Here is a 57,157-nt window from a genome sequence, read left to right as displayed (position 1 = left end):
ACGAGGGAACCGGGTCGGGCCCCGGTGTCGGAGGCGACGCCGCCGCCTACGGAGTTCAGCGGAAGCCAGACCACCCGGTCGGGCATCTCGGTGATCTGGAGCGGGAGTCCGACCACCCCGGCGGGTCCGGTCACGGCGAGGACGTCGCCGTCCTCGACGCCCGCCTCGGCGGCCGTCGCGGGCGACACACGCGCGCGTGCCGCGTGCCGGGTCCCGGCGAGTGCCTCGTCGCCCTCCTGGAGCACACCCTGGTCGAGCAGCAGCCGGTGCCCGGCCAGCACGGCCTCACCGGCGGCCGGACGCGGCAGCACACCCGCGGTCTCCAACGGCTCGGATGCCCGCGGCCCGTCCCAGGAGCCGAGCCGGTCGATCTCGGCGCGCGTGGTGCGCAGATCCGGCAGACCGAGATGTACGTCCATGGCGTCGGCCAGCATCTGCAGCGCCCGCGCGTCGGTCGGCGCCGGGCGGCGGGTCATCTGGTCGGGCTTGAGCGCGGCCTCGAAGAAGCGGACCCGCCCCTCCCAGTTGAGGAAGGTGCCCGGCTTCTCGGCGACCGCGGCGACGGGGAGCACGACGTCGGCGTGCTCGGTGACCTCGCTGGGCCGCAGCTCCAGCGACACCACGAAACCGGCCTCGGACAGCGCCTCACGCGCGCGTGCCGGATCCGGCAGATCGGCGACCTCCACGCCCGCGACCAGCAGGGCCTGGAGTTCACCGCTCGCGGCGGCCTCGATGATCTGGCCGGTGTCGCGGCCGTAGCGGTGCGGGAGTTCGGCCAGACCCCAGACCGCGGCCACCTGCTCACGCGCGCGCGGGTCGGTCGCCGGACGCCCGCCCGGCAGCAGCGACGGCAGCGCGCCCGCCTCGATCGCGCCGCGCTCCCCGGCCCGCCGCGGGATCCACGCCAGCTGGGCGCCGGTCGCGGCGGCGGCCCGTACGGCGGCGGTGAGGCCACCGGCGACCGAGGCCAGCCGCTCGCCGACGACGATCACCGCACCCTCGGCGCGCAGCGCTTCGGCGGCCTGGGCTCCGGCGTCCTCCAGGCCGACACCGCTCGCCAGCGCGTCCAGCCACTCGGTCTCGGTGCCGGGAGCGGCCGGCAGCAGCGTGCCGCCCGCCTTCTCAAGGCCGCGCGTGGCATGCGTGGCCAGCGAGAACACCTTCTGCTTGCGCTTGCGCCAGGCCTTGCGCAGCCGCAGGAAGACGCCGGGGGCCTCTTCCTCCGACTCGAACCCGACCAGCAGGACGGCGGGCGCCTTCTCCAACGCGGTGTACGTGACGCCCGTACCGTCGAGGTCACGGCCGCGGCCGGCCACCCGGGCCGCCAGGAAGTCGGTCTCCTCGCTGCTGTGCACGCGCGCGCGGAAGTCGATGTCGTTCGTGTCGAGGGCCACGCGCGCGAACTTGCTGTAGGCGTAGGCGTCCTCGATGGTCAGCCGGCCGCCGGTCAGGACACCGGTCCTGCCGCGCGACGCCAGGAGACCCTGAGCGGCGATCTGCAACGCGTCCGGCCAGGAGGCCGGTTCGAGCTCGCCCTCGGCGCCTCGTACCAGCGGCGTGTCGAGCCGGTCCTTCTGCTGCGCGTACCGGAACGCGAAGCGGCCCTTGTCGCAGATCCACTCCTCGTTGACCTCGGGGTCGTTGGCGGCGAGCCGCCGCATGACCTTGCCGCGCCGGTGGTCCGTGCGGGTCGCGCAGCCACCGGAGCAGTGCTCGCAGACGGACGGCGAGGAGACCAGGTCGAAGGGGCGGGAGCGGAAACGATAGGCCGCCGAGGTCAGCGCGCCCACCGGGCAGATCTGGATGGTGTTGCCGGAGAAGTACGACTCGAAGGGGTCGCCCTCACCGGTGCCGACCTGCTGGAGCGCGCCCCGTTCCAGCAGCTCGATCATCGGGTCGCCCGCGACCTGGTTGGAGAACCGGGTGCAGCGGGCGCACAGCACGCACCGTTCGCGGTCGAGCAGCACCTGCGTGGAGATCGGGACGGGCTTCTCGAAGGTCCGCTTCCTGCCGCCGAAGCGGGACTCCGCGTTGCCGTGCGACATCGCCTGGTTCTGCAGCGGGCACTCGCCGCCCTTGTCGCAGACGGGGCAGTCCAGCGGGTGGTTGATGAGCAGCAGCTCCATCACGCCGTGCTGGGCCTTCTCGGCGACCGGCGAGGTCAGGTGGGTCTTCACCACCATTCCGTCCGTGCACGTGATAGTGCAGGACGCCATGGGCTTGCGCTGGCCCTCGACCTCGACGATGCACTGGCGGCAGGCGCCGACCGGATCGAGGAGGGGGTGGTCGCAGAAGCGCGGGATCTCGATGCCGAGCTGTTCGGCGGCCCGGATGACCAGGGTGCCCTTGGGCACGCTGATCTCGATGCCGTCGATCGTCAGCGTGACGAGGTCTTCCGGCGGGACCGCCGCCTCTCCCCCTCCCGAGGGGGCGTTGGTGGTCACGGTCATGCGGTCACCTCCGGGCGGTCGGCCCAGGCCGTGGACTTCGCCGGGTCGAAGGGGCAGCCCCGGCCGGTGATGTGCTGCTCGTACTCCTCACGGAAGTACTTGAGCGAGGAGAAGATCGGCGAGGCGGCGCCGTCGCCGAGGGCGCAGAAGGACTTGCCGTTGATGTTGTCGGCGATGTCGTTCAGCTTGTCGAGGTCGGACATGACGCCCTTGCCGGCCTCGATGTCGCGCAGCAACTGCACCAGCCAGTATGTTCCTTCGCGGCAGGGCGTGCACTTGCCGCAGGACTCGTGGGCGTAGAACTCGGTCCAGCGGGTGACGGCGCGCACGACGCAGGTCGTCTCGTCGAAGCACTGCAGTGCTTTCGTGCCCAGCATGGAACCCGCGGCGCCCACTCCTTCGTAGTCAAGAGGGACGTCGAGGTGCTCGTCGGTGAACATCGGCGTCGAGGAGCCGCCCGGCGTCCAGAACTTCAGCCGGTGCCCGGGGCGCATCCCGCCGCTCATGTCGAGGAGCTGGCGGAGCGTGATGCCGAGCGGGGCCTCGTACTGACCGGGGCCGGCGACATGGCCGCTGAGCGAGTAGAGCGTGAAGCCCGGGGACTTCTCGCTGCCCATCGACCTGAACCAGTCCTTGCCGTTTTTCAGAATGGCGGGAACCGACGCGATGGACTCGACGTTGTTCACAACAGTCGGGCACGCATAGAGGCCCTCGACAGCGGGGAAGGGGGGACGCAGCCGCGGTTGACCACGGCGGCCTTCGAGCGAGTCGAGCAGTGCGGTCTCCTCACCGCAGATGTACGCGCCCGCGCCCGCGTGCACGGTGAGTTGGAGGTCGAGTCCGCTGCCCAGGATGTTCTCGCCGAGGTAGCCCGCCGCGTAGGCCTCGCGCACGGCCTCGTGCAGCCGCCGCAGAACGGGGACGACTTCACCACGCAGATAGATGAAGGCATGCGACGACCTGATGGCATAACACGCGATGACGATGCCCTCGATGAGGCTGTGCGGGTTGGCGAAGAGGAGCGGGATGTCCTTGCAGGTTCCGGGCTCCGACTCGTCGGCGTTGACAACCAGATAGTGCGGTTTTCCATCTCCCTGGGGAATGAACTGCCACTTCATTCCCGTCGGGAACCCCGCGCCGCCTCGCCCGCGCAGACCGGACTCCTTGACGTACGCGATCACGTCGTCCGGTGACATGGCGAGCGCCTTGCGGAGCCCCTCGTACCCTTCGTGCCTCTTGTAGACGTCCAGTGTCCAGGACCTGTCCTCGTCCCAGAAGGCCGACAGCACGGGTGCGAGCAGCTTCTCCGGGCTGGTGTCCTTGAGTTCGGCAGCCACGCTCATCACTCACCCTCCTCGGCGGTAGGCCCTGCCGGGTGGGCCGGGTCGGAGGCCGATGTGTCCTGCGGTGCGTCGTGTGAACTGAGGTGTTCGGCCGGCGACGGCTCGTGCACCGTCCGGTCCTGCGGTTCGTCGTGCGGTCCGCCGTCCCGCGGATGCACCACCCGCGCGGGTGCGGTCTCTCCCCTTGCCAGGCGAAGGCCCACCAGCGAAGCGGGTCCCGCGCTGCCGCTTTCCTCGACGGCCCCGGGCCGCTCGTCGGGGAAGCCCGCCAGGATCCGGGCGGTCTCCTTGAAGGTGCACAGACGTGCCCCGCGGGTGGGCTCGACGGGCCGTCCCGCGCGGAGGTCGTCGACCAGGCGCGTGGCGCTCGCCGGGGTCTGGTTGTCGAAGAACTCCCAGTTCACCATCACGACCGGCGCGTAGTCGCAGGCCGCGTTGCACTCGATGTGCTCCAGGGTGACCTTGCCGTCGTCGGTGGTCTCGCCGTTGCCGACGCCCAGGTGCTCCTGCAGCGTCTCGAAGATCGCGTCGCCGCCCATCACCGCGCACAGCGTGTTGGTGCACACCCCGACCTGGTAGTCACCGGACGGCTTGCGCCGGTACATGGTGTAGAAGGTGGCGACCGCGGTGACCTCGGCCGTGGTCAGGTCCAGCATGTCCGCGCAGAACCGCATCCCGGTGCGCGTGACGTGGCCCTCCTCCGACTGCACCAGGTGCAGCAACGGCAGCAGGGCCGAGCGGGAGTCCGGGTAGCGGGCGATGATCTCGCGCGCGTCCGTCTCCAGCCGGGCTCGGACGTCGTCCGGGTAGCCGGGCGCGGGCAGTTCGGGCATGCCCAGGCTGACGCCCCGCTCCGAAGAAGAGGTGGTCACCGGTCGACGCCTCCCATCACGGGGTCGATGGACGCGACGGCGACGATGACGTCGGCGACCTGGCCGCCCTCGCACATCGCCGCCATGGCCTGCAGGTTGGTGAAGGACGGGTCGCGGAAGTGGACCCGGTAGGGGCGGGTGCCGCCGTCGGACACGGCGTGCACCCCGAGCTCGCCCTTGGGCGACTCGACGGCCGCGTACGTCTGTCCCGGCGGGACGCGGAAGCCCTCGGTGACCAGCTTGAAGTGGTGGATCAGGGCCTCCATGGAGGTGCCCATGATCTTCTTGATGTGGTCGAGGGAGTTGCCGAGGCCGTCCGGTCCGAGGGCGAGCTGGGCGGGCCAGGCGATCTTCTTGTCGGCGACCATGACCGGGCCGGGCTGCAGCCGGTCCAGGCACTGCTCGACGATCCTGAGCGACTGGCGCATCTCCTCCAGGCGGATCAGGAAGCGGCCGTAGGCGTCGCAGGAGTCGGCGGTCGGGACGTCGAAGTCGTACGTCTCGTAGTCGCAGTACGGCTGCGTCTTGCGCAGGTCGTGCGGCAGGCCGGTGGCGCGCAGGATCGGTCCGGTGGCGCCGAGGGCCATGCAGCCGGCCAGGTCCAGGTAGCCGATGTCCTGCATACGGGCCTTGAAGATGGGGTTCCCGGTGGCGAGCTTGTCGTACTCCGGGAGGTTCTTCTTCATCTTCTTCACGAACTCGCGGATGTGGTCCACCGCGCCGGGCGGCAGGTCCTGCGCGAGTCCGCCGGGGCGGATGTACGCGTGGTTCATCCGCAGGCCCGTGATGAGCTCGTAGATGTCGAGAATCATTTCACGATCACGGAATCCGTAGATCATGATCGTGGTGGCGCCGAGCTCCATCCCGCCGGTGGCGATGCACACCAGGTGGGAGGACATCCGGTTCAGCTCCATCAGGAGCACCCGGATGATCTTGGCCCGCTCGGTGATCTGGTCCTCGACGCCGAGGAGCTTCTCCACGGCGAGGCAGTAGGCGGTCTCGTTGAAGAAGGACGTCAGGTAGTCCATGCGCGTCACGAACGTGGTGCCCTGCGTCCAGGTCCGGTACTCGAGGTTCTTCTCGATGCCGGTGTGGAGATAGCCGATGCCGCAGCGGGCCTCGGTGACCGTCTCGCCCTCGATCTCCAGGATCAGGCGGAGCACTCCGTGGGTGGAGGGGTGCTGGGGGCCCATGTTGACGACGATGCGCTCGTCGTCGGCGCGGGCCGCGGACTGGACGACCTCGTCCCAGTCGCCACCGGTGACCGTGTAGACGGTGCCCTCGGTGGTCTCGCGTGCCGACGCGGCGGACGCGGCTGCTGACTGCGTGCTCACGAGTACGACCTCCGCTGGTCCGGAGCCGGAATCTGGGCGCCCTTGTACTCGACGGGGATGCCGCCGAGGGGGTAGTCCTTGCGCTGCGGGTGGCCCTGCCAGTCGTCCGGCATCATGATCCGGGTCAGGGCCGGGTGGCCGTCGAAGACGATCCCGAAGAAGTCGTAGGTCTCGCGCTCGTGCCAGTCGTTCGTCGGGTAGACGGAGACCAGCGACGGGATGTGCGGGTCGCTGTCGGGGGCGCTGACCTCCAGGCGGATCAGCCGGTTGTGGGTGATCGAGCGCAGGTGGTAGACGGCGTGCAGCTCGCGGCCCTTGTCGTGCGGGTAGTGGACGCCGCTGACGCCGGTGCACAGCTCGAAGCGCAGGGCCGGGTCGTCGCGCAGGGTCTGGGCGACGCGGAGGAGGTGCTCGCGCTCGACGTGGAAGGTCAGCTCGCCGCGGTCGACGACCGTCTTCTCGATCGCGTTCGCGGGGAGCAGGCCCTGCTCCTCCAGCGCCCCCTCGAGCTCGTCGGCGACCTCGTCGAACCACCCGCCGTAGGGGCGGGTCGCCGGTCCCGGGAGTCGGACCGAGCGGACCAGGCCGCCGTAGCCGGAGGTGTCGCCGCCGTTGCTGGCGCCGAACATGCCGCGCTGGACGCGGATCTCCTCGCCGCCCTGGCCGGGTCGGCCGGGGAGGTTGGAGGCGGCCAGGTCCTTCTCGGGGTTCACCCCGTTCGCGGACCCGTTCGCGCCGTTGGTGCCGTTCGCGTCGCTCACCGCAGCAGCCCCTTCATCTCGATCGTGGGCAGGGCCTTGAGCGCCGCCTCCTCCGCCTCGCGGGCCGCCTCCTCGGCGTTCACGCCGAGCTTGGCGGACTGGATCTTCTGGTGGAGCTTGAGGATCGCGTCCATCAGCATCTCGGGGCGGGGCGGGCAGCCGGGCAGGTAGATGTCGACCGGGACGATGTGGTCGACGCCCTGGACGATCGCGTAGTTGTTGAACATGCCGCCGGAGGAGGCGCAGACGCCCATGGAGATCACCCACTTCGGGTTGGGCATCTGGTCGTAGACCTGCCGGAGCACCGGCGCCATCTTCTGGCTGACCCGGCCCGCGACGATCATCAGGTCCGCCTGCCGCGGCGAGCCGCGGAAGACCTCCATGCCGAAGCGCGCCAGGTCGTAGCGGCCGGCTCCGGTGGTCATCATCTCGATGGCGCAGCAGGCGAGGCCGAACGTGGCGGGGAAGACGGACGCCTTGCGCACCCAGCCCGCGGCCTGCTCGACGGTGGTGAGCAGGAAACCGCTCGGCAGCTTTTCTTCGAGTCCCATGTCCTAAAGGCCCCTCAGTCCCATTCCAGACCGCCGCGCCGCCACACGTACGCGTAGGCGACGAAGACGGTGAGCACGAAGAGCAACATCTCCACGAGCCCGAAAACACCCAGGGCGTCGAAGGTGACGGCCCAGGGATAGAGGAAGACGATCTCGATGTCGAAGACGATGAAGAGCATCGCCGTCAGGTAGTACTTGATGGGGAAGCGCCCGCCGCCGGCCGGCGTGGGGGTCGGCTCGATACCGCACTCGTAGGCCTCGAGCTTGGCGCGGTTGTACCGCTTCGGACCGATCAGCGTGGCCATGACCACGGAGAAGATCGCAAAGCCTGCCCCGAGGGCTCCCAGTACGAGGATGGGCGCATACGCGTTCACCGCTCCTCGCTCCTCTCAGTCGGCACTGACTGCTGGCGGTTGCATCGGACCATCCACCTCACCGGTCCCACGAACCCCGCTCGATCCGGGCGAAGATCGAGAACATGTGAAGCAGGTCACAAGCCCGACTGCCTCGCATCTTATGCCCGCCGCTCTGTGATCTGCGACACGGCGTATTGCACAAGCTTTGTGATCTCCACCACCTGACGAAGGATCATGAAGTCGGACGAGCGGTGATCTTCGCACCGGAAGCGTTCGAGCGATCACCACAGGTGACATTTTCGCTCGTCATCGCAGGCCGGAGGGTGCGTCTCCATATCAAGAGACTTCCTTTGCATGCAAATTCGCCTTGGACGTCACGTCCTGTTAGAGACCCTCGTTCACACATCAGAGGGAGGCGCGGGGCGAGGTGTGGACGCGTGCACGCGTTCACGAGCGAGACGCGGTCCTCGCGGTGACCGTTCCGTGACCTCCGCCACATCCGTGCGAGTCGCCCAAGAGCCGGGCTTGGCCACCGAAGGCAACCGATGGTAAGCGGAGGGCAATTCGGACGTAATCATGAAAACCCATGATCAACGGCTTGATCAGCCGCGTCCGCAATGTCCGTTACGGCGTCAATAAAGAAAGACACGCCCGGCATTCGGGGCCTCGATTGAGCAACTGTGGCGCAGCACACGTTTCTTGAAGATATGAAGGAGCCCCTGGTACCGCTTGTTCCCATGTCCCACACCGCTCACATACGCAGCCACCGGAAGCCCCGCCGCAGCGCGTCGAAAATCGCGATGCGGGCCGGCGTTGCCGGTGGCGTCCTCAGCACCCTGGCAGTGGCCGGGGCGTCCGGCGCGGCGAACGCGGCCGAGCCGGTGACGCAGACCCTTGAACTGCCCACCCTGACGGCCGACGTGGCCGCCCAGGTCGCCCAGTCCGCGGACGCCACACAGCAGGCCGCCGCGAACTACGAGCTGCAGGCCGAGCGTGACGCGGCCGCCGCAAAGGCCGCGAAGCAGGCCAAGGCGGACCTAGCGGAGGCGAAGAAGAAGGCGGAGGCCAAGAAGAAGGCCGCGCAGGAGGCCGCCCGCAAGGAGGCCGCCGCCCGCGCCTCCCGCAACTCCGAGCGGACCACCCTCGCCGCCACGGCGGACACCAGCACCTCCACGAGCACGTCCACGGCCACCGGTTCGGCCGCGGCGGTCGTCTCCTTCGTCAAGGCGCAGGTCGGCAAGGCCTACGTCTCCGGCGCCACCGGCCCGTCCGCCTACGACTGCTCCGGCCTGGTGCAGACCGCCTTCAAGCAGGTGGGCATCAGCCTGCCGCGCGTCTCGCAGGACCAGTCGACCGCCGGCACCCAGGTCTCGCTGAGCAACCTGCAGCCGGGCGACATCCTCTACTGGGGCAGCGCGGGCAGCGCGTACCACGTGGCGGTGTACGTGGGCGACGGCATGTTCGTCGGCGCGCAGAACCCCTCCACCGGCGTCGCCGAGAAGCCGCTGTCGTACGACCCGCCGACCGGTGCCGTGCGGGTGCTCTGACGGCATCCCCACCCCTCGCTTGAAGGGCCGCAGCCGCTCGGGGGCAGCGGCCCTTCAAGGTCTCCTGGGATGCTCGGTTCGGGCCGGACCCTCCGGCCCGTCCACGAGACGATGGAGAACAAGTCATGCCAAGCGTGTTCGTACAGGGGCATCCCGTCCCGTCCTACCCGCCGCTCGCGCCCGAGGCCCGGCGCGGGTCGGTGCGCCGCATCACCGAGACCGGTGAAGAGGTCCTGCACAAGCCCTGCCGGGACGTCACCGAGTTCGGGCCCGACCTCGCCGCGCTCATCGACGACATGTTCCTCACGATGTACGTCGCCGACGGCGCGGGGCTCGCGGCGAACCAAGTAGGGGTCGATCTGCGGCTGTTCGTGTACGACTGCCCCGACGATGAAGGTGTCCGACATGTCGGATACATCGTCAACCCGGTGCTCGAGCCCCTCGACCCGGCCGGCCGGCGGCTGCTCGACGAAAGTGAGGGGTGCCTGTCGGTGCCGGGTGCCGTCATGGACGTACCGCGCCCGGACCGGGCGGTCGTGCGCGGGCAGGACAAGGACGGCAACCCGCTCGTCATCGAGGGCACGGGGTACTTCGCGCGCTGCCTCGCCCACGAGACCGACCACACCAACGGCCATGTGTACCTGGACCGGCTCTCGAAGCGGGAGCGGAAGGAAGCGCTGCGGCAGGTGGCGGACCGGCGGGAGGACGTGTTCGCCCGCCGGTCCGCCAACGCGGAGGCCCTGAGCCGGGCCCTGGACGGGGCCCAGAAGACCCTCACGCCTTCGGCGCCACCTTGCTCAGCCCGTTGATGATCCGGTCCATCGCGTCGCCGCCCGTCGGGTCGGTGAGGTTGGCCAGGAGCTTCAGGGTGAACTTCATCAGGAGCGGGTGGGTCAGGCCGCGCTGGGCGGCGATCTGCATGACCTTCGGGTTGCCGATGAGCTTCACGAAGGCGCGGCCCAGCGTGTAGTAGCCGCCGTAGGTGTCCTTGAGGACGCGCGGGTAGCGCTGCAGGGCCAGTTCGCGCTGGCCGGGCGTGGCCCGCGCGTGGGCCTGGACGATGACGTCGGCGGCGATCTGGCCGGACTCCATGGCGTAGGCGATGCCCTCGCCGTTGAAGGGGTTCACCAGGCCGCCGGCGTCGCCGACGAGCAGCAGGCCCTTGGTGTAGTGCGGCTGGCGGTTGAAGGCCATCGGGAGGGCGGCACCGCGGATCGGGCCGGTCATGTTCTCCGGCGTGTAGCCCCAGTCCTCCGGCATGGAGGCGCACCAGGCCTTCAGGACCTCGCGCCAGTCGAGTTCCTTGAAGGAGTCCGAGGTGTTCAGCACGCCCAGACCCACATTGGACGTCCCGTCGCCCATGCCGAAGATCCAGCCGTAGCCGGGCAGGAGGCGGTCCTGAGCGCCGCGGCGGTCCCAGAGTTCCAGCCAGGACTCCAGGTAGTCGTCGTCGTGGCGCGGGGAGGTGAAGTACGTACGGACCGCGACGCCCATCGGGCGGTCCTCGCGGCGGTGCAGGCCCATCGCGAGGGACAGGCGGGTGGAGTTGCCGTCGGCGGCGACGACGAGCGGCGCGTGGAAGGTGACTTCGCGCTTCTCCTCGCCGAGTTTGGCCGTCACGCCGGTGATGCGGCCGGTGCGGTCGTCGATGACGGGCCCGCTGACATTGCAGCGCTCGTACAGTCGCGCCCCCGCCTTCTGGGCCTGCCGGGCGAGCTGCTCGTCGAAGTCGTCGCGCTTGCGGACCAGGCCGTAGTTCGGGAAGGAGGCGAGATCAGGCCAGTCCAGCTGGAGCCGGGAGCCACCGCCGATGATCCTGAGGCCCTTGTTGCGGAGCCAGCCGGCCTCCTCGGAGATGTCGACGCCCATCGCCACGAGCTGCTTGACGGCGCGCGGGGTGAGTCCGTCGCCGCAGACCTTCTCCCTCGGGAACTCGGTCTTCTCCAGCAGGAGTACGTCGAGTCCGGCCCTGGCGAGGTGGTACGCGGTGGTGGAGCCGGCTGGCCCCGCGCCCACGACGATCACATCGGCTGTGTTTTCGGAGAGGGGCTCGGTCACGACGGGATCTCCCCAGGGTTCGTAATGTGCGTGCCGACCGGCACTGGACACGGGCAGTCTATTCAGCAGAATTGATCACCCGGCTGAAGGGCTGCTTCCGTGAACCGACCTCTCCCCGCGGTACGACTGCGCGTCCCCACCCACGAGGACGCCTTCGCCTGGCACCGGGTCTTCGACGACCCCGGGGTCATGGAGTTCCACGGCGGCAAGTCCGCGGCGCTGTCGGTCTACGAGGAGCTCACCGCCCGCCAGCGCCGGCACGACGCCGAGCGGGGGTTCTGCCTGTGGTCCGTGCTCGACGAGTCCGACGAGGTCATCGGTTTCACGGGCGCCCAGCCATGGCCGCGGGACTGGGGGCCGCAGGGCGAGACAGAGATCGGCTGGCGGCTCGGCCGGGCGCACTGGGGCAAGGGGTACGTGACGGCGGCGGCGCGCGAGACTCTCGACCGGGTGCGCGCGGCCGGCGTGCCGGGCGTGGTGGCCGTGATCCCGCCCGGCAACGAGCGCTCCATCGCGGTGGCGCGGCGCCTCGGCATGGAGCTCGCCGAGACCTACACCCACCCGAGGCTCGGCGAACCAGCGCTCTGCTACCGGCTCAGCCTGCAGGATGGTGACTGAGAGTAGCGGACTGTCACAGAAAGCCACATACCGCTTCCGAGTGCCGCGTGCGGGGAGTTACCCTTCCAGTACCACTGGGGGTGACATCTGTGCGTATAACACCCAAAACACCCGAAGTGCGCGTACCCCGTCTCGTCGGCCTGATGGCCGTGGACGCGCGCGAGACGGCCCGGGCGTGGGGTCTGTTCCTCAACGCGCCGGACCGGCCCGACTTCCCCCACACCGTCGTCGACCACGTCGTACGCCAGTACCCGCAGCCCGGAGCCGAGGTGCCGCGGGAGTCGCTGGTGTACGTGTGGTTCGACTTCGGTGAGGGAGAGGGCGGCGGGGGTGTGCGCGAGCCGCGCATCCCGAGACCGCCCAGGGGCGGGCCGCAACGCGAGCTGGACGAGCCGGGCGATCCCTGCGCCGTCGTCGGGTTCGGCTCTCCCTGAAGCCCGGGCTCAGCTCTCCTTGTAGCCCCGGTGCAGGGCCACCACCCCGCCGGTGAGGTTCCGCCACGCCACCTTCGACCAGCCCGCCTTGCGCAGCCGTTCGGCCAGTGCGGGCTGGTCGGGCCAGGCCCGGATGGACTCGGCGAGGTAGACGTAGGCGTCCGGGTTGGAGGAGACCGCCCGCGCGACCGGCGGCAGGGCGCGCATCAGGTACTCGGTGTAGACGGTCCGGAAGGGCGCCCAGGTCGGGTGTGAGAACTCGCAGATCACCACCCGCCCGCCGGGCCGGGTCACCCGGTACATCTCGCGCAGCGCCGCGTCCGTGTCCTGCACGTTGCGCAGCCCGAAGGAGATGGTGACGGCATCGAAGGTGTCGTCCTTGAAGGGCAGCCTCGTCGCGTCGCCGGCCGTGAACGGCAGCCAGGTGTGCCTGCGCTTCCCGACCTGCAGCATGCCGAGGGAGAAGTCGCAGGGGACGACGTACGCGCCGGTGCGTGCGAAGGGGAGCGACGAGGTGGCCGTACCGGCCGCCAGGTCCAGGACCTTCTGGGCGGGCCGGGCATCGACCGCCTTGGCCACCTCCTTGCGCCACACCCGGTCCTGGCCGAGCGACAGCACGTCGTTCGTCAGGTCGTACCGTTCCGCCACGTCGTCGAACATCGAGGCGACTTCGTGCGGCTGCTTGTTCAGGGAAGCGCGGGTCACGTCGCCATTCTTGCAGCACGCCGTCACGGGAGAGGTCTCGGCTTCTTCTTCGCCGCCACGTCCTCCACCCAGCCGCACGGCAGGCTGAAGGCCGCGATCAGGAGCCGGCCGACGCCGCACATGAACCACTGGCTCTCCAGCGGCAGGTACTTCTCGAAGGCGGGCACGTTCCAGAACCGGTCGATCAGGGGGACGGCCGGGATCAGCGCGATCTCGTGCCAGAGGTGGATCGTCACCGCGCGGTTTGAAGACCGTGACGGTCCGGTCCAGCAGCCGGATGGGGGTGGTCCCCCCGCTCGGGCGAAGCCGCGGCCTTGCCCGCCGCCCGCTGTCCGGGAAGGCGTTCGCGGGCTGAGCGGGCCAGGGCGGCCCCGGGGCGGATCAGCGGCGCCGGAACACGAGCCGCCCGGCCACGACCGTCGCCACACAGGTGCCCGCTCCGCGCTCGGCCAGCTCCGCCTCGTCACGGACGTCGAACACCGCGAAGCGGGCGGCGGAGCCCTGCTGTCGCTCGATCGCCGTCATGGGCGGCCGTGCGGAGCCGAACGGGTCGAGAGAGGGGACGTCGCCGGGGCGGCCCAACCGGCCCGTGGTCCCGATACCGCTGCGCCGTACGGCGTCCTTCACGGCGCGATTGCGGAAGGGTTCACAGGCCACGGTGACCGTGCCCTGCGCCAACATGCGCTGGATCCCGCGCCGTGCGCTGGCGCCCCAGCGGGTGTCGTCGAGGACGAGCATGGTCAGCGCCTCGCCGGTCAGCGGCTCGGTGCCGAGGTCGTCGGCCTCCCGTGGGTCCGGGTGGTACGTCTGCTCCAGCAGCTCGTTGCCGTAGACGTTGACGAACCCGGGGGTGAGGATGCCGGGCCAGGTTCGCACCCGTGCACGTGGGTGCGCGGCGGCCAGTTCCTCCAGGGACCCGACGGCGGCGATCCACTCGCCCTGGACGACGAGGGCACGGCCTCGGGAATCGGCGTGAATCGTCAGCACCACGGTCTCAGTTCGACGCGAGCAGCTTCAGCTCGGGATGCGCCGTCCCGCCCGCGATCGCCGTCGAGGAGATGTGCGACATCACCCGCTCGTCGACGGGGTCGTTCGCCGGGTCGTCGTGGACGACGAGGTGCTCGTACGTCGTCGACCGCTGGGCCGGGACGCGCCCCGCCTTCCTGATCAGGTCGATGATCTCCATACGGTTGGAGCGGTGCTTGGCGCCCGCCGAGGAGACGACGTTCTCCTCCAGCATGATCGATCCGAGGTCGTCGGCGCCGTAGTGCAGCGACAGCTGGCCGACCTCCTTGCCCGTGGTCAGCCAGGAGCCCTGGATGTGGCGGACGTTGTCGAGGAAGAGGCGGGCGATCGCGATCATCCGCAGGTACTCGAAGAGCGTGGCCTGGGTGCGGCCCTTCAGGTGGTTGTTCTCGGGCTGGTAGGTGTACGGGATGAAGGCCCGGAAACCGCCCGTACGGTCCTGTACGTCCCGGATCATCCGCAGGTGCTCGATGCGCTCGGCGTTGGTCTCGCCGGTGCCCATCAGCATGGTCGAGGTGGACTCCACGCCCAGCCGGTGCGCGGTCTCCATGATCTCCAGCCAGCGCTCGCCGCTCTCCTTCAGCGGGGCGATGGCCTTGCGCGGCCGCTCGGGCAGCAACTCGGCGCCGGCACCGGCGAAGGAGTCGAGGCCGGCCTCGTGGATGCGGGTGATGGCCTCCTCCACCGAGACACCGCTGATCCGGGCCATGTGCTCGACCTCGGAGGCGCCCAGCGAGTGGATCACCAGCTGCGGGAAGGCCTCCTTGATGGCCCGGAAGTGCTTCTCGTAGTACTCGACGCCGTAGTCCGGGTGGTGGCCGCCCTGGAACATGATCTGCGTGCCGCCCAGTTCGACGGTCTCCGCGCAGCGGCGCAGGATGTCGTCGAGGTCGCGGGTCCAGCCCTTCTCGGTGTCCTTGGGGGCCGCGTAGAAGGCGCAGAACTTGCACGCCGTGACGCACACGTTCGTGTAGTTGATGTTCCGCTCGATGATGTACGTCGCGATGTGCTCGATACCGGCGTACTTCCGTCGCCGTACCGCGTCGGCGGCGGCGCCCAACGCGTGCAGTGGGGCGTCGCGGTAGAGGTGGAGGGCCTCCTCGGGGGTGATCCGCCCACCGGCGGCGGCACGGTCGAGCACTGACTGGAGGTCGGCCTTCTCGGTCACCGGGGCGTCCCTTTCGTAAGGGTTGTGAGCGGACCGAACCAGCCTACGCCAGCGCCTTCGCCGGGCTCACGTCAGGCCGTGTACGCGCCGATCAGGACCCCAGCGAAGGCCCCCGCGATCAGGAACGGCCCGAATGGGATCATCGTCTTGCGCCCGGCCCGCCGCGCGAGGACGAGTACGCCGCCGTACAGTGCCCCGAACAGGAACCCGGCGAAGGTGCCCAGCATCACCGTCGGCCAGCCGTACCAGCCCAGTACGGTCCCCATCCCGAGCGCCAGCTTCACGTCGCCGAAGCCCATGGCGCCGGGGTTGATCAGCCACAGCACGAAGTAGCCGGCGCCGAGGGCGAGGGCGCCCAGCAGGGCGGTGAGCCAGTCGCCGGCGTGCTCGGGCACCAGGGTGACCAGCGCGAGCAGCCCGAGCGCGGCCCCCGCGAGCGGCAGCGTCACCGCGTCCGGCAGCCGCTGCACGCGCAGGTCCACGACCGCGAGCAGCACCCCGAGGGGCGCGAGCAGCAGCCACACGCCGAGCTCGGGCCGGGTGCCGGTGGCGGCGGCGAGGGCGGCGCAGACGAGGGCGGTGACGGTGGCGAGGAGGGGTGTTCCGGGGCCGTACGACGACTCGGGCCAGACGCATCGCGCGCACCGCGCCCGCCCGATCCACCCCCCGACCGGATGCCCTCCCGGACAGCTCTCCCGCCACTCCTCCTCCGGGGGGACGGAGAAGCGGTAGGCGGCGCGGGGCAGGAGGGTCCCCGCCGCCGCACCCCACAGCGCGGCGACGGCGACGAGCACCAGGTCGATCGTCCGGCCGTCGCTCATCCGGCCGCGGCGACGCCGTCGCGCCACGTCGGGAGCAGTTCGTCGAGGAGCGCCTCGGTACGCGGCGGCAGTCCGCGCGCCCCGCTGCGGCCGAGGAGGTCGGCGGCGAGGGAACGCAGACGGGCCGGGTCGCCGGTGGCGTGGGTGGCGCGCAGCAGCTCGTTCCACAACCGCTCGTCGTCCGGGGCGGTCCTCAGCGCCGCGTTGAGGGCCTCGATGGCCTTCTCCGCACGGTCCTTCTCCAGGTGGAACGCGGACAGCGCGAGCCCGATGTCGGCGACCAGCAGCGGGAGCTGGGCGTCGACGATCTCGTGGGTGAGCCAGCGGTAGCGGCTCTCCGGCCGGTCGGCGAGCAGCGGTCCCCGGACGAGCACCAGCGCGTCGGTGAGCAGCCGCCCGCGTACGGCCCGGCTGTCGACGCCCTTGCCCTGCGTGGCCTCGTAGTAGAGGGAGCGCAGGACGTCGAGGTCGGAGACGACGGACTTGGCGAGCGTGAGCCGTCCCGTCTCGTCGGCGCGGAGCCGGGGGCTGCCGTCCGGATCGGTGCCGAGCCAGGCGCGCAGCCGCTCGACGAGCGCGTCCCGTACGTCGTCCGTGACGCCGCGCGGCCACAGCGCGGAGGCCAGCACACGCGGGTGGACGCCCTCGCGGTGCAGGAGCAGCAGGGCGAGCGCCTCGTGGAGCAGGGCGCTGCGGTCGCCGTCCGGGGTGTCGAGGCCGATGATCTCGTAGGCCCCGACCAGGCGCGCGTACACCGCCGGCCGCCCCTGCTCGCTGATGTCGACGAGGAACGGCGGGGTGTTCGTGGGCCCGTCCGGGTCCCGCTCCGGGTCGGCCTCGACGAACAGCTCCACGACCGCCCGCTGCTGGGCCGCCGGCAGAAGCTGGGCGTCGAGTTCGAGGCCGAGGAGCGGGGCGAGCAGCTTGCCCTTGGCGGTGATCTCCATCTCCCAGGCGGCGCCGGGCAGATCGCCGGTCTCGGTGCCGACCAGGTAGCCGATGCCGAGGCGGCCGGCGTCGGCGGCGAGTTCGGCGAGCTTGACGGCGTCCTCGGCGGAGGGCTGGGCGGCGAGCAGGACGAGGTGCGGGGCCCAACGGGTGTGCCGGGCGGGCCCGGTGCGGCCGGTGAGCACGGAGTCGTGTCCGGCGGCGCCCAGGGCGCCCCGGCGCTGCCGGGTCTCGGCCTCCATCGTCTCGATCAGCGCCTCGATGCCGTCGAGGTGGCGCAGCCGGTTGGGGGCGAGCGCGGTGAGGTCCTCCCCGAAGCCGACGAGGGTGATCGTCATCCGGTCCGACCAGCCGTTGGTGGCGAGTTCGGCCGCGACGGAGGCGAACACGGCGGCCCGGTCGGCCTCGCGCCCGCTCAGGGAGACGATGCCGGGCACGGCCTCCAGGTTGAGCAGCAGCCGCGAGTCGTCCATGGTGCCGAGGCTGACGAGACCGGGGTACGGAGCGGCCGTGTCGACGTCCTCGTACCGTTCGGCGTCGGTCCGGGCCAGCATCCAGAACGTCTGATCCTGCCCGAGCCGCCACGGCGCCGGCGGCTTCCCGGCCGGCTGGGCGAGCTGGAGGTGCAGGTCGCCATGGCTGAACCAGGCGGCGTAGACGACGGGCAGCGCGCGCGACTCGGCGGCGAGAGAGGCGGCGAGCCCACGCAGCGACCGGTCCAGCAGCCGTACGCCGTCGGGGTCGGCGCCGACCAGCAGCGCGTCCTGGACGTCCTGGGCGTCCCCGGTCGGCGTCGGCGGCTCCATACCGCGCCGCCCGCCGACCGCCCCCAGCGCCGACTGCCACAACGCCTGCCGCCGCCGGCGACCGAGGGCGCCGAGCAGACCGGCGGCGAGAAGAGGGGCGCCGACGAGGGCTTCGGGGAGGCCGAAGGAGGTGCCGTGGGAGTCGGTGGCGGGGGTGGCGTGCTCCTGCTGAGGCCGGTCTGCGGTGGCGTCCGGGGCGGGCCGCTGCGCGGGCAGTTGGACGCGGGCCTCCCCGGAGCCGCCGTCCTGCCGCTGCTCCTGGGCGTGGTCCCCGGACGTGTGGTCCCCGGACTTGGAGTAGTCGTGGATTTGCTGCTTCACGTCCGGAGAGACATGTGCGTCGGGCATCTCGACGAGCTCGCCGCCATGCGCGTCGGCCGGCATCTCCATGATCCAGCCCGGCCGGATGAGGCTGGCCTCGGACAGTCGCGAACCGTCGGGCTGGACACGGTCCTTGTTGAGCTCGTAGATCTCCTTGTACCGGCGCCCGTCGCCGAGGTGCCGCTGGGCTATCTCCCAGAGGGAGTCGTGGTGACGCCCCTCGGGCGGCTGGATCCGGTAGTACTTCGTGCCCGCTTCCTTGGCGGTACTGCCCCCGGCGTCTGCCTGGGCGGCGGCGTGGGAGGCCTGCTCGGCGAGGGCCGCGGCGGCGCTCGCGGCCTGCTCCTGCGGCTGCGTGAAAAGGGTGCCCGGCGTCTGCTGGGCCGCGGCGACGGTCCCCTTCTGGTTGCCCTCCAGGTTGTGCCCGAGCTGCGAGAGCCCCGGCGTGAGGCTGGCGGCCGAGGCACCGACGAGCAGCAGCGCGGCGACGAGCTGACGGGCGAGCAGCTGACTGGGCCCGGCACCGGGCACGCGGCCGGGCAGCCCGACGCCGGAGAGCGCGGCCTTGACCTCGACGAGGACGCAAGCGGTGAACTGGGCCCAGGCGAGCCAGACGATCACCGTGAGGACGTGCAGGAACGTCGTGACCGTGATCTCCCGCTGCAGCCAGTCGAGGCTCGGCGCCCCGTGCGGCAACGGCCGGCCCACGGTGACGGCCAGCGCCCCGGGCACGCCGACGACCAGCACGAGCAGGGCGACGAACGCCAGGAACGCCTTGACGAAGTCCCCGAACGTACGCCGCCGCACGCGCACCGGCTGCGGTGTCCGATTCCGCGGACCGGCCGGGCCTCCGCTGGGGCTTCCCGTCGAGCCTGATGTGCTGCGTCGCGCCATGGCGGGTGTCCTGGGTGGTGTGTGGGAGGAGTCGGTCGGGGGGTGGTCGAGCCTACCGAGATCCTATTGAGTCGGACTGACAGCGTCGAAGGGGTGGCACCCCTTCACACTCCCCGCACGGTCCCCCGCGACCACTCAAGTGACCGTCGTACGCCCCTGATAGCTTCATTCCCAGCTGCACATGTGCCGAACTCCGGGGGAGACTCAACCGTGACCCGCCGCACTCTGACCCTGACCACGCTGACGACGACCGCGGCCCTGCTGCTGACCGCCTGCGGTGGAAGCGGTGGCGGCAAGGGAGACGACATCAAGGGCGCGGCCACGGGATCGGGGAGCCCATCGGCCTCCGCCTCGGGGTGGTCGCCGGCACCATCCGACGTCAAACGCCCGGTGATCACGCTGCCGAGCAACTTCCAGCTCACGTTCGAGAACTGGACGAGCAGCGATCCGGTGAAGCGGGCGGTGCTCAACGACGCGAAGGAACAGCTCCGGGCGGGTTACGCGGCCATCACCGCCAACAAGACCAAGAGCGAGGCGCTTTCCTTCTACAACACCGAGTCGGGGCTGCTCCAGGTCCAGCAGTGGATCAGGACCTACACGGAAAAGGACCTCACGGTCATCGGCAAGCTGCCCATCTACGATCCCAAGGTCTCCCTGGCCAAGACCGGGATCGGGGCATATCTGACCTACTGCAGTGACGAGAGCAAGGCGTACTCAAAGGACCGCAAGACAGGTAAGGAAGAGGGGAATCCGGCGGGCACGGATCCCCACGTCTTCTACGCCATCACACTGGGCAAGAACGCAAAGGGTGTGTGGCAGACCAGGTCCGCCCGTTCGGAGCGGGGCGCTTGCTCGTGAGCTCGCAGCACGCGCCCCTGCCCGTGGCGCTCGTATCACTGGGCGTCGTACTCCTGTTGTCCACACCTGCCAACGCCATCGGTGGCGGCGGCACATACGGCAAGGCCAAGGGCACCCAACTGTCCGCCTCCGCCCGCCAGTCCCGTATCAAGGTCACCCGAGTCAGCGGCCCGACCGGCGGCGAGCAGGGCACCGTCTCCTCGACGGACGTGAACTGGAAGCCGCCGCCGTGCTGGTACGAGCCGGTCTTCTCCCCCGCCCAGCTGAAGGACTTCGCGGAGAACAACGGCGACGGCGACGTCGGCCTGCGCGACGGGTGGTACGGGTCGAAGCTCTGGACCGACCACTTCAGGGACGAGAAGGACGCGAGCAGCATCTTCACCACCCCGGCCACCGTGAAGGGATACAAGAACTACAACCTCGGCAAGGACGGCTACTTCTGGCGTGGAGTCGCGCCGGACGCCGGCTCCCTCGACGACACATCACTGTGCAGCCGACTCATGTTCTGGGTCGACGCCGGCAAGATCCCCGACGTGCCGAACGCCCCCACACCGAAGACCCTCGCCGAGTACGCCTACAACAAGATCAAGGTCCCCAGTACCTCGATCGAGGTGAAGCCGACGGCCAAGTCCACCGTCAATCTCCCGTCCTGGGTGTGGCTGGACAAGGGCACCTTCAAGGAGGTCAAGGTCCGCGCGGAACTCCCCGACACGGGCCTGTGGGCGGAGACGACCGCCAAGCCCGTGGCGCTCCACCTCGACCCCGGCACGCCGGACGCCGAGACCTACCCCTCCTCGGGCAACTGCACGATCAACGAGGACGGTTCAATCGGCACCCCGTACGAGAAGGGCGACGGCGACAGGACCCCACCATGCGGCATCACCTACCTGCGCGCCTCCAACGGCACCCCGTATCACCTCAAGGCGAGCATCACCTGGCAGATCACCTGGAAGGGCTCGGACGGCTCGGGCGGCGACCTGCCCGACGGCATCTTCGACACCACCCAGGACATGAACGTCCAGGAGATCCAGTCGGTCAACCGCTGATCTCGTCGTCCCACTCAGCCACCGTCGGGTCAAGTCTGAACCCATGCGGGCCATCGTCTTCCCCGGCCCCGCTCACGGCTCTCCGGCCCGCCGAACTCTGCGAGAAAACGCCGGGCCGCCTCATGGATCTCGAAGCCGCCGCACGGTCTCCTCGCTCATCTTCTCGGGTGCATCGTGCTTGGGGTTGCCCGCCGCTCGGACGTCACGGACGCCGTGACACCACGCCTCGAGTCGGGACCGGAGTCAGGAACTGCGGGAGTCACCTCACCGCTCGCTCGACCGGCCCCTCGCCCCGGTCTCGTGCGGAGCGGGTTCGGTGGCGATGACGTGCTGCACCTGCCAGCGTGCCTCCTCCCAGCGGGCACGGCGCGCGGCTTGCCGCTCATCGGCGCCGTCAGGGGTCCCCTTCGCGTACCAGCGCCCCACCTCCGCTTGGAGCTCGCGGGCGACGTACAGGCAAGGAAGCGGGGTGCCCGGCCCACGCCCTGCCGCCTCGTCCATCAGCCGCTCGGTACCCACCCGTGCAGCCCGCAAGGTCAACTCCGCCCCCCTGGCCAGGACGTATCCGTCGCCCTCCCACCGCGCGGCGGCCTCCCGAAGGCACTCACGTGCCTGAAACAGCCGCGGGTACGCCTCACCGAGATCGATCGACTCATGGGCCGCCGCGATGTACTCCAGGCAGGCGGCCAGGACGGGCTCCGTGATCTCGTCCCGCTCGATGTCGAGCACGTGCTGCGCGAAGTCCAGCGCCAGATGCGCCGCACGCGTCCGGTCGACCTGATCGAGCAGGTCGCTCAGCAGTCTGGGGAAAATGATCACTCTCAGCTCCTGTCCCACTCGCCACGACCGCGACTCAGAATCTCCAGCAGCTTGTCCGTATCACCCGTGGCGATCTTGAACCTGTGCGCCGGGATACGGACGGCCTCCGCAGCACGGGCGGCGTTCGTGAACTGGTTCCCCTTTGTGACCTTCTCGCTGTTCATCTTGTGATCGACGACCCAGCCGACACGGTCCCTCTTGTTCGTCATATCCACAATCACGAAGTCACCCTCTGCCTGCTTGCCATGAGTCCGGTAGACACGCAGGTTCGCGCGCTTCTCCAGCAGTTTGGCCACGAACTCCCGCTCCGGCGGGCTCATCTCGTACGGCGTGCCCTTCTTCACCTGCTGCCCCGCTCTCACACGGATCGGCGGGTACGGCGACAGGCCGTAGGGATCGAGCCAGGTGAGAGGGTTGTGGACGTACGTGTCCGGGTTGGATGCCGCAACCAGCCCCAGGGGGTCCGGGCTGAGGTACCGTCCCGTCTCGGGGTCGTAGTGACGATGCAGGTTGTAGTGGTGCCCCGTCTCCACATCGTGGTACTGGCCCGGGAAGCGCAAGGGCGTGTAGGCCGAGGCGTCGTCATTCCACGTGGTCGCGCCCCACAGGGTGGACGTGCGGCGCCAGAGGACGGTGCCGTGCTCGTCGAGAAGTTCTGTGGGTGATCCGATGGAATCGGTGACGATGGCGTAGAAACGGCTGTCGACTTCCTCCTGCGACATGGCTGCGGCGCTCACATAGCGCTCCGACTGCGCCAGCGGCTCCATCCCGCTCTCGTCGAACTCCCACGTCATGCTCTGCTCCACCGGCCAGTCCGCCAAGGTGGTGGACTGCTCGACCAGGACCCCTTCGTGCCAGGTGAAACGGGTCTCCTCCAGCACCCCGCCGTCGGCGGCCAGGCGCTGCTTGGCGATGCGGCGTCCGAGCGGATCGTAGGTGTAGCACCACACGGTCCCGTCGGGAACGGTTACCTCGGTCAGCCGGTCCTGGGCGTCCCAGGTGTACCGCCACACATCGGGCTTCCGGGAGAGGCGGGGCCGCCGCCGTACGGTGAGGCGCCCGCTCGCGTCGTGTTCGTAGCGCACGTGTCCTGCCGAGACGAGACGTCCGCCGGCGTATTCGCGCGATCCGGTGGCGTCCGAGCCGACGTGTGTCTCGGGCCAGAGTGCCTCGGCCTGGTTGCCAGAGGCGTCGTAGGCGTACGACTCCGTCCATTCGGGTGCCACCACCTGGTCGACCCGGCCGGCGGCGTCGAGTGTGTAGCGTCGATCCCCGGCCGCGAGCAACGCGCCGTCGGACCGCCACGTGAACTCCCGAGGCGGCAGCGCCGCGCCGTTCGGGCCGGTGAGCCGGTGGTTCAGCAGCCGGTCCATGGAGTTCCAGGACAGCGCCAGATGCAGTGTGCCGGCCCAGGACCGGCTCGTCTCCCGGCCCGCCGCGTCGTGTACGGAGACAACGGTTCGCCCGCCCGTGGTCAGCGTGGTCCGGCGGCCCGCCGCGTCGAAGGAGTAGACGGTTTCGGTACCGGAGGGAGTCCGCCGGCCGACCAACTGGCCAGCGGCGTCGTACGTGAGCCGCAGCGTGCGCCCGTTGACCGTCTCCGAGGTCAGCTGGCCGGCAGCGTCGTAGGTACGGGCGAGTTGCCCACCCGGCCATACGGCGCCCACCAGTCGGCCGGCCGGATCGTAGGTGAAGTCTGTGACCTCGCCGTCGGCATCGGTTCGCACCAGCCGCCCCATCACGTCACGCGTGTGCCGGACGACTTGGCCGGTGGGGCTCGTCCGTGCGCTGAGCCGTCCCGCCGGGTCGTACTCGTAGCGGACAAGGCGGTCGTCGAAGTCCGACTCCGCGATCAGACGGCCGGCCGCGTCATACGTGTAGTCCCACGTACGTCCGACGGCATCGATCACCCGGGTCAGCTGGAGCGATGCGTCGTACTCGAAGCGGTGGCGCACCCCTGCCGGATCAGTGCGGGCGCTGAGCAGGTCGAAGTGCGTGTACTCGAAGCGGGTCACGGCTCCCACCGCGTCGGTGTGGCTGAGGCAGTTGCCTTCCGCGTCGTACGTCCAGGACTCGGTGGAACCGTCCGGGTGGGCGACGCTCAGCAGCTCTCCCTCCGTACTCCACCACCATCGGGTGACCTCACCGAGAGCGCCGGTCTCGGAGACCGTCCGGCCGAAGGCATCGCGCTCCAGGGCGATGCGGCCGCCGAGCGGATCGATCACCTCGTTGGCGAGACCAGCGGGGTCACAGACCAGGCGCGTCGTGTGACCGAGGGGATCGACGAACTCGGTCAGGCGCCCTTGCCCGTCGTAGTGGAAGTGGCTCGTCGCCCCCGTGGGATCGGTGAGGGTGAGGCCGTTGCCATGCTCGTCGTATGTCCGGGACCACCTCCCGCCGTTCTGCATCACCATGTCGGTTGGCAGGCCCAGCTCGTTGTACACCACCGAGGATCGGCTACCGTCCGGATATCGAATCTCGAGCGGAAGGCCGAGTTCGTCGTTCACGTATTCGGTGGTGTTGCCGAGTTCGTCGACGTACGACGTGACGTGGTGGTGTTCGTCATACGTGGTGCGGACTGTGCCCCCGAGAGGGTCGATTTCGGCGATGACCTGGCTGTTGTCGTTGACGACGAAACGGCTGACCGCGCCCTCCGCAGTAGTGAGGGTCGTGATGCGGCAGCCGGGCCAGGCTGGGTCGGTGCCGTCGTAGTCGAGCGTGATGGTGATGTGGCCGGCTTCGCCGCCCTCGGCGATGCAGCGGTCGCGGTCATCGTAGGTGTAGGCGTAGCGGCTGTTGTTCGTGTCCATCCAGGACGTGATGCGCAGCCGGTCGTCGTATGTGAAGCGCAGTGGCAGGCCGGAGGAGTTGATCGTCTCAGTGAGGTTGCCATCGGCGTAGCCGTAGCGCTTGATGACGACGTCTGAGCCGTCGTCGGCGGCACCGGCAAGTCGCAGGGCGGTGACGCGTCCTTCGTCGGTCGTGAGCTTGAGGTGGTAGCCGCCGGAGTGGCGTATGGCCAGCGGGGTGCCGTGTTCGTCGTAGTCGAAGGTGATCGTGTGCTGGTTGCGGTCGGTGATGCGGGCCAGCAGCGCGATGCCGTCGACGGGGCGGGTGAAGTGGCGTGTGTGGCCGGTGAGCGGGTCGTCGACGCGGTAGCCGCCGTCGTCCAGGCGGGTCAGGGGCATGCGGGGACCGGAGTGGGGCAGGACGCGGGCTTCCGGCCCGGCCGGGTGGGAGTACGACAGCAGCAGACCGTCCTCGGTGACGAAGACGATGCCGTCCGCGTCGACCTCCAGGCGTTGGTCGACGGTGGAGGCCCAGGTGGGGCCGAACCACCAGCCGCAGCGGTAGTCCGAGGCCACTCGGCGGGTGAAGGCCAGCGGCAGCAGCCCGGGAAGTTCCACGTCCGTCTGCGGCAGATACATCGCGCCGGTGGCCATGTCCACCGGGTCACTGCCCTTGGACCGCACCACGCTCTTGACCCGGTTGTAGGCGCCCTTGGCGCCGTCGGCCAGCATCCCCTTGCCGTTCTTGGCGAGGCCCCGTACTGCGTTGGCCATCCCCTTCAGGCGCATCGCCTTGAGGCCCTTCATGCCCTTGGCGAGCTTGCCGAGGCTGGTGATGCCCTTGCCGCCGGGTATGCAGTCCATGGCAGCGAAGGCCACATCCCATAGGGATGCTTGGCCTTTTCGGTATTTGTTCAGTGTGTCGGCGAGCACGACGAGCGCCGCGATCAGCACGATCGCGCCGAGGATCGGCCCCCCGATGATCATCGCGATGATGCCGACGACGGCGACGACGACCTTGCAGACCGCGACGATGGTGTCCCAGTTGTCCTCGAACCAGTCGCCGATGTCCTCCCACCACGACCGGTTCTGGATCCCCGCGTCCGACGCCTGGTCGATCTTCGTCTTCGCCTCGCGGGCGGCCTCCTCGCGCATCTTGCGCGCGTCCTCGGCCATCTTCTTCGCCGCGTCCAGGGCGCTCTGCGCGGTGGTGACGTCCGACTGGGCCTTGGTGTGAGCGGACTTGGCGTTCTGCGCGTCCCGGGTGGCCGCGCGGACCTTCGCCTCGTCCGGTTTGTCGGCGTCGCTCTTGCTGCCGGTGGGGTCGTCCTTGTACTTGTCGGCTTCCTTGTTGGCCCGCGTCACCCACGAATCGGCCGAGGACAGGCGCGACTTGGCGGAGGTGAGGTCGTCCTGCGCCTCCTTCGCCTTGGCGAGCGCCTTGTCCGCCAGCGTCTGGGCCCGCTCCAGCTTCGGCCAGTAGTCGGCGAGGGCGTCGCCGCACATCTCGTACGACTTCTTCAGCTTCTTCAGGTTCTTCGGGACGTCGGAGAACTGGTCCTTGAAGACCTCCGCCGACTTGCCCGCCCACTCCAGCAGCGTGTCCTCGCCCGCCATGCCCTTCACCAGGCGAAGCGCCTCGGACACATCGTCCGCGAAGTCGTGCAACTGCTTCGCCAGTGAGCGGACCCGGGCCGGATCCCCCGGCGTCGGATCCTTGTCCAGGTCCAGTGGCTGCCAGTCCGCCGGCCGATGCCCCGCCATGTCCTCGCAACCCCCGTCGCATGCGCATCGTCAACAAGCCTGTGCACACGTGAACTTACCGGGAACTCGCGTTCGATGCGAAGGGCAGCGCGGGGCGGGGGCGGGCCGCTGTGCGGCGGTCACTTCGCACCACACGTACTTTCCCGGGTGACTGTTTCTCGACAAGTTCCATCCCCACAGACCGGCGCAGGCCCGGCGATGCCGAGACCCCGACCGTCCTCCGCCTCCGTCAAGTCGGCCAGGTCCATCGGGGGTTCCGGCGGCCGGGGTCCGCGTCCCATGCGCCGACGCGCAGTACGCCGTCCTTCCAGCCCAGCCTGAGCGCGGCCGGTCCTTTCGCGTGCCGTACGGCGTTGGAGACCAGCTCCGTCGCGAGGAGCTCGGCGATGTCCGTCAGGCGGATCAGGCCGTGGATCGTCAGGATGAGGCGAAGGGTGCGGCGCCACACGGTGACGGCTCTGACTCATGGGAGATACGGGGGGTGTATTCCCAGGGCTCGGCTTCGGTTCCGGGCAGGGTGATCTCCACCAGTTGGCATAGGAGCTGTGAGAAGACCATGGTCACCCCCGACAACTGGCAGAAGTCGTCCTACTCCGGCGGAGGCGAGGGCAACGCCTGCCTCGAACTGGCCGCCACGCCCGCCGCCCTCTACCTTCGCGAGAGCGACGAGCCGGCAACCGTGCTGAAGACCTCCGCTCGCCGACAGCCGCCCTGACAGGCCACCTGCGCGACAGGTGACCGGTGACGGTCACACCGCCACCGCTCAGCCGACCTCGTTCTCGGCGGTCGCCCGGCCGTGCACCACGACGTTCCCGCCGTAGAACATGCCGGTGAACACCGGCTCGTAGGTCAGCTGCACCTCGACCTCGACCTGTTGCGCGTCGGCGGCCACGCAGTGCGTCGCGGCGATGTCCGCGCCGGTCATGTCCATCTCGCGGGCGAAGGCCTTCACCCGGGCGTCGCACTCCTCGTACTTGATCGGCGCGGCGCCGCCCTGGTCGTCGTACAGGGCTTCCTTGTCGATGTCCTGGGCGGCGTAACGGGCCGCCTGTTCCGCGATGTCGGCGGCGCGTTCGCGCTTGGAGATGGACAGGCCGCCGTCGATCACGAACGCGGAGAGGGAGAGGAAGACCAGGGCGAAGATGATCACCGCGCCGGCGCCCGAGCCCCGGTCGTCCATCCTCGCGCGACGACTGCGCCACCACGCGCGTACGGCCCCTCTCACGCCGTCCTCCGGAACGGATCCAGCGGGGAGCTGAAGCTCGCCGACAGCCGGGTCGGGACGTCCAGGCCCAGCATCGCCAGGCCGCGCACCTGGCAGCTCACCTCGACCGTGAAGATGGTGTCGGGTTCGAAGCCCTGGCTGGTCTGGACGACGGACACCGGCCCGGAGCAGACGTCCGACAGGTCGGCCTCGGCCGCCTTGCGGGCCTCGGCCATCGCCGTCGCGTGGTCCTTCTGGATGGAGCCCGCGCGGGCCGCGTCGCGTGCGGCGCCGTCGAGCGCGCCCCGGCCGTCGACGAGCTGCCCGAAGGCGACCAGGACCAGGATGAACAGGATCATCACCGGGGCGAGGATCACGACCTCGACCGTCGACAGCCCCCGGTCGTCGGACGCACACGCGACCCGCTCACGCAGTCGGGAGAAGCCCACCTAGTTCTCCCCCTCCTTCACGAACCGCTCCACCGGCCCCGACGACTGCGCGTGCACCGTCAGGTCCAGCCCGGGGAACACCGTCGGCACCCGTGCCGTGATCTCCACGCCGACCGTGTTCTGCTCCGGCTGGAGCATCGTCACGTCCGGGGAGAGCACGAGCTGGGGGCCCAGCTGGCGGATGTAGGAGTCGACCACGTCCCGTGCCTCGCCGCGCCACGCGCCGGGCTGTTCGTCGGCCGTGGCGCGGGCCTTGCGGGCGCCGGCCTGGGCGGCCGCCTGGGCGACGTGGTCGGCGAAGAAGTACAGCGCGAACTGCACGATCGCGAAGATCATGAAGAAGAGGACGGGGGTGAGGAACACGAACTCGATCGCGGTCATGCCCAGGTCGCCGGACCGGCCGCGCGCGGCCTTGGCCCGGCGGCGTGCCCATCCGCGCGCGCGTGCACGCATCCCCGTCGCCGTCCCCGTCGCCATCCCCGTCGCCGTCCCCGTAGTACGTACTTCGGTCAGCAGGTCTTGCTGGCGTCGGCACCCTTGATGCAGTCGCCGACCTTGTTGGCGCCCTCGCTCAGCGCGGAGTTGATGATCGCGGCGACGACGCCGACGATCGCCACGACGACCGCGGAGATGATGACCCACTCCACCGCGGAGGCACCGCGGTCGAGTTCGCCGGAGCGGGCCCGCTGGACGCGGCCCTGGAAGAAAGTGACCAGGAAGTCCACGGCCGGGATCCCGGTGCTGAAGTTCCGTCCGCTCATGATGAGTTGTCCTCTCGAAACAGCAGTTGGCAGAAGTTCTGGAAACGGCTCACACCTGGAACACCCGCATCGCCGCCGGGAAGATCAGGAACACCAGGAACCCGGCGCACAGCAGCAGCTGGGCGACGAGCATCGACTGTGACTTCTCACCCGCGCTGCCCTCGATCTCGGCCAGTTCGCGGTGGCGCATGGTCTCGGCGCGGGAGGCGAGGGACTCGCGTACCTTGGCGCCGTCGTCGGCGACCAAGGCCAGCGACGCCGAGAGGTCCTTCAGCTCCTCCACCCCCAGCTCCTCGCCGAGCGCGCCGAGCGCCTGCCACTGGCTGACGCCGGTGATGCGGGCGTCGGCGAGGGCGTTGCGGATGCGCTGGTTGGCCCACCCGTCGGAGACCTCGGCCGCCGCCATCAGGGCCTCGGGCAGGCCCCGGCCGCCGGCCAGGCTCATCGACACGAGGTCCAGGTAGGCGCCGATGACCCGGCGCAGGTCCCGCCGCTTGTCGGCCGCGTCCCGCCGTACCTCGAGGTCGGGCAGGAAGAAGAAGACGGCCGCGAAGAGCAGGGCCAGCCAGACCGGGATGACCGGGCTGGAGCCGAAGCCGAGCGTCCAGACCACCGCGAACAGGAACGGGCCGAAGAACAGTCCCGCCGTGGCCAGCAGCACCTTGGTCGCCAGGAAGTTCTCCCAGCTGCGGTCCAGCACGGCGAGGTCGGCGCGCAGCGAGCGCTGCTCCCATCCCTGCTGGAGGTACAACTCCGAGACCCGGGCGCCGATCTCGGCCCGCAGCGAGCCGATGCGGCCGGTGTCCTTGGCCTGGCGCGCGGACTCGTACGCCGCTCCCCGCGCCCGCATCGCGTCGATCCGCGCGACCTGGGCGACCGCGCTGCGCTTCGTCGGCATCAGGGCCCGGATGAGGGCGTAGACGCCCAGGCCGAAGACCACGCCGACGACGATCGGCATCGTCAGGTTCACCGGCGTACACCTTCTTCCGTTGGCAACGGCTGCTGGGCGGGCGTCCGGGGCCGTACGAACTGCACCCCGGACTGGTCCCGTACCAGGAAGCGTTCCGGCGTCTCGATCGTCGACAGCTTGCGCAGCCACCAGAAGCCGAGCGAGAACAGGCCGCAGACGACGGCGAGGACGAGCTGGCCGACCGCGGTGCCGTACGGGGCCACGAAGTCGCGGTTGAAGACGGCGAGGCCGAGGACGAACGCGATCGAGACGGCGACGACGATCTGCACCGAGCGCCGTGTCGAGGCCCGCTGGGCCATCACGCGCTGACGCATGTCGACCTCTTCGCGCGCCGACTTGGCCAGAGCGCCCAGGACCTGGCGCAGACCGGGGCCGCGGAGGCGGGCGTTGAGGATGAGGGCGGCGACGATGATGTCCGCGGAGGCGTCGTCGATCTCGTCGGCGAGGTGCTGCAGGGCCTCGGGCAGCGGGGTGCGGGCGCGCAGCCGGTCGACCAGGGCGTCGAGGTGGGGACGCAGGACGGGGGCGGCGGCCCGCGCGGACGCCGGGATGGCCTGCTCCAGGCCGACCGCGCCCGCGATGGTGTCGCGCAGGGACTCCGTCCAGGAGGCGAGGGCCTCGACGCGGCGCATGGCGGCCCGCTCCTCCGCCGCACCGCCGAAGAGGCGGTCCCAGAAGAAGACGAGGACGCCGGCCGCGATGCCGGCCACCGCCCAGCGGGTCAGCAGCAGCACGGCGAGCCCGATGATGGCGGCGAGCGAACCGCGCTGCCCGGCGAACCGGATGAGTTCCGCCGCCCGCTCGTTGGCCTTGTGCTTCTCGTGCTCGGGCTTGGCGGGCAGGCCGCGCACGGCGATCAGGAGCAGCGCGAGGCCGCCGCCGACGGCGACGCCGGAGCCGATGGCGTACAGGACGGTGGTGGAGAACAGGCCGCCCATGGAGCCGAGCGAGCCGAGTGCCAGGTGGGCCGGGCCGAGGGTCGGGTGGGTCATGCCGCTCACCCCCAGCTTCCGTGTGGCCGGTAGCCGTGGGCCATCAGGTCCTCCAGGCAGGCTATGGGCGCGTGCGGTACGACCCGTCCGTCGGGGGTCTCGGCGAACACCTCGCTGGACAGCACGCGGCCGTCGACGCCGTTGACCTCGCGGACGGAGGTGACCATGCGCTGGAGGCGGCCGCCCGACTCGAAGTTGTTGCGCCTCTGGATGAAGACGACGAAGTTCACCGCGCCCGCGATCAGCATCTGGCTGGCCTCGATGGGCAGCCGCTCGGAGGCCTGCAACGCGTACGTGGAAATACGGTTGAAGACCTCGCTGGAGCTGTTGGCGTGGATCGTGGACAGCGAACCGTCGTTGCCCTGCGACATCGCGTTCAGCATGGTCACGATCTCGTCGCCGAGGACCTCACCGACGATGACCCGGGAGGGGTTCATACGCAGCGACCGGCGGACCAGCTCGGCCATGCTGATGGCGCCCTGCCCCTCGGAGTTGGGCAGCCGCTCCTCGAAGGCGACGACGTTGGGGTGCAGGTCGGGAAATGAGTCGAGGCCGAGCTCGAGGGCCCGCTCGACGGTGATGAGCCGCTCGTGCGGCGGGATCTCGTTGGCGAGCGCGCGCAGCAGGGTGGTCTTACCGGCGTTGGTGGCACCGGCGATCATGATGTTCTTGCGGGCGCGCACGGCACAGGCGAGGAAGTGGCCGAGTTCGGGCGTCAGCGTGCCGTTGCCGACCAGGTCGGAGATGAACACCTTGCCCATGCGGGCGCGGCGGATGGACAGGGCGGGCCGCCGGGCGACGTCCATCACGGCCGACAGACGCGAGCCGTCGGGCAGTCGCAGGTCGAGCTGTGGGTTGGCGGAGTCGAAGGGCCGGGACGACAGGCCGGAGTACGCACCGAGCACCTGGATGAGCTCGATGAGCTCCTCGTCGGTCTCGGCGACGGGCTCCCCCTTCTCCTCGCGGCCGTCCGAATAGCCCACGAAGACCTGGTCGCACCCGTTGATGTCGATGTTCTCGACCTCGGGGTCGTCCAGCAGCGGCTGAAGGCGTCCGACCCCGAACAGCGCGGCGTGCACGGCGGCCGCGTACTGCTCCTCGGTCTCCGCGTCCAGCGGCGTACGGCCCGCGTTGATCTCGGCGCGGGCGTACTCCTCCAGGATCTGGGCGATGACCGCGCGGGCGTACTGCCGCTCGTCCTCCGTCGACATCGGCGTGACGCCGGCCACCTGGTCGAGGCGGCGCTGCTCGGCGATGCGGTCGCCGGCCTCCTGCCGGAACCGCTTGACCAACTGGTGGTCGACAGCGGTCATCGCCCGGCCCCCGCGTGGGGCGCCTGCGTCGGTACGGTCCAGGCGGCGCCGTACTGCTGGTGGAGGTCCGCGGCGACCTTGCGGGCCGAACGGATCAGCAGGGACTTGTCCAGGCGCCCCCGCTTGCGGCCGGCCAACTGGTCGGCGCCGGCGGGATCGTCGGCGATGGTGCCGACGACCCGGGCGCCCGTCTGGGCGTGCACCAGCATGTCGTTGACCTGGTTGACCAGCTTGCCGGAGCTGCCCGGGTCCGCGATGAGAATCACGCCGATCAGCGGGGTGGCGAGGGTGGCGGCTCCGCGCGGGCCGCCGTGCAGCTTGGCGGAGAGGGCGGCGGCGCGGTCCCGGACGCGGGCGATGGCCTCCGGCTCGGTGCGCGAGACGAGCAGGACCAGAGCCGCGTGCGGGAACAACTCCACGGCCGGGGTGTCCCCGCTGACCCGTCCGCAGTCGGCGATGACGTCGGCGGGCGCGTTCGGGGACTCGGCGAGGGAGGCGAAGGCGTGGCCGAGGGTCGGCCAGAGCCCCGCGAGACCGGCGGCCTGCTCGGCGATACCGAGCCCGACAAGCACCTCCAGCCCACCGCTCAACGGCTGCACATGGTCCCAGAGTTGATCCGGTACGAGCCCGCGGCGGGCGGTCGCTGCTATGGACAGCATGCCGGTGTTCGGGTTCAGCGGCCCGCCGTGCGCGGCGGCACTGCGGTACACCAGGTCCCCGCCGGCCGGATCGGCCTCGGCGAGCAGCACGCGCCGCGGCCAGACCGCGGCGAGGGCGACGGCCGCGGTGGTGACGCCGGGGGAACCCTTGTCGGCGGCGATAGCGATGAGCGCCATGGGGTGGGTGCCGCCTTCTAGTTGCCGTTGCCGGAGACGTGCACGATGGCCACCGCACCGGCGGACGCGGCACGCGCCACGGCGGCGGCGTCGGACTGGTCGACGAGGAGGGTGAGGGAGAGGTTGCCGGTGCTGATGGTGGCGTCGCTCTTGTCGGACTTGGTGTTGACGCGGGCGTCACCGACGATGAGTCCGCCGGAGGAGGTGGACGTCGAGTCGCTCGAGCCGGTCTTGTCGGAGCCGGATCCGCTGGTGTCCACGTTGTAGACGGCGACGATGTCACCGGGCTTGACGTCCGCCGGGTACTGCCCCTCCTTGAGGGACACGCCGACGGAGGCCTTGCCGGCCGGGATGGAGCTGCCCTCCGCGAACATCTGCCCCATGACGACCGTGTTCTTGTAGATGGTCGTGCGGGCCTTGAGCTTCTTCAGCAGTGACAGCTGGTCCCACTTGACGTAGTTGATGCTGTCGTCGGCGGCGACCATCACGGAGGTCACGTTGTTGTCGGTGACGGATTCCCCGGGCTCGATCTCGCTCGTCACCTTGACGACCTCGATCCGGTCCCCGGCACGCAGCACGAGCGTCGTGGCCCCGAGCGCGCCGAGCAGAACCAGCAGCACCGCGAGCGCGGCCAGCGCGGGCTTGCGCTCACGAGGAGGTGTGGGAAGCCGGTCCCCGACCGACGGCTGAGCCGGAGCGACGGAACGACCGGCGCCCGCCCCCGTACGCTCTTGGATCTTCACGCAACCGCTCCCCGTACATCCAAGAAAATGTCTGCCAATTCCCCTGCAAAAGCGGACACTTCATCCCCCGGCGCGTTTCTGCCGACTATCCGGCGCCGGGGTCAGTGTCAAGCGTTCGCACCGTATCAGCCGCACATAGGCCCCTCAAGGCACGTGCCCACTCCTTGGCCTCACTCGACGGGCCGTTACGCTCTGCAACTGGGGCTCTGCCTGGGCCGGTTGGGGAACGGCGGCCGGAAGTACCGCTCCCTGTGCGCCAGCGAACCCCCATGGCATGATCTTCGCGTGACGAGGACACCGACACCACCCGGCCTCCTTCCTCTCAACGGCGCGACGCTGGCGACCGACCCCCGGGTCCTGTCGGCGGCCCGCGAGATCGGGACACGCTGCGGAGTCGACTACACGGACGACGCCGCGGTCACCGCACTCCTCGCCGAACGCCGCCGCGCCCTCGACGCCACCCAGCGCGGCCCCCTGGTATGGCTGGGCGGCCTGACCCTCACGGCCGGCGCGCTCCTCCCCTTCCTCTCCCCCGCCCTCCCCGCCCAGGCCGCGAAGGCCGCCCTCCTCGTCACGGGCCCGTTGATCGTCATCGCCGTGGCCACCCTCACCCGGCTCCGCCTCCGCTGGAAACGGGAACTGACCCACCCCGCACTCGCCGGATACCGGGAAGTACTGGGCGTGGCACGGGCGCACGGGCTGCCGCTGGCGTATGTGCCCGGGTGGCTGGAGGGGCGGACTTCCGGCGCGGGCGGGGGCGGGAAGGGGGCGGCGCCGATTCCTTCGTACGAAGGGGTACGGGCGGAGAAGAAGATTCCGCCATACGAGTACGAAGGGGAGGGCAACGAACGCGAGGCTGAGGCAGGCGAGGGCACCTTGCCCCCGATCCCCCCGAAGCCCCCAGCGGTCACCACGTACGAGACGATCGCCGACCAGGGCGGCTGGCACGACGAGACCGGCTGCCTGCTTGTGCTGGCCGCAGGCGCCGGCGTCCTGTGGGCGGCAACCTCGGACGCACCCCTGGGTTACGGCGCCCTCGCCCTGATCCCCCTGGCGATCCTCATCTGGCTGGCAGGCATGCGCCAGGGCGCCGAGAAGCAACGACTCCGGGCGGAGGCGGTGGCGTACGTGAGGGCGGTGGCGCAGGCGCAGAGGGCTGGGGCGCGGGTGCCGGAGCTGTCGCCTGTGCTGCGGAGGTTGCTGGACGACTAGCGGTTTCACAGTAGCGAAGCACCCCCCAGTAGAGTGCTGTGAGCAGGAATGGAGCGGGTACGGGGGCAACGGTGAGAACCGCCATGGCACACGGTCGAGATCAGGCGCGCACTCGGACGTGGCGCCTGGCGGGGCCGGCCGTTCTGCCGCGCTCCTCGCCCTCTGCGCACTGGCCCTGCTGTTCACGACCGCCACCCCGACGGCCCGGGCGGCCGACGACTCCGCTCCCCAGGCCGCCTATCTGGCAGATCACCTCCGCGCGGATCCGGTCTACGTGTCCGATCAGATGCCCCGCGAACTGACGAGTCCGGTGGCTACCAGGACCGCCTCGCGGCCACGCTCCGCCAACGCCTCGGACAGGACGGGCCGTTCGTGATCGCGGACGCCGCCACCGGTAACATCGAGGTGGTCAACTACGGCGCCCGCCTCGACCCGGGCTACCTCTCGCGGCTCCCCGAGCGGATCACGTACGCCTCGGAGACCGGGTTCCCCCTCGCGCGCCGCCTGGACCAGCTCGCCTCCTGTCTCGCGCAAGCGCCCTCGGGGTCGCCGGGTTAGCCCGACTACCCACCACCGGCTCCCGACGACCCGCTCGAGGAGGACGCACTGCCCCCGCTGTTCTCCGGGGACGTCGTACCGATGACCCTGCTGGGCGCGATGGGCGGCGCGGCCCTGTCAGGGCTCGTGGTGCTGTCGTTGGCCGGGGTGCGGGCGTATCGCGGTGGAGGCGCGGCCCCAACGCCGGGTCAGGGCGTATCAAGCGAAACCCCGTCCCGGGTGACAGTCCTCCGCATCGCGGCGGGCTCGACCGCGGCTGTCGTCTCCCTGACACTGACGAGCATGCTGGCGGCGGCTCCGGAGTGGTTCGGCCTGTCGTCATCGCCGGAGCTGTTCGAGCGGATCACGGCAACCGGCCGGGGTGCCGAGGCCTTCCTCATCGGCTGGGCCCTGATCGCCCTGCCGCTGGCGGGGCTGCTGCAGACCCCGGTGGCACGGGCGCGCCGGGCCCGGATCGGAGCCGGCTGGGCGCTGCTGTCCGGCTACTGGCTCCTGGCCCTGCTGGTCGGCGTGCTGGCCTGGCAGGTGCGGGGCCTCTTCCCCGGCCACGGTGGTCCGGAAGAGCGGCGGCCTGTTCGGCGCGGCGATCCTGCTCCTGCTGGGAGTGCCGACGTTCCTGGTCGCTTCCGGGGCGGTGTTCCGGGAAGTCCGCCCAGAGCGCGGCCGGACACTTTCGGCGCAGGTCCGCGATCAGCTGACCGCGGCCACGATCCTCACCAGCAGCCTCCTGGGCGTCTTCGCGGGACTGCTGTGCGGCTTGGCCTTTGCCTATCCTCGCGCCGGCTTCCCCGCCATGTTCCTGCCCGGCGGACTGATCTGGGGTCTGTTCGCGGGCGCCGCCCAGGGAACGCTCGCCGGCGCCGCTCTCCAGCCCTTCCCCGACTCCCGCCGCTCGATGACCCGCGTCGCGGCCGGCCTGGCCCGCACGAGCACGGCCGTTGTGGTGTGGTGCGCGTGCGTGGCCCAGGTCATGGCTCTCGCAGCACGGAATGAACGGCTGGGGAGTAGCTTGAGTTCACGATGCCGGAGGTGTCGAAGGGATCGCTCGACTGACGAGGCACGGATGAGGGAGCGAACCACGGACGAAATCGTCGAAGTTGTCGTCGAAGGCCTTCGAGGACGTTCTGGTATGTGATGTCAAAGCTGAGCGCAGGGATTTCGGACGGCCTGCCCGTAGCCGGAGGCATGCCGCTCCGACATCAACGTGCGCCCAGCGCCGGATACGCTCCCGACACACCGGTCCTGTTTCGCGGCGGCGAAGGAGAGTCTTGACGTGACATCCAGGGGCAAGCAGCGTGGGGCAACCCAACGGCTCGGCATCCACGCCGAAGCGGGTGCATGGTGCACGATCGGCAAGATCCCGCAGCCCCCCGCGGATGTCCTCCATGCCGCCGGTACTCCCCGGCTCCGCCCCGGAAGGCTGCGCCCACTGGGCATGGCCGGAGCGGTCCTCGCCGTGCCGTTCATGCCCCTCCTCATGTTGCTGACCCTTCTGTCCAATGCGGAGGAAGCGGTCAAGCGGTCTCTTGCCACCGAGGACGAGAAGGAGCGGTTGCGGGTCCAGGACGAGGGCGACAAGCGCCGGGACGCCACCATTGCCGAGCGAGGCCTCGACCGGGTCTTCGACGGGAACTGGCACGGCAACGCCGGTCAGTTCCTGTTGCGTTGGTACAGCCACTCCACTCACCACCAGCGGTTGATCCTCGCGACCCAGGACGGGATCGTTCTGGCGGCTCCGCCGCAGCGCGTCACCGTGGGACGCGTGAAGCGCATGCAGATCGTCGCCCGTCTTCCCGCCACGGAGGCAACCCTTGTCGACCCGTTCTTCGGTGAGTTCGAAACGCGGATGGTACTGATCCGCTTCCGGGACGGATCCTGGCTGCGCGTCGAGACCGAGGAACCCCGCAGTGATCTCCACACTTACCTACTGCGGCAGCCCCTGCCCAACAGTTGACGGCCCCGGCCGGCGGCGTACGTCAGAGCGGTGGCCCGGACGCAGGCGGCGGGGGCACGGTTGCCGGAGCTGTCTCACGTGTTACGGGGGTTGCTGGACTAGTAACGTGCTCTGTTCGCTCTGCCCCCACGCGACAGAACCGCAAAGGAGAACTCGGGTGAACGGCGGCACGACGGTGTACGGCTCCCTCGCCGCCGAACACTCCACGATGTCCTTCCGGGGTGCCAGCCACACCATGCACACCGAGGTCGTCCGCAACGCCGACGTCATCGGCGTCTACTGCTCCGTGAACGGCATCGCCATCGCCAAGGCCACCCCCAGCGACGCCCAGCTGCCCGAGGTGGTGGTGACGGCGCAGAGCGCGAAACTCGGGTGACCAGTCGTAAGTTCGCGATCGAGAACTGCGCAGCCAGCCTGGCGGAACCATCAGCCCCACCGATACCGTCATTGCCCACAACCGCGTCTACGTCTCACGGGGAGCCCACTGTGAAGCGCCGCCCTTTGCCCGTTGCTGCCGCGCTTGCCGCAACCGCATGCCTCCTGCTGGCGGCGTGCGGCGGGGCTGACGGTTCCAAGGACAACGACAAGATCGCCGGTGCGGGTGCAGAAAACTCGACAGCCTCCGCCTCGCCGAGCACATCAGCAGGTGACGACCACCGTCCCGACATGACGCTGCCGAGCGATGTCAAGGAAACCTTCGAGGGCTGGAAGACTGGTGACTCTGCGAAGGACGCGATCCTGGCGGACGCCGGAAGGGCCCAGACCGCAGTGACGTACGCCGTCACGCGGGGCGACCCCCGGTCCCCGGCCCTGTCGTTCTATCAGACAGCCACGGCTCTCGCAGGCAGCCAGGACTGGGTCGAGTCGATCGTCGACGCGGGCCTCACGTACTCGGGATCGGTTCGTTATTACGCGGCCAGGATCAGCGTGTTCGACGACAAGTCGGCCGGCGTCTCGTACTGCGCGGACGAGAGCAAGGCGTTCAACAAGAACCGGAAGACCAAGAAAGTCGACAAGGTGCCGGCCACGTCCGACTCCTACGTGCTCTACAGCACGCGTCTGGAGTTGAACGACAAGGGCGTGTGGCAGACCACGAAGCTCCGGTCGGAACGGGGGAACAAGGCGTGCACGCCCTGAGGTTCAAGCTCTCCTGGCTCGCGGTGGGAGTGGCCACTGGAGCTCTGGCGCTCCTGCCCAGCACGGCATTCGGATGGGGCACGCCGGGCAAATCGAACGGCCAGAAGACGGAGACCGGCGGAAAGCGGGACGGGACCAGCATCGTCTCCAGGGTCACGTTCAGCGGTTCCACGGGTGGCACCACGAAAAGTGGCGGCGGAAACGTAATGCCCGTGGGCAACTGGACCCCGCCCGCGTGCTGGTACGAACCCAGAAGTGCCCAGGAGTTCTCCAAGTACGTCGAGGACATGTACAACGACACGATCAACACGCCGGGCCAGCACAGCTACGCGAAGGCTGCCGTCGGCATGTTCCGTAACGAGTACAAGGACGGGACGTACAAGAACTACAACCTCGACAAGGAGGACGAGGGCAACTGGTGGGTTGCCGTCGTTGACGAGGACCGCTGGATGGAGCCCGAAGCCCAAGCCTGCGACAAGCAGCCCTTCTGGGTCGAGAACGGCGAGACACCGCCTGTCGCCAACGCGGTCACTCCGAAGGTGCTCGCGGAGCTCGCCTACAACCGCGTCAAACTGCCGACCACCGAGGTGACGCTCGCCCCGGCGAACACCACCAAGGTCAACCTCCCCACCTGGTCCTGGCTCGACAAGGCCAAGTTCAAGGACGTCTCCGTGACCGCCTCCCTCAACGCCGGCGGTCTCAACATCCAGGCGACGACCACTGCGAAACCGATCGCCCTCAAACTCGAACCAGGTACCAGCGACGCCGAGACCTACCCGGCATCCGGCGAGTGTGCCATCAACGCCGACGGCTCCATCGGCGAGCCCTATTCCAAGGGCAAGGCCGACGAGACCCCGCCCTGCGGCATCAAGTACCTGCGCTCCTCCGGCGACGGCACGTACGAACTGAAGGTGACCATCACCTGGCAGATCAGCTGGACCGGCAGTGGCGGCACCGGCGGTGACCTGCCCGACGGGACGTTCGGGGCCACGCAGGACGTCACTGTGCAGGAGGTGCAGGCGGTCAACAGGTAACGCGGTACCCGAGGGGCGCTACGAGCGGCTGCTGGAACAACGAGGGTGACCTGGCTGGCTGCCATCGACAGTCTCCGAGGCGAACGCACCTGGCAGTGGGCGGCCGAGGCATGGGCGGGCGGGGCGTACGGCTTCTCGGTGTGCATCGGCGCCCTGGCCTCGTCCCTTCCCTCCTCTCGCTGTGATTTTGGGGGTCGGCCTGCTCTCCACCGCCGCAACGGACGTTTCGTCCCAATTGATGCGGCACTCACCCCACTCCAACGGGAAGCTCCGCCTGGCGAGACCCCTGGAATCACCGCTAACGTCATTGTCCTTGACTGAACTTTTGTCACACGGGGAGCAACCATGAAGCACCCTTTGCCCGCTGTTGCCGCCTCCTGCCCAGACCCGGCACGGGAGGGCTGATCAACCTTCATGGCAGATGACTCGGACCTCATCGTCAACGTCGACCTCCTCGTCGAGTCGGAGTCCCGGCTGAAGAGCATCCAGAAGGAGCTCAAGAACCTCAATCATCGGAAAGATGACATGAGGCCGTACTGGGGCAGCGGGAAAATCGCCGACAAGATGGATGATTTCGTCGACAATTGGGACGACTACCGCGCCAAAATGCTTCAGAGCGTCGAAACGGTCGGGCAACTGGTGAAGTCCACCATCGACGGCTTCACGGGGCTGGACGCCCAACTCGCCAATGAGCTCCGGAAGGCGAGGAAGAAGAAGCAGTGAGCGCATCCTCGAAGCCGCGTCCCCGCGACTGGCATCCGCTCGCCGACTCCGACCCGGTGCCGGGCGACCCAGAAGAGATCCGCGACGAGGTGAAGCACATGGTCTCGGTCGCGGAGAGCCTCCGTGAACAGGCAAGACTGCTTCGCGGCATCAAGAACGACAACGAACTCAAGGGAAAGTACGCCGGCAAGCTGCGCGACGAGTCAGAGGTCCTGGAGAAGCATCTACGTGAGGTCGCTGAACGATACGAACACGTACATGGTCACCTGACGAACTGGGCCAACGAACTGGAGGACTTCCAGTCCGACGCCGACAAGGTGCTGGCCAACGCCAAGAAGGAGCAGGAGGAGCTGGAGGCCGAGAAGGCCGAGAACAGTTCCGGCGACAAGGACACTCCGCTTCCTTCGGAAAGCGGCGAGGACCATGATCCGCTGCGGAAGTACCGGGAGCAGCTGGATCGCATCACGGGAGACCGTGACGACCGCGCAGAGCATTATGCGCGCAAGATCGGTGAGCAGCTGAACGATGTCATCAAGGACAGCTGGTGGGACAACGTCAAGGGCTGGGTCCACGACAACGCGGACTGGATAAAGACCGTCCTTGACGGACTGGGGTGGGTCGCGACCATTGCCGGTATCGTCGCCATCTGGATTCCGGTGCTGAACTTCCTTGTACTAGGGATCGCCATCTTGACCATCCTGACCAGATCCTTGCTGGTCGCATCAGGTGACGCATCCTGGACCGACCTGGCCTTCGATGTCGGCGGCCTGCTGCTGATGGGAATCGGCCGAGGCGGGCTCGCCGCTCTCAAGGGCGCCAACAAGGTCACCAGCGCAGCTGCCCAGAGCACCCGAACCGCTGGTCTGAAGGCGGGCCTCCGGTCACACAAGGGCATGCTGAACGACCTGAGTAAGGCTATGGCGAACGCCCAGGACGATGTGTCCCGGAAGTTCTTCTCGGACCTTCGCAACTACACCCTGAAGAAGATCTCCAGAGACACCGGTCTGGTCGCCAAGGGCGCGACCGAGGTGTCCACGGTGTCCAAGTGGCTGCACCTGGGGGACGACGAGGCGGCTGGGTTGTTCGGCCAGCTCCGCGCCAACAAGGGTGTCTTCCCGGGCGCCGTCGCCGGGGGAGCCTCCAAGATCGGACATGCGGGTTATGCCGCGTCCATGTTCGCCGCATACGGCGGCATGGGCGTCGACGTCGTCGACAAGTCACTGAGCAAGAGCGACTCCGTTGGCTGGCTCGCCGAACATCATCTCCTCCCCGGCGATAAGCCGTACAACGACGGCTACAACACATGGAAGGAGAGCGGTTGGATGCCCGCTTCGGATACTCACTGGTGAAAACGAAGGTGCCCGTCGGGAACACCGAGAAACGCGACAGGAAAAGCAGGAGATATGGCTGAGTCCCTCAAAGAGCAGTTGGGTACCGGCGCGAATTTCAGAGTGCGTGTGACCATCATCGGCGCGCTGGCGTCCATTTTCCCGTTGATCGTGATCGCGGTTCTGGTCCCCGAGTCCGGCCGCCAGGTCCTCTTCTGGATCTACTGGGTTGCCCTGTCCGGGTGTCTGCTCCATCTCCTGTGGATCCTGATCAAGAACCCCACGCCCAGCAAGCGGCCCCCGCTGTTGACGCGTGACCTCGCCATGGGCTGGGCTCTGCTCTTGCCCAGTCTCGTCACTTCCTTCTGGCCGGGAATCGTCGGAGCTCCACTGTTCACCGTGCTGGTCGGCGCGACATGGGTCGCGGAGAAGATTCGGAACCGCAGTGTCACTTACTGAGAACTCCGCGAAACCCATCCGCATCCCCACGGGTTTCAATATCGTTCCGCCGCCCGGATGGGACACCATCCCGCTCCAGAAAGGAACGAAAGAGGCCATCCATCGGATCGTAGGGAAATCGGTATCCCAACTCCCTGCCGGTTTCCCCAAGGACGACATCCCCAGAGCCCGGCTGCGGCTCATGAGGGAGCTGAAGGAGAGCGTCCGGCAGGCGCGCAAAGCCAGTGGTCTGACGCTCTACCTACCCGTCGAGCGGATCCATGGGATGATCATCCCGGCCTCTTTCATCGCTTCCGAGCCACTGGGGGCACCTACGGGGCATGTGGATCCCGAGGCCGTACTCAACGATCTCGTTCGTGGCGCCGAAGACGCCTCGGCCCGGGAACTCGACGGAACGACGGCCGTGCGCACGTTTCGGAAGCTGCTTGCCGATCCGGACAGGGGAGTCGAGGTGCCGTCGTGGCGGGTGCAGTACACCGTGCCGATACCGCACAGCGCCCCCGCCCAGTGGCTCACGTTCTCGTTCAGCACGTTGATCGCCGCTGACATGGACGTCGAGTTCACCGAGACCCTGGTCGAACTCTTCGACGCCGTGATGACCACCTTCCGCTGGAGTTACCCATGAGGATCGTCAAAACCGACTCCAACCCGGCCATGTGGTTCCACATGCCGCTGGGCGGCACCAGCTCGGAGTTCGCGCAGTGGCTGGACCTGCAGCTCGAAGCAAGTTCTCGCCTTCACCAACGGAAGCTCACCTGGCGGGAGAAGCGGCAGATGAAGAAGTTCCTGGAGGGCTCGGCCGCAATGCTGCACACCCGCGTGGAAGCCGATCAGGCGTTCCTTTTCGGCCCCATTCCTCCGCAGGCCGCCCCGCTGGTCTTCTTCACCAAGCAGTTCGCCTGCGATGAGGAACACAGCGCCCTGCACCTGAGCATGTTGGCAGAACCGGACCCCACGGCGGCGGCGGCAAGTCAGCGCGTCGAGACCACCCCGTTCGTCTCTCCCCACTTCGGCGAGGGCCTGCGCTGCCTGCGCAGTTGGACGGGTCCCGACGGCGGACTGATGCTTTCCGTCGCCTACGCCTGGAACGATCCGGCACACGACGTCGACCTGCTCCTCAAGTGCCATTACGACGACCCGGCAATCCTGGAAGCATCCTTCGACGCGATTGACGACTTCGCCCGGAGCATCTGGATCAGCATCAGCGAATGAGCGTGATCCCTTGCTGGACCGCCTCGGTGTTGGCGTGATCGCGCGTGCCGGACTGTGCCTCATCAGCGGTTCGGCGTCCGTCTTCATCGTTGCCCCAGCCGCCGGACTCCCCCAGCCCTTCAAGGCGTCCTCTATTGGCTGCAGCGGGGAATCGTGTGGGCCGTGAACCTCGCTCTGCTGTGCATTTCCATCCGCCATCCATGACACACCGCGCGTTCGCGGGGGCTGACGCAGCCGCTGGGAGTCTCGTTCCGCCTCTCGCCCGCCGCGCTGGTCACAGCCTTCTGGCCGGGCTTCTTCGCGGCATTCGTCACCCCGCTCTTCGTGGTCGCTTTCTTGGCTCGCAGAGCGTTTTCACCGTGCCTGAACACGAAGCGGTGCAGCAGGCCTGAGCCCGCCGCACCGCCTCCAACGTCCGTCAGGCAGCCGTTACTTGCTCCGAGCCGCCTTCGCCAGCTCGTCGTCGATCTGCTCGAACTTGTCCGCCGCGTTGGTGAGGTAGTCCCCCATGCCGTCCAGACCGTCGACCGTGTCCTTGGCGCCGCGGACGAACTCGTCGAAGTTCTCGTCGAAGGCCTTGGAGGAGCTCTTGGTGACGTAGCCGGACTCGACGAGGTTGGCGATGTACTTGCGGAGGGCGTCGAGCTTCTCGTGGATCTTTTCCTTCTCCTTCACGACATGCTTGGCAGCATCGCGCATGTCCTGGTATGTGACGTCAAGGTCCTTGGCCATGAAGCCGCTCCCTCTTCAAAACGCCGCAGGGCCAACCCCCGTGGCTCCCTGTTCACTCTCGGGGCAGCAGCTTACGGGGGTGGCCTGAGGTGTCACATCCCCGATCGGTAACAGGGTTCGTTGCCTTCGGGAAGAGCGGATATCGTCACTTGCACTGTTGCACTGTGACCTGCGTGGCGGATGCGTGGGGAATGCATGGCGGAGACGGCCACAGGCCTGGGGAGGACGAGCGTGCGCCTGACTCTGACCGTCGTCGACCCGTTCGGCGGGGGCTCGGCCGACGTCGTGCTCGACGCCGATCCCGAGTCCACCGTGGGGGACATCGCCCAGGAGCTCGCCAAGCAGGTGGGCCAGGGGGGTGCTCAGGTCATTCCCATCGGGCAGAGCCTTCCGGCCTCCATGCGCAACAGCCCCCAGGTGTACGTCGACGGGTACGCCGTCGATCCGAGCGCCACCCTCGTCGGGTCGCCGTTGCGCGAAGGGGCCGTGGTCAGTCTGCAGGATCCCGCCGGGTGTCTGCCCGGTGAGCCGACCGGGCTGGTCGAGTTGCGCGTCGCCGGCGGGCCCGCCGCGGGGTTCGTGCACCGGCTCGGGGTCGGGCGGTACGACATCGGCAGCGGGGCGGCCTCGTACGTCCGTATCGACGATCCGGAAGTCGACGCCCGTGCGCTGACGTTGTCAGTCGCAACCGACGGGACCTGCCGGGTCGCCGTCCATCAGGACAAGGCGGGCGTCACCCTCGACGGCCAGAAGATCGACGGGGACGAGTGGCCCCTCGGCGCGCAGATAGCCGTCGGCAACACCCTTCTCGAACTAGCCCGTTACACCCCGCCCAACGCCGCCCTGAAGTGGTCCGAGGACGGAATCGGGCTCGACTACAACCGGCCGCCCCGGCTGCGTCCGCCCGAGCGGCAGACCAAGTTCCGGCTTCCGACGCCGCCCCGGGAGTACGAGGCCCGGCCGCTGCCCTGGCTGATGGCGCTGACGCCGTTGGTCGGGTCGGTCGTGTCCGTGCTCATCTTCCATCGCTGGTACTACCTGATCATGGCGGGGCTCAGCCCCATCATGCTCTTCGCCAACTACTTCATGGACAAGAAGCACGGGCGCAAGTCCCATGCGAAGCAGGTCAAGGAGTACAAGGAGCAGAAGGAGCGGATCGAGAAGGACGCCCAGGACGCCCTGACGGCCGAGCGGCAGGACCGGCGGAACGCCGTTCCCGATCCCGCCACCGTCCTCTCCCTCGGGACCGGACCCCGGACCAGGCTGTGGGAGCGGCGGCGCACCGACCGCGACCACCTGCTCCTGCGTGTCGGTACGGGGCGGATGCCCTCCGAAGTCGTCCTCGACGACCCCGAACAGGACGACCACCGGCGGCAGGTCACCTGGTACATCGAGGATGCCCCGGTCGCTCTGTCCCTGCGCGCCCTCGGCGTCGTCGGCATGGCGGGACCGGGTGACTCGGCCCGGGCGCTCGGGCGGTGGGCCGTGGCGCAGACCGCCGCGCTGCACAGCCCGATGGACGTGCAGTTCTACGTACTGAGCGAGCACACCGCCAAGGACAGCTGGGACTGGGTGCGGTGGCTGCCGCACGCCCGGCCCAGCGGCGGCCAGGACGTCAACGTTCTCATCGGCACCGACGCCGAGACCGTCGGCGCCCGCATCGGCGAGCTGACGCAGATCCTCGACGCCCGCAAGAAGGCCGCCGAGCAGAACCGCGGCCAGGGCGTCTCCTTCAGCGAGCCGGACATCGTCGTCGTGTGGGACGGGTCGCGGCGGCTGCGGTCCCTGCCGGGCGCGGTGCGGCTGCTGCGCGAGGGGCCCGCCGTCTCCATGTACGCCGTCTGCCTCGACGCCGAGGAGCGGTTCCTGCCGGGCGAGTGCCAGGCGTTCGTCGTCGCCGAGCCCAAGGCGCGCGAGTACGACAGCGCCGGCGCCCAGCAGCCCGTGCAGCAGCAGGTCGCGGGGGGCTTCCCCTCCTTCCAGGCCTGGCACACCAACGCCGCCGCCCAGCCCGAACAGGCCCAGACCAGCCATGAGTTGCGGCTGCGCGTCGAGGAAGCCGGTGCGGAGCGCCTGAAGGACGTACGGCCCGACTTCGTCTCGCCCGCCTGGTGCCTGCGCCTCGCCCGCGCCCTGTCCCCCCTTCGCGACATCAGTGGTGAGACCGAGGACTCCGCGCTGCCGGGTGCCAGCCGGCTGCTGGACGTGCTGGAGCTGGAGCCGCCGACCAGCGATGCCATCGTGGCGCGGTGGCGGATGGGCGGGCAGTCGACGCTGGCGGTGATCGGTGAGTCGTACGACGGTCCCTTCGGCATCGACATGCGGCGGGACGGTCCGCACGGTCTGATCGCCGGTACGACCGGTTCCGGTAAGTCGGAGCTGCTGCAGACCATCGTGGCGTCGCTGGCCGTGGCCAACACGCCGGAGAACATGACCTTCGTCCTCGTCGACTACAAGGGCGGTTCGGCGTTCAAGGACTGTGTGAAGCTGCCGCACACCGTCGGCATGGTCACCGACCTCGACGCCCATCTCGTCGAACGCGCCCTGGAGTCGCTGGGCGCCGAGCTGAAGCGGCGCGAGCACATCCTGGCCGCCGCCGACGCCAAGGACATCGAGGACTACCAGGACCTCGTGCGGCGGGATCCGTCGCATGCGCCGGTTCCCCGACTCCTCATCGTCATCGACGAGTTCGCGTCCATGGTGCGCGACCTGCCCGACTTCGTGACCGGGCTCGTCAACATCGCCCAGCGAGGCCGGTCCCTCGGCATCCATCTCCTCCTCGCCACGCAGCGGCCCAGCGGTGTCGTGTCGCCCGAGATCCGCGCCAACACCAACCTCCGGATCGCCCTGCGCGTGACGGACGGCGGCGAGTCGACGGACGTCATCGACTCGCCGGAGGCCGGGCACATCTCCAAGAGCACCCCGGGCCGGGCGTACGTCCGCCTCGGTCACGCCTCCCTCGTGCCGTTCCAGTCGGGCCGCGTCGGTGGGCGTCGCCCCGGTGCGGCGGACCCGGCGGCCCTCGCGCCCTGGGTGGGCGAGCTGGCCTGGGAGGACCTGGGCCGGGCCGCGCTGGTGAAGCCGAAGGCGGAGGCGCGGGAGGACGAGGAGATCACCGACCTCAAGGTGCTGGTGGACGCGGTCCGGGACGCCAACCGGACGCTCGGCATCCCCGCCCAGCACAGCCCCTGGCTGCCCGCGCTCTCCGAGACGCTGCTGCTCGACGAGATCGAGACCCCGGTGACGGCCCCGGCCCTGGGCCCGGGCAAGCTGCCGCCCGCCCCGTACGGTGTGGAGGACCTGCCGGCCGACCAGACCCGCCGTCCGGTCGTGGTCGACTTCTCGGCCTTCGGTCACCTGATGATCGGCGGCGCGCCGCGCAGCGGCCGCTCCCAGGTGCTGCGGACCATCGCGGGCTCCCTGGCCCGCACCCACTCCTGCGCCGACGTCCACCTGTACGGCATCGACTGCGGCAACGGCGCGCTGAACGCGCTGACCCGGCTGCCGCACTGCGGCGCGGTCGTCGGCCGGAACCAGACCGAGCGGGTGGTCCGCCTGGTCAACCGGCTCAAGGGTGAGCTCTCCCGGCGCCAGGACCTGTTGGCGGAGAAGGGCTACGCCGACATCGGCGAGCAGCGGGCCGCGGCGCCCGAGGACGAGCGGCTGCCGCACATCGTCGTACTCCTCGACCGGTGGGAGGGCTGGGTGCCCACCCTCGGCGAGATCGACCACGGGTCGCTGACGGACGAGCTGACGACGATGATGCGCGAGGGCGCGAGCGTCGGCATCCATCTGGTCCTCACCGGCGACCGGACGCTGCTCGTCGGCCGCATCGCCACGCTCACCGAGGACAAGTACGGTCTGCGTCTCGCCGACCGCAGCGACTTCGCCACGCTCGGCATCCCGGCCCGCAAGGTCCCGGAGGAGATCCCGCCGGGCCGAGCCTTCCGCAACGAGTCCGGTACGGAGACGCAGTTCGCGCTGCTGACACAGGACACCACCGGCCAGGGGCAGGCGGCGGCGATCGCCGCGATCGGCGAGGCGGCGACGGCCCGGGACGCCTCCGTGCCCCGCTCCCGGCGCCCCTTCCGCGTCGACAGCCTGCCCAGCCGCATCTCCTTCCCGGACGCCTGGGAGATGCGCGACCCGGAGGCCTCCCGGTCCCGGCTGTGGGCGCTGGCGGGCATCGGCGGCGACGAGATCGTCGGCTTCGGCCCGGACCTGGCCGAGGGCGTGCCGGCCTTCGTCATCGCGGGCCCGGCCAAGTCCGGCCGCTCGACGGTGCTGATGAACTTCGCCCAGTCCTTCCTCGCGCAGGGCGTACGCCTGGTCGTCGCGGCCCCCCGCCAGTCGCCGCTGCGCGGGCTCGACGGCACGGAAGGTGTCCTGAAGGTCTTCACCGGCGACGACATCGACGAGGACGACTTCGAGGAGGTCATCGACTCGGCGACGCCGCAGGAGCCCGTCGCCGTACTCGTCGACGACGGCGAGATCCTCGAGGACTGCGACGCCGAGAGCCACCTGAAGAAGATCGTCTCGCGCGGCGCCGAGCGCGGCCTCGCCCTCGTCATCGCCGGTGACGAGGAGGACGTGTGCAGCGGCTTCTCCGGCTGGCAGGTCGACGCCAAGAAGGGCCGCCGCGGCATCCTGCTCTCCCCCCAGGACACCTCCAGCGGCGACCTCATCGGCGTACGGCTGAACCGCAGTCTGGTCGGCGGGCAGGTGGTGCCCGGCAAGGGCATGCTGCACCTCGGGGACGGGGAACTGCGGACGGTGGTGATCCCGGGATGAGCGGGGGGTCGGCGAAGCCGAAGCGGGGGAGGGCGGCGCCGGCCGCGCTGCGGTACGAGCACCGGGGTCGGCGGTCGGCCGAGGAGCGGGCGAAGAAGCGCGACTGGAGTGGCTGCGGTTTCTTCCTGCTGATGATCCTGGCCGCGGTGGCGCTCGTGGTGCCGCTGGCCATGGCGGAAGAAAGCTGGGGCGGTCGGGTGTGGGGCGAGGTGGCGCCCGGGTGGCCGGGTGGTGCCTACGTCTTCGCCGTCACGGTCGGTGCCGTGGTACCGCTCGCCCTGGCCGCCTTCATCACGCCGCTCACCCGGATGAAGTGGAAGGCTAGCAAGGTCCGTTCGCTGGCCTGGGCCGCCGCCGCGCTGCCCGGGTTCGCCGCCTGCTGGCTGCTGTCCCTGGTGATCCTGGAGACCACCCGGCCCAGGCGCCGGCGGCACTGGGACTCCGAGTGCTACAGCAGGGGCCACTCCTGCTGGGTGCACGAACACTACCCGTGGATCTGGGCGGTGGGCCTGCTGGCCACGCTGGTGACTGCCGCACTGCTGATCGTCGCCCTGGTCAAGTTCACCGACCGCAAGGCCCCGCCCGCTACTTGACCCGCGACATCCGCGAGACCGGGTTCCCCTCCGCCGAACTGTCCGAGGTGTACTTCAGGTCGTCCCCGACCGGCGTGAGCCGGATCGTGTGGGCGGCCGGGTCGCAGCCGGCGTGGTTGTCCTCGGCCCCGACGGACGTGGCGACGATCTGCGTCCTCGTCACCTTCTTCAGGGTCAGTACGTCGGTGCAGACGCCGCCGAGCTGATCCGTCTGCCGCAGCCGGCCCAACTCCTCGCCGGCGCCGGCTCGGTGGACGGTGATCCGGAACGTGCCGATGGCCAGGTTGCCGTCGAGGGCGGTGGCCTGGCCCTCCCAGGTGCCGAGGTAGCGAGCGGGGACGGTGGCGTCCACGGGGGTGGCGACGCCGCTGGACTCGCTCTCGCCCACGGAGCTGGGCCCGGCACCGGGCACGGTGCCGTCGATCGCGCCGGCGGTACCGGTGGGCGCCTGGGAGTAGGCGCTGCCCCCGGCGGAGTCGTTGTCACCGTCACCGGTCATCGGCCGGATCAGGAACCCCAGTCCCACGGCCGCCCCCGCGAGCACCCCCGCGACGGCGAGCGCCAGCGTGCAGCTCACCCGGCGCCCGCGGCCTCCCTCGCCCGGAGTGGAGGTGGCCGCCATGGTGACCGAGACCTTGCCCGGCCGCTGCTCGAAGGGCGGCGGGGGCGCGTCGCGGGGCTCGGGCATGGAGACCGGGTCGGGGGCGCCGGCCACCCCGGGCACAGCCCCGAACTCCCCACCCCCGACGCCCGACGCCCCGCCCACCGAGGGACTGCTGAACCCCACCGGCCCGGACTGCACCGCCTCCGCGGCCTCCAGGTTCAGCAGCTGTACGGCGCTGCGGCTGACCTGTTCGACCAGAGGGCCCGGCAGCCATCCGCCCGCGACCAGGCGGGCCGCGCCGTCGGGGGCCAGTCGCCGGGCCAGTTCGGCGGGGCTGGGACGCCGGCCGGGGTCCTTCGCGAGGCAGGCCTCGGTGACCTCCCGGAGTTCCCCGCCCAGCGTGCCGAGTTCCGGTTCCTCGTGGACGACCTTGTACAGCAGGGCGGCCGACGAGTCCCCGGGGAAGGGCGGTTCGCCGGTCGCCGCGTACGCCAGGACCGCGCCGAGGGAGAAGACGTCCGCCGCGCCGGTGACGCTCTTGCCGAGGATCTGCTCGGGGGACATGTAGCCGGGCGAGCCGACGGAGACGCCGGAGGAGGTCAGGGACGCGGTGCCGTCGGTGGCGCGGGCGATGCCGAAGTCGATCAGCAGAGGGCCGTCGAGGGTCAGCAGGACGTTGGACGGCTTGACGTCCCGGTGCACCAGGCCCAGGTCGTGTACGGCGGTCAGCGCCTCGGCGAGGCCCGCACCCAGCACCCGTACCGAGGGCGCGGGCAGCGGGCCGTCGGCCTCGACCGCCGCGGCGAGGGACGGGCCCGCCGCGTAGGCCGTGGCGACCCACGGCACGGCCGCGTCGGGGTCGGCGTCCAGGACCGGCGCCGTCCAGGCGCCGCCGACCCGCCGCGCGGCCTCGATCTCGCGCCGGAAACGCGCGCGGAACTCCGCGTCCAGCGCCAAGTGCGGGTGCACGATCTTGACCGCGACCGTGCGGCCACCCGCGCTGCGGCCGAGGTAGACCCGTCCCATCCCGCCCGCGCCGAGCCGGCCGAGCAGCCGGTAGGGCCCGATGACGGCAGGTTCGTCGGCCGCGAGCGGCTGCATGGCGTCCCCTCTCCCCCGTACGCCTGGCTGCCAGCAGCGTAGTGATTAGGGCTGGAGCAGATCCACCTTCACGTCCGCCGGGAAGCCGGTCGTGGGCCCCACCCGGCGGGCGAACTCCGCGACCGCCGCCAGCTGCGGTCCGCCGAAGCTGAAGTCGAGGGTGGTGAAGTACTCCGCAAGGGTCGCCTCGTCGAAGGCCTCCCAGCGGGCCGCCTGCTCGGCGACCTTGCCGACCTCCTCCAGGGAGAGGTTGCGGGAGGCGAGGAAGGCCTCGTGTACCTTGCGGGTGATGTCCGGTTCGCGCTCGAGGTAGTCCCGCCGGGCGGCCCATACCGCGAAGACGAACGGCAGCCCCGTCCACTCCTTCCACAGCTCGCCCAGGTCGTGCACGTCGAGCCCGTAGCGCGGCCCGTCGTGCAGGTTGGCCCGCAGCGCCGCGTCGCCGATCAGTACGGCGGCCTCGGCCTCCTGCATCATCAGGCTGAGGTCGGGCGGGCAGGTGTAGTAGTCGGGCTGGACGCCGTAGCGCTCGTCGAGCAGCAACTGCGCGAGGCGGACGGAGGTGCGGGAGGTCGAGCCGAGGGCGACCCGGGCGCCGTCCAGCTGCTCGAGGGGGACCTGCGAGACGATCACGCAGGACATCACCGGACCGTCGCAGCCGACGGCGATGTCGGGGAAGGCGACCAGGTCGTCCGCGTTGCGCAGGAACTCCACGAGGGTGATGGGCGCGATGTCGAGGTCTCCCCGCACGAGCTGCTCGCTGAGCTTCTCGGGGGTGTCCTTGGTCAGCTCGAAGTCGAGGAGGGTGCCGGTTCTCGCGAGCCCCCAGTAGAGGGGCAGGCAGTTCAGGAACTGGATGTGGCCGACGCGCGGCCGGGTGCGAGAATTGTCCACATCGCGAGACTAGACCCCGTGGGGTACGGTGCTCGCCCCGGCCCTGCCGTCAACTCGGCCATCCGGCCGTCAAACGTCCGAGTGACGTGATCTTGACCTCTATTGCTTTCGGCTGCCCACGTGCTAGGCTCGCCGCAAGTTGCAGTTTGGTTTCCCTTGCAGTACAGAGCCTGCGGAGCATGTAACCGCGGGCTCTAGTCGTTTTCAGACGTATGCAGTTGTGCGGCACTTGCTTTCACGCTTGCAGGGTTCTGGAGCAGGGCAACCCTTTGGGCCCAAGGAGGGCTTATGGCTACCGGAACCGTTAAGTGGTTCAACGCCGAAAAGGGCTTTGGCTTCATCGCCCAGGAAGGCGGCGGCCCCGACGTCTTCGTTCACTACTCCGCGATCAACGCCTCGGGTTTCCGCTCGCTCGAAGAGAACCAGCAGGTCTCCTTCGACGTGACCCAGGGCCCGAAGGGCCCGCAGGCGGAGAACGTCACCCCTGTGTGATCGTCAACCCTGTGATCGCAGTCTGAGAGCAGTACCCAAGGAGCCCCGCGCCATCCGGCGACGGGGCTCCTGCCTTTTCTCTCCCGGGCGTTCGTCTCCCGTTCACACGTGCTGCATGATCAGTACGAACCTGGTCCCGGCCGTGACCGCCTCGTACGCGTGCGGCACGTCCCCCCGGTACGACATGTAGTCTCCCGGCCCCAGCTCGACCGCCTCCCCGCGCGGCCCGGCCTTCACCCTGCCCTCGCTCACCACGATGTGTTCGACGGTCCCCGGAATGTGCGGCTCGGAATCCCGCACGGTGCCGGGCTCCAGCCACACGTAATAAAGGTCACGCCGGGCGCCCGGCGGGCTCGCCGAGAGCAGCGTGGCGAGATAGCTGGACTGCTCGGAGTGCACGGTCGGCCCCTCCCCCGCCCGGATCACCTGCACGGCCGGCGCGGGCGGCTCCACCAGCGCACTGAACGGCACCCGGAGGGCCACCGCCAGCGCCCAGATCGTCTCCATGCTCGGATTCCCACCGGCCCCCTCCAGCTGGGACAGCGTGGACTTGGCGATGCCGGCCCGCTTGGCGAGTTCGGAGAGGGACAGCCCGGCGCGGGTGCGTTCGCGGCGCAGGGACGCGGCGATCCAGTCGAGGGGGAGCCGGGCGGGCGGGGCGGGTGTGGCAGGTGGGGCGGGTGGGGGCGGGGTATCGGTATGGCTATCGGTATGGCTATCGGTCTCGGTATCGGTATCAGGCATGGTGTTCGCTCCGTCGGTACGATCGTTCTGTTTGACGAACGAGCCAGCTACTGTCCATTGTAGAAAACATGCGTTCGCCAAACCGAACACGGGCGTCGGCATGGCACTCGCCCCTGGTCCGGGACAGCTCCCTCGTCTGGCTGGCCAGCGGCATCGTCGGCGTGTCCTTCGGTGCCGTCACCGTTGCCGGCGGGCTGCCGGTGTGGGTGCCGGTGGTGATGTCGCTGGTGGTGTACGCCGGGTCGGCCCAGTTCAGCGCGGTCGGCGTACTGCTCGCCGGGGGTGGCCCGCTGGCCGCGGTGGCCACCGGGCTGCTGCTCAACACCCGCACGGCCGCCTTCAGCCTGGCGGTCGCCGAGATCATCGGCCGGGGGCGTCTGGCCCGGCTGGCCGGCGCCCACCTGGTGACCGACGAGACGGTCGCCTTCGCCCTCGCCCAGCCGGACCCCGCACGGCGCCGGACGGCGTTCTGGGTCTCCGGGCTCGGCCTGTTCGCCGTGTGGAACACCGGGGTGCTGGCCGGCGCACTCGCCGGGAGCGCCCTCGGCGACACCGCCCGCTACGGCCTGGACGCCGCCTTCCCCGCCGTCCTCGTGGCCCTGGTCCTGCCCACCCTGCGCACGGACCGCGCGGTACGGCGCTCCGCCCTCCTCGGCGCGGCCCTGGCCCTCGCGGTGACGCCCGCGGTCCCGGCCGGGGTGCCCGTGCTGCTGGCGCTGGGCGGGCTGGTCCTCCACGGGTACGGGATGAAGGGTGCCGCCGTATGAGCGCGACGGTCGCCGTGATCCTGGCGCTGGCCGTGGGCACGTACGCCTTCCGGCTGGTGGGCCCGGTGCTCCACGGGCGCGTGGAGATCCCGGCCCGGGTACAGGAGCTGGCATTGGCGGCGGCGGTCGTCCTGCTCGTCGCACTGCTGGCGACGGGTGCGCTGACCGAGGGCGGGGACTTCGCGGGGTCGGCGCGGCCGGCGGGGGTGCTGGCGGGGGGCGTGCTGGCGTGGCGGAGGGCGCCGTTCGTGGTGGTGGTGCTGGGGGCGGCGGGGGTGACGGGGATATTGCGGTCGGTGGGGGTGAGGTGAGGGGGCTGCTGCGGGTTGGCGTGGGGGTGGGGTGGGGGCTGCGTGGGGTGGGGTGGGGGCTGCGTGGGGTGGGGTGGGGCGAGAGTCGGTGGGTTGTCAGTGGGGCGCGCTAGGGTCCCCGGCCATGACGGGTACGGATACGGACACAGGTACGGACACGGGTGCAGGTACGGACACGGGTACGGGTAGCGACTTCCTGCTCACGACCCGGGTTTTCTACGACACGATCGCCGACGACTACGCCACCCACTTCCGCGACGGGTTGGCGGCGAGGCCGCTGGACCGGGCGGTGCTGACCGGCTTCGCGGAGCTCATCGGGAAGGGCGGAGAGGGCGGACGGGTGGCCGACCTCGGGTGCGGGCCGGGGCTGTTGACGGCCTACCTGGACTCGCTGGGCCTGTCGCCCTTCGGGATCGACCTGTCTCCCCGCATGGTGGAACTTGCCCGGCGCGAACACCCCGGCCTCCACTTCTCGCAGGGCTCCATGCTGGAACTGGACCTGCCCGACGGCGACCTGGCCGGGGTGGTCGCCTGGTACTCGGTCATCCACACCCCTGTGGATCTACTGCCCGCCCTCTTCACCGAGTTCGCCCGCGTACTGGCGCCGGGCGGCCACCTCCTGACGGCCTTTCAGGTCGGCGACGACCCCCTCCACCTGGACCGGCCGTGGGGCCACCCGGTGTCCCTGGACTTCCACCGCCGCCAGCCCGACCGCATGGCCGAGCTACTGGAGGCGTCCGGATTCGAACTCCGGGCCCGGATGGTGCGTGAGCCGGACACCGACATCGGCGAGTCGACACCGCAGGCGTTCCTGATCGCGCGCAAGGGGTTGCCGGCGGGCTAGGTGTCGGCCAGAGCGGTGAGGAACTCGCCGGCCGAGTCGAAGGCGATCGCGCCGGCGAGCGGGTTGGAATAGACGCGGGACCAGGTGATCAGGCCGTCCCGGACCCGGGCGAACATCACCACGTCGTAAGCGAAGCGCTTGCCGGTGGCCAGGACGCGTCCGTGGAGCCGGTGGACCGGTTGACGGACGTGGTGTTCGACTGCCTGCGGCCTGGGCGGGGAGAGGTGAGCTGCCCGGCCGCCGATTGGTGGGGTTGCCGTGGGGGCCACTCGCTTCTTTGCAGTGTCGTGCTTCCGCGGCCCGCGTCAAGGGCGCTGCGTTCCGCTTCGCTCCACTCCGCGTCGCCTTCGGCGATCGGCCTACGGCCGACCCTTGACCCGGGCCGCTCCAGCACGGGGAAGAAGCGAGCGAGCGGCCCGGAAAGCGGGGGCCGGGGCAAGCATGCCCTTGGGCCGGCTGCGGAGCGGGCCAGGGTGCGGGGGCGCGGTCACGCCTCGCCTGCACGCCGGGCCGGCTCAGCGGCGAACGGTGAGTGGGGGACGGGGTGCGCACCCCGGCGGGTGGCGGCACGCCGGGCGGAGTCGGCGGCTTGCGGCCGGTGGGGGGTACGCACCCCGGCGGGTGGCAGCACACCGGGCCGGCTTAGCGGCTGACGTCCGGTGGGGGGTGCGCATCCCAGCGGGTGGCGGCACGCCGGGCGGAGTCGGCGGCTTGCGGCCGGTGGGGGGTGCGCACCCCGGCGGGTGGCGGCACACCGGGCGGAGTCGGCGGCTTGCGGCCGGTGGGGGGTGCGCACCCCGGCGGGTGGCGGCACGCCGGGCCGGCTTAGCGGCTGACGGCCGGTGGGGGGTGCGCATCCCGGCGGGTGGCGGCACGCCGGGCGGAGTCGGCGGCTTGCGGCCGGTGGGGGGTGCGCGTTGGGTCGGTGGGTGGTAGCACACCGGGCCGGCTCAGCGGCTGACGGCCAGCGGGTGGGGTGCGATCGCGCCTCGCCTGCACGCCGGGTGGGGTTAGCGGCTGGCGGCCGGTGGGTGGGCGGTGCGGGGCGAGGTCGTCACCCAGCCTCACCAGTCTCACCAGCCTCGGTGGCCGAGTGATTGGAGGATCGGAGCCAAGGACGGACGGCAAAGGTGCAGCTCGGCGAGCATGGGCGTGACACGATTCTTCCAATTGCGCCCCGCCAGCCCCACCACGCACCCTCCCGCCAGCCCGGTGACGGTGAGTGGAGAGTTTGTCCCGGCGGTCGGACACAAAACCGCAGGTCACGGAAGAGCAGGGGTGGGACAAACCCTCCACTCACCAATACCGTGCCCGAATTGCCGGAATCAGAGACCCAGGGCCCGCCCACCGCGCACCGCACCGCACCACCTACTCACCGCTAAGCCGCCCCGGCGTGGAGGCGAGAAGCGATCGCACCCACCCACTGGACGCCAGTCACCAACCCACCCGGCGTGCCCCCACCCACCCAACGCGCACCGCACCACCCACCCACCGATCGCCGCCAAGCCGGCCCGGCGTGCCCCCACCCACCCAACGCGCTCCTCCCGCTCCTCCCGCCACCCCCACTCACCGTGAGCGAGCGGTCCCGCCACCCCCACTCACTGTTCGCCGCTAACCCCACCCGGCGTGCAGGCGAGGCGCGATTGCGCCCACCCGCTGGCCGGCAGCCGCTGAGCCGGCCCGGTGTGCTGCCACCCACCGACCCAACGCGCACCCCCCACCGGCCGCAAGCCGCCGACTCCCGCCCGGCGTGCCGCCACCCGCCGGGATGCGCACCCCCACCGGCCGCAAGCCGCCGACTCCCGCCCGGCGTGCCGCCACCCGCCGGGATGCGCACCCCCACCGGCCGCAAGCCGCCGACTCCCGCCCGGCGTGCCGCCACCCGCCGGGATGCGCACCCCCCACCGGCCGCAAGCCGCCGACTCCCGCCCGGCGTGCCGCCACCCGCCGGGATGCGCACCCCCCACCGGCCGTCAGCCGCCAAACCCGGCCCGGTGTGCCGCCACCCGCCGGGATGCGCACCCCGTCCCCCACTCACCGTTCGCCGCTGAGCCGGCCCGGCGTGCAGGCGAGGCGTGACCGCGCCCCCGCACCCTGGCCCGCTCCGCAG

The 57,157-nt window shown here is 69.9% G+C and carries 54 protein-coding genes and 2 pseudogenes (1 of these 56 cut by a window edge); 25 read left to right on the top strand and 31 right to left on the bottom strand.

What is annotated here, in order from left to right; all coding sequences use genetic code 11:
* The 7 genes in view from ACIBBH_RS29140 to ACIBBH_RS29110 are tightly spaced (at most 14 nt apart) and all read right to left on the bottom strand, a layout consistent with a single transcriptional unit that may run on beyond the window.
* Nucleotides 1-2,450: the 5' portion of an NADH-quinone oxidoreductase subunit G gene (locus tag ACIBBH_RS29140; RefSeq protein WP_399409628.1), read on the bottom strand. 55 nt of this gene lie to the left of the window's left edge; only the first 2,450 of its 2,505 coding nucleotides appear in the window; it begins with the start codon at nt 2,448-2,450; the stop codon falls past the left edge of the window.
* Nucleotides 2,447-3,796: an NADH-quinone oxidoreductase subunit NuoF gene (nuoF, locus tag ACIBBH_RS29135; protein WP_399409626.1), complete on the bottom strand. Its 1,350-nt coding sequence runs from the start codon at nt 3,794-3,796 to the stop codon at nt 2,447-2,449. The genes ACIBBH_RS29140 and nuoF overlap by 4 nt, the downstream gene beginning before the upstream one ends.
* On the bottom strand, nt 3,793-4,665 hold the full coding sequence (gene nuoE / locus ACIBBH_RS29130) for an NADH-quinone oxidoreductase subunit NuoE (RefSeq protein WP_399409624.1): 873 nt from the start codon (nt 4,663-4,665) through the stop codon (nt 3,793-3,795). Before nuoE ends, nuoF begins: the two co-directional genes overlap by 4 nt.
* Nucleotides 4,662-5,999 (bottom strand): NADH-quinone oxidoreductase subunit D, encoded by a 1,338-nt coding sequence (locus ACIBBH_RS29125; RefSeq protein WP_399409622.1) that lies wholly within the window; start codon nt 5,997-5,999, stop codon nt 4,662-4,664. Before ACIBBH_RS29125 ends, nuoE begins: the two co-directional genes overlap by 4 nt.
* A complete protein-coding gene (locus ACIBBH_RS29120) occupies nt 5,996-6,760 on the bottom strand; it encodes an NADH-quinone oxidoreductase subunit C (protein ID WP_399409621.1) in 765 nt (254 codons plus the stop codon). The genes ACIBBH_RS29125 and ACIBBH_RS29120 overlap by 4 nt, the downstream gene beginning before the upstream one ends.
* Nucleotides 6,757-7,311: an NADH-quinone oxidoreductase subunit B family protein gene (locus tag ACIBBH_RS29115; RefSeq protein WP_143628055.1), complete on the bottom strand. Its 555-nt coding sequence runs from the start codon at nt 7,309-7,311 to the stop codon at nt 6,757-6,759. The genes ACIBBH_RS29120 and ACIBBH_RS29115 overlap by 4 nt, the downstream gene beginning before the upstream one ends.
* A 14-nt stretch (nt 7,312-7,325) precedes the next feature.
* Complete coding sequence (locus ACIBBH_RS29110) at nt 7,326-7,685, bottom strand: NADH-quinone oxidoreductase subunit A (protein ID WP_007383963.1); 360 nt, start codon at nt 7,683-7,685, stop codon at nt 7,326-7,328.
* A gap of 719 nt (nt 7,686-8,404) precedes the next feature.
* Between ACIBBH_RS29110 and ACIBBH_RS29105 the strand changes: the two genes are divergently transcribed.
* Together ACIBBH_RS29105 and def are read left to right on the top strand one after the other, a co-directional pair.
* On the top strand, nt 8,405-9,214 hold the full coding sequence (locus ACIBBH_RS29105; RefSeq protein ID WP_399409618.1) for a C40 family peptidase: 810 nt from the start codon (nt 8,405-8,407) through the stop codon (nt 9,212-9,214).
* Between the two features lie 125 nt (nt 9,215-9,339).
* The gene (gene def, locus ACIBBH_RS29100; protein ID WP_399409617.1) at nt 9,340-10,023 is read left to right on the top strand and encodes a peptide deformylase; all 684 of its coding nucleotides are present in this window, start codon (nt 9,340-9,342) and stop codon (nt 10,021-10,023) included.
* On the opposite strand, the gene ACIBBH_RS29095 is transcribed toward def, so the two are convergent.
* The gene (locus ACIBBH_RS29095) at nt 9,989-11,272 is read right to left on the bottom strand and encodes a geranylgeranyl reductase family protein (RefSeq protein WP_399409615.1); all 1,284 of its coding nucleotides are present in this window, start codon (nt 11,270-11,272) and stop codon (nt 9,989-9,991) included. The genes def and ACIBBH_RS29095 overlap by 35 nt on opposite strands.
* Nucleotides 11,273-11,371: 99 nt before the next feature.
* On the opposite strand from ACIBBH_RS29095, the gene ACIBBH_RS29090 reads away from it, so the two are divergent.
* Both ACIBBH_RS29090 and ACIBBH_RS29085 read left to right on the top strand, forming a co-directional pair.
* The gene (locus ACIBBH_RS29090) at nt 11,372-11,890 is read left to right on the top strand and encodes a GNAT family N-acetyltransferase (protein WP_399409613.1); all 519 of its coding nucleotides are present in this window, start codon (nt 11,372-11,374) and stop codon (nt 11,888-11,890) included.
* Nucleotides 11,891-12,006: 116 nt separating this feature from the next.
* Entirely contained in the window at nt 12,007-12,324 is a 318-nt protein-coding gene (locus ACIBBH_RS29085; protein ID WP_399409611.1) for a PASTA domain-containing protein, read from the top strand.
* 9 nt (nt 12,325-12,333) lie between these two features.
* On the opposite strand, the gene ACIBBH_RS29080 is transcribed toward ACIBBH_RS29085, so the two are convergent.
* From ACIBBH_RS29080 to ACIBBH_RS29055, 6 genes and pseudogenes are all read right to left on the bottom strand, one after another.
* Entirely contained in the window at nt 12,334-13,029 is a 696-nt protein-coding gene (locus ACIBBH_RS29080; RefSeq protein ID WP_399409609.1) for a demethylmenaquinone methyltransferase, read from the bottom strand.
* A gap of 23 nt (nt 13,030-13,052) precedes the next feature.
* Nucleotides 13,053-13,314, bottom strand: a pseudogene (locus ACIBBH_RS29075) (acyltransferase); the annotation flags it as partial.
* Between the two features lie 96 nt (nt 13,315-13,410).
* Complete coding sequence (locus ACIBBH_RS29070) at nt 13,411-14,016, bottom strand: imidazolonepropionase-like domain-containing protein (RefSeq protein ID WP_399409782.1); 606 nt, start codon at nt 14,014-14,016, stop codon at nt 13,411-13,413.
* A 7-nt stretch (nt 14,017-14,023) separates the two neighbouring features.
* Entirely contained in the window at nt 14,024-15,223 is a 1,200-nt protein-coding gene (mqnC, locus tag ACIBBH_RS29065; protein WP_399409607.1) for a cyclic dehypoxanthinyl futalosine synthase, read from the bottom strand.
* 71 nt (nt 15,224-15,294) lie between these two features.
* Complete coding sequence (locus ACIBBH_RS29060; RefSeq protein ID WP_399409605.1) at nt 15,295-16,044, bottom strand: prepilin peptidase; 750 nt, start codon at nt 16,042-16,044, stop codon at nt 15,295-15,297.
* Nucleotides 16,041-19,013 (bottom strand): BTAD domain-containing putative transcriptional regulator, encoded by a 2,973-nt coding sequence (locus ACIBBH_RS29055; protein ID WP_399409603.1) that lies wholly within the window; start codon nt 19,011-19,013, stop codon nt 16,041-16,043. The genes ACIBBH_RS29060 and ACIBBH_RS29055 overlap by 4 nt, the downstream gene beginning before the upstream one ends.
* A gap of 210 nt (nt 19,014-19,223) precedes the next feature.
* Here ACIBBH_RS29055 and ACIBBH_RS29050 point away from each other — a divergent pair, with 210 nt between their 5' ends.
* Nucleotides 19,224-19,871 carry a hypothetical protein gene (locus ACIBBH_RS29050; protein WP_399409601.1) on the top strand — a complete coding sequence of 216 codons (648 nt, stop codon included), beginning with the start codon at nt 19,224-19,226 and terminating at the stop codon, nt 19,869-19,871.
* Nucleotides 19,868-20,917 (top strand): hypothetical protein, encoded by a 1,050-nt coding sequence (locus ACIBBH_RS29045; RefSeq protein ID WP_399409599.1) that lies wholly within the window; start codon nt 19,868-19,870, stop codon nt 20,915-20,917. The genes ACIBBH_RS29050 and ACIBBH_RS29045 overlap by 4 nt, the downstream gene beginning before the upstream one ends.
* A gap of 264 nt (nt 20,918-21,181) precedes the next feature.
* Here ACIBBH_RS29045 and ACIBBH_RS29040 read toward each other — a convergent pair whose 3' ends face one another.
* The 3 genes and pseudogenes from ACIBBH_RS29040 to ACIBBH_RS29030 all read right to left on the bottom strand — a co-directional run.
* Nucleotides 21,182-21,736, bottom strand: coding sequence for a hypothetical protein (locus ACIBBH_RS29040; RefSeq protein WP_399409597.1), 555 nt, complete (start codon nt 21,734-21,736; stop codon nt 21,182-21,184).
* Between the two features lie 2 nt (nt 21,737-21,738).
* The gene (locus tag ACIBBH_RS29035; protein ID WP_399409595.1) at nt 21,739-26,289 is read right to left on the bottom strand and encodes an RHS repeat-associated core domain-containing protein; all 4,551 of its coding nucleotides are present in this window, start codon (nt 26,287-26,289) and stop codon (nt 21,739-21,741) included.
* 111 nt (nt 26,290-26,400) lie between these two features.
* Nucleotides 26,401-26,847: pseudogene (locus tag ACIBBH_RS29030) on the bottom strand (ATP-binding protein); the annotation flags it as partial.
* On the opposite strand from ACIBBH_RS29030, the gene ACIBBH_RS29025 reads away from it, so the two are divergent.
* On the top strand, nt 26,846-27,004 hold the full coding sequence (locus ACIBBH_RS29025; RefSeq protein ID WP_399409593.1) for a DUF397 domain-containing protein: 159 nt from the start codon (nt 26,846-26,848) through the stop codon (nt 27,002-27,004). The pseudogene ACIBBH_RS29030 and the gene ACIBBH_RS29025 sit on opposite strands and share 2 nt — an antisense overlap.
* Nucleotides 27,005-27,052: 48 nt before the next feature.
* On the opposite strand, the gene ACIBBH_RS29020 is transcribed toward ACIBBH_RS29025, so the two are convergent.
* The 9 genes from ACIBBH_RS29020 to ACIBBH_RS28980 are packed head-to-tail and all read right to left on the bottom strand — an operon-like array spanning nt 27,053 to nt 33,557.
* Nucleotides 27,053-27,469, bottom strand: coding sequence for a pilus assembly protein TadG-related protein (locus ACIBBH_RS29020; protein WP_399409591.1), 417 nt, complete (start codon nt 27,467-27,469; stop codon nt 27,053-27,055).
* A gap of 41 nt (nt 27,470-27,510) precedes the next feature.
* Nucleotides 27,511-27,942, bottom strand: coding sequence for a TadE/TadG family type IV pilus assembly protein (locus tag ACIBBH_RS29015; RefSeq protein ID WP_399409589.1), 432 nt, complete (start codon nt 27,940-27,942; stop codon nt 27,511-27,513).
* On the bottom strand, nt 27,943-28,395 hold the full coding sequence (locus ACIBBH_RS29010) for a TadE family protein (RefSeq protein ID WP_399409587.1): 453 nt from the start codon (nt 28,393-28,395) through the stop codon (nt 27,943-27,945).
* 56 nt (nt 28,396-28,451) lie between these two features.
* Nucleotides 28,452-28,703 carry a hypothetical protein gene (locus ACIBBH_RS29005; protein ID WP_399409585.1) on the bottom strand — a complete coding sequence of 84 codons (252 nt, stop codon included), beginning with the start codon at nt 28,701-28,703 and terminating at the stop codon, nt 28,452-28,454.
* Between the two features lie 49 nt (nt 28,704-28,752).
* The gene (locus tag ACIBBH_RS29000) at nt 28,753-29,673 is read right to left on the bottom strand and encodes a type II secretion system F family protein (RefSeq protein WP_399409583.1); all 921 of its coding nucleotides are present in this window, start codon (nt 29,671-29,673) and stop codon (nt 28,753-28,755) included.
* Nucleotides 29,670-30,665, bottom strand: coding sequence for a type II secretion system F family protein (locus tag ACIBBH_RS28995; protein ID WP_399409581.1), 996 nt, complete (start codon nt 30,663-30,665; stop codon nt 29,670-29,672). Before ACIBBH_RS28995 ends, ACIBBH_RS29000 begins: the two co-directional genes overlap by 4 nt.
* A gap of 5 nt (nt 30,666-30,670) precedes the next feature.
* Nucleotides 30,671-31,978 (bottom strand): CpaF family protein, encoded by a 1,308-nt coding sequence (locus ACIBBH_RS28990; RefSeq protein WP_399409580.1) that lies wholly within the window; start codon nt 31,976-31,978, stop codon nt 30,671-30,673.
* Nucleotides 31,975-32,814, bottom strand: coding sequence for a hypothetical protein (locus ACIBBH_RS28985; protein WP_399409578.1), 840 nt, complete (start codon nt 32,812-32,814; stop codon nt 31,975-31,977). Before ACIBBH_RS28985 ends, ACIBBH_RS28990 begins: the two co-directional genes overlap by 4 nt.
* Nucleotides 32,815-32,831: 17 nt before the next feature.
* Entirely contained in the window at nt 32,832-33,557 is a 726-nt protein-coding gene (locus tag ACIBBH_RS28980; protein WP_399409576.1) for a hypothetical protein, read from the bottom strand.
* Nucleotides 33,558-33,842: 285 nt separating this feature from the next.
* Here ACIBBH_RS28980 and ACIBBH_RS28975 point away from each other — a divergent pair, with 285 nt between their 5' ends.
* From ACIBBH_RS28975 to ACIBBH_RS28920, 12 genes are all read left to right on the top strand, one after another.
* Complete coding sequence (locus ACIBBH_RS28975; RefSeq protein WP_399409574.1) at nt 33,843-34,769, top strand: hypothetical protein; 927 nt, start codon at nt 33,843-33,845, stop codon at nt 34,767-34,769.
* 372 nt (nt 34,770-35,141) lie between these two features.
* Entirely contained in the window at nt 35,142-35,327 is a 186-nt protein-coding gene (locus ACIBBH_RS28970) for a hypothetical protein (RefSeq protein ID WP_399409572.1), read from the top strand.
* A gap of 550 nt (nt 35,328-35,877) precedes the next feature.
* Nucleotides 35,878-36,462, top strand: a complete 585-nt coding sequence (locus tag ACIBBH_RS28965) for a hypothetical protein (RefSeq protein ID WP_399409570.1) — start codon at nt 35,878-35,880, stop codon at nt 36,460-36,462.
* A gap of 138 nt (nt 36,463-36,600) precedes the next feature.
* A complete protein-coding gene (locus ACIBBH_RS28960; protein ID WP_399409568.1) occupies nt 36,601-37,281 on the top strand; it encodes a hypothetical protein in 681 nt (226 codons plus the stop codon).
* Between the two features lie 157 nt (nt 37,282-37,438).
* Nucleotides 37,439-37,657, top strand: a complete 219-nt coding sequence (locus ACIBBH_RS28955; RefSeq protein ID WP_399409566.1) for a hypothetical protein — start codon at nt 37,439-37,441, stop codon at nt 37,655-37,657.
* A gap of 110 nt (nt 37,658-37,767) precedes the next feature.
* A complete protein-coding gene (locus ACIBBH_RS28950; protein ID WP_399409564.1) occupies nt 37,768-38,418 on the top strand; it encodes a hypothetical protein in 651 nt (216 codons plus the stop codon).
* On the top strand, nt 38,415-39,452 hold the full coding sequence (locus ACIBBH_RS28945; protein WP_399409780.1) for a hypothetical protein: 1,038 nt from the start codon (nt 38,415-38,417) through the stop codon (nt 39,450-39,452). Before ACIBBH_RS28950 ends, ACIBBH_RS28945 begins: the two co-directional genes overlap by 4 nt.
* A gap of 414 nt (nt 39,453-39,866) precedes the next feature.
* Nucleotides 39,867-40,175: a hypothetical protein gene (locus ACIBBH_RS28940; RefSeq protein WP_399409562.1), complete on the top strand. Its 309-nt coding sequence runs from the start codon at nt 39,867-39,869 to the stop codon at nt 40,173-40,175.
* Nucleotides 40,172-41,524 carry a putative T7SS-secreted protein gene (locus ACIBBH_RS28935; RefSeq protein WP_399409560.1) on the top strand — a complete coding sequence of 451 codons (1,353 nt, stop codon included), beginning with the start codon at nt 40,172-40,174 and terminating at the stop codon, nt 41,522-41,524. The genes ACIBBH_RS28940 and ACIBBH_RS28935 overlap by 4 nt, the downstream gene beginning before the upstream one ends.
* Nucleotides 41,525-41,578: 54 nt before the next feature.
* Complete coding sequence (locus ACIBBH_RS28930; protein WP_399409559.1) at nt 41,579-41,962, top strand: hypothetical protein; 384 nt, start codon at nt 41,579-41,581, stop codon at nt 41,960-41,962.
* Nucleotides 41,949-42,587 (top strand): hypothetical protein, encoded by a 639-nt coding sequence (locus ACIBBH_RS28925; protein WP_399409557.1) that lies wholly within the window; start codon nt 41,949-41,951, stop codon nt 42,585-42,587. Before ACIBBH_RS28930 ends, ACIBBH_RS28925 begins: the two co-directional genes overlap by 14 nt.
* A 29-nt stretch (nt 42,588-42,616) precedes the next feature.
* Nucleotides 42,617-43,174: a hypothetical protein gene (locus ACIBBH_RS28920; protein WP_399409555.1), complete on the top strand. Its 558-nt coding sequence runs from the start codon at nt 42,617-42,619 to the stop codon at nt 43,172-43,174.
* Nucleotides 43,175-43,603: 429 nt separating this feature from the next.
* On the opposite strand, the gene ACIBBH_RS28915 is transcribed toward ACIBBH_RS28920, so the two are convergent.
* Entirely contained in the window at nt 43,604-43,906 is a 303-nt protein-coding gene (locus tag ACIBBH_RS28915; RefSeq protein WP_399409553.1) for a WXG100 family type VII secretion target, read from the bottom strand.
* A gap of 231 nt (nt 43,907-44,137) precedes the next feature.
* On the opposite strand from ACIBBH_RS28915, the gene ACIBBH_RS28910 reads away from it, so the two are divergent.
* Entirely contained in the window at nt 44,138-48,697 is a 4,560-nt protein-coding gene (locus ACIBBH_RS28910; protein WP_399409551.1) for an FtsK/SpoIIIE domain-containing protein, read from the top strand.
* Nucleotides 48,694-49,290, top strand: a complete 597-nt coding sequence (locus ACIBBH_RS28905) for a hypothetical protein (RefSeq protein WP_399409549.1) — start codon at nt 48,694-48,696, stop codon at nt 49,288-49,290. Before ACIBBH_RS28910 ends, ACIBBH_RS28905 begins: the two co-directional genes overlap by 4 nt.
* On the opposite strand, the gene ACIBBH_RS28900 is transcribed toward ACIBBH_RS28905, so the two are convergent.
* The gene (locus tag ACIBBH_RS28900; protein ID WP_399409547.1) at nt 49,283-50,995 is read right to left on the bottom strand and encodes a serine/threonine-protein kinase; all 1,713 of its coding nucleotides are present in this window, start codon (nt 50,993-50,995) and stop codon (nt 49,283-49,285) included. The two genes, ACIBBH_RS28905 and ACIBBH_RS28900, sit on opposite strands and share 8 nt — an antisense overlap.
* 45 nt (nt 50,996-51,040) lie before the next feature.
* Nucleotides 51,041-51,889: a menaquinone biosynthetic enzyme MqnA/MqnD family protein gene (locus tag ACIBBH_RS28895; RefSeq protein ID WP_399409545.1), complete on the bottom strand. Its 849-nt coding sequence runs from the start codon at nt 51,887-51,889 to the stop codon at nt 51,041-51,043.
* A gap of 288 nt (nt 51,890-52,177) precedes the next feature.
* On the opposite strand from ACIBBH_RS28895, the gene ACIBBH_RS28890 reads away from it, so the two are divergent.
* Nucleotides 52,178-52,381: a cold-shock protein gene (locus ACIBBH_RS28890; protein WP_003992177.1), complete on the top strand. Its 204-nt coding sequence runs from the start codon at nt 52,178-52,180 to the stop codon at nt 52,379-52,381.
* 102 nt (nt 52,382-52,483) lie between these two features.
* Here the strand turns inward: ACIBBH_RS28890 and ACIBBH_RS28885 are convergent, their stop codons facing one another.
* Nucleotides 52,484-53,125 (bottom strand): helix-turn-helix domain-containing protein, encoded by a 642-nt coding sequence (locus ACIBBH_RS28885; protein ID WP_399409543.1) that lies wholly within the window; start codon nt 53,123-53,125, stop codon nt 52,484-52,486.
* Between the two features lie 68 nt (nt 53,126-53,193).
* Here ACIBBH_RS28885 and ACIBBH_RS28880 point away from each other — a divergent pair, with 68 nt between their 5' ends.
* The 3 genes from ACIBBH_RS28880 to ACIBBH_RS28870 all read left to right on the top strand — a co-directional run bounded on the left by ACIBBH_RS28880 (nt 53,194) and on the right by ACIBBH_RS28870 (nt 55,047).
* On the top strand, nt 53,194-53,892 hold the full coding sequence (locus ACIBBH_RS28880; RefSeq protein WP_399409541.1) for an AzlC family ABC transporter permease: 699 nt from the start codon (nt 53,194-53,196) through the stop codon (nt 53,890-53,892).
* The gene (locus ACIBBH_RS28875) at nt 53,889-54,203 is read left to right on the top strand and encodes an AzlD domain-containing protein (RefSeq protein WP_399409539.1); all 315 of its coding nucleotides are present in this window, start codon (nt 53,889-53,891) and stop codon (nt 54,201-54,203) included. The genes ACIBBH_RS28880 and ACIBBH_RS28875 overlap by 4 nt, the downstream gene beginning before the upstream one ends.
* A gap of 124 nt (nt 54,204-54,327) precedes the next feature.
* Complete coding sequence (locus ACIBBH_RS28870; protein ID WP_399409537.1) at nt 54,328-55,047, top strand: class I SAM-dependent DNA methyltransferase; 720 nt, start codon at nt 54,328-54,330, stop codon at nt 55,045-55,047.
* Here ACIBBH_RS28870 and ACIBBH_RS28865 read toward each other — a convergent pair.
* A complete protein-coding gene (locus tag ACIBBH_RS28865; protein WP_399409535.1) occupies nt 55,044-55,316 on the bottom strand; it encodes a nuclear transport factor 2 family protein in 273 nt (90 codons plus the stop codon). The genes ACIBBH_RS28870 and ACIBBH_RS28865 overlap by 4 nt on opposite strands.
* Nucleotides 55,317-57,157: the final 1,841 nt, after the last annotated feature.

It is taken from the genome of Streptomyces sp. NPDC051636 (assembly GCF_044453765.1).
Classification (GTDB): Bacteria; Actinomycetota; Actinomycetes; order Streptomycetales; family Streptomycetaceae; genus Streptomyces.
Note: the sequence above shows the minus strand (reverse complement) of the source record. Positions and strands in the feature narration are given on the sequence as shown.

Coding starts and splice junctions, on each gene's coding strand:
- def (WP_399409617.1), top strand. CDS start 9,340: ATGCCAAGCGTGTTCGTACAGGGGCATCCCGTCCCGTCCTACCCGCCG.
- ACIBBH_RS29105 (WP_399409618.1), top strand. CDS start 8,405: ATGTCCCACACCGCTCACATACGCAGCCACCGGAAGCCCCGCCGCAGC.
- ACIBBH_RS28905 (WP_399409549.1), top strand. CDS start 48,694: ATGAGCGGGGGGTCGGCGAAGCCGAAGCGGGGGAGGGCGGCGCCGGCC.
- ACIBBH_RS29060 (WP_399409605.1), bottom strand. CDS start 16,044: ATGAGCGACGGCCGGACGATCGACCTGGTGCTCGTCGCCGTCGCCGCG.
- ACIBBH_RS28985 (WP_399409578.1), bottom strand. CDS start 32,814: ATGGCGCTCATCGCTATCGCCGCCGACAAGGGTTCCCCCGGCGTCACC.
- ACIBBH_RS28870 (WP_399409537.1), top strand. CDS start 54,328: ATGACGGGTACGGATACGGACACAGGTACGGACACGGGTGCAGGTACG.
- ACIBBH_RS29025 (WP_399409593.1), top strand. CDS start 26,846: ATGGTCACCCCCGACAACTGGCAGAAGTCGTCCTACTCCGGCGGAGGC.
- ACIBBH_RS28920 (WP_399409555.1), top strand. CDS start 42,617: ATGTGGTTCCACATGCCGCTGGGCGGCACCAGCTCGGAGTTCGCGCAG.
- ACIBBH_RS28940 (WP_399409562.1), top strand. CDS start 39,867: ATGGCAGATGACTCGGACCTCATCGTCAACGTCGACCTCCTCGTCGAG.
- ACIBBH_RS28900 (WP_399409547.1), bottom strand. CDS start 50,995: ATGCAGCCGCTCGCGGCCGACGAACCTGCCGTCATCGGGCCCTACCGG.
- ACIBBH_RS28915 (WP_399409553.1), bottom strand. CDS start 43,906: ATGGCCAAGGACCTTGACGTCACATACCAGGACATGCGCGATGCTGCC.
- ACIBBH_RS29035 (WP_399409595.1), bottom strand. CDS start 26,289: ATGGCGGGGCATCGGCCGGCGGACTGGCAGCCACTGGACCTGGACAAG.
- ACIBBH_RS28995 (WP_399409581.1), bottom strand. CDS start 30,665: ATGACCCACCCGACCCTCGGCCCGGCCCACCTGGCACTCGGCTCGCTC.
- ACIBBH_RS28880 (WP_399409541.1), top strand. CDS start 53,194: ATGCGTTCGCCAAACCGAACACGGGCGTCGGCATGGCACTCGCCCCTG.
- ACIBBH_RS28885 (WP_399409543.1), bottom strand. CDS start 53,125: ATGCCTGATACCGATACCGAGACCGATAGCCATACCGATAGCCATACC.
- ACIBBH_RS29055 (WP_399409603.1), bottom strand. CDS start 19,013: ATGGCGCGACGCAGCACATCAGGCTCGACGGGAAGCCCCAGCGGAGGC.
- ACIBBH_RS28875 (WP_399409539.1), top strand. CDS start 53,889: ATGAGCGCGACGGTCGCCGTGATCCTGGCGCTGGCCGTGGGCACGTAC.
- ACIBBH_RS29020 (WP_399409591.1), bottom strand. CDS start 27,469: ATGGACGACCGGGGCTCGGGCGCCGGCGCGGTGATCATCTTCGCCCTG.
- ACIBBH_RS28890 (WP_003992177.1), top strand. CDS start 52,178: ATGGCTACCGGAACCGTTAAGTGGTTCAACGCCGAAAAGGGCTTTGGC.
- ACIBBH_RS29005 (WP_399409585.1), bottom strand. CDS start 28,703: ATGAGCGGACGGAACTTCAGCACCGGGATCCCGGCCGTGGACTTCCTG.
- ACIBBH_RS29010 (WP_399409587.1), bottom strand. CDS start 28,395: ATGCGTGCACGCGCGCGCGGATGGGCACGCCGCCGGGCCAAGGCCGCG.
- ACIBBH_RS28930 (WP_399409559.1), top strand. CDS start 41,579: ATGGCTGAGTCCCTCAAAGAGCAGTTGGGTACCGGCGCGAATTTCAGA.
- ACIBBH_RS29115 (WP_143628055.1), bottom strand. CDS start 7,311: ATGGGACTCGAAGAAAAGCTGCCGAGCGGTTTCCTGCTCACCACCGTC.
- ACIBBH_RS28990 (WP_399409580.1), bottom strand. CDS start 31,978: ATGACCGCTGTCGACCACCAGTTGGTCAAGCGGTTCCGGCAGGAGGCC.